The organism is Marinobacter sp. 2_MG-2023 (assembly GCF_030546935.1).
Lineage (GTDB): Bacteria > Pseudomonadota > Gammaproteobacteria > Pseudomonadales > Oleiphilaceae > Marinobacter.
Map to the genome: position 1 here is coordinate 228486 of NZ_JAUOPH010000005.1, position 57399 is coordinate 285884.

Annotated in this window: 55 protein-coding genes and 1 tRNA gene (1 of these 56 cut by a window edge); 37 read left to right on the forward strand and 19 right to left on the reverse strand. The window is 52.9% G+C overall.

The genetic code is table 11. The features are described from left to right. Positions 1-143 precede the first annotated feature (143 nt). Both Q4501_RS14825 and Q4501_RS14830 read left to right on the forward strand, forming a co-directional pair. Positions 144-863 carry an AzlC family ABC transporter permease gene (locus Q4501_RS14825; protein WP_303597039.1) on the forward strand — a complete coding sequence of 240 codons (720 nt, stop codon included), beginning with the start codon at positions 144-146 and terminating at the stop codon, positions 861-863. 3 nt (positions 864-866) lie between these two features. Further along, a complete protein-coding gene (locus Q4501_RS14830) occupies positions 867-1214 on the forward strand; it encodes an AzlD domain-containing protein (RefSeq protein ID WP_303597040.1) in 348 nt (115 codons plus the stop codon). Between the two features lie 120 nt (positions 1215-1334). Here the strand turns inward: Q4501_RS14830 and dctP are convergent, their stop codons facing one another. The 5 genes from dctP to prpR form a co-directional block, all read right to left on the reverse strand. Further along, a complete protein-coding gene (gene dctP / locus Q4501_RS14835; RefSeq protein WP_303597041.1) occupies positions 1335-2399 on the reverse strand; it encodes a TRAP transporter substrate-binding protein DctP in 1065 nt (354 codons plus the stop codon). 29 nt (positions 2400-2428) lie between these two features. Further along, a complete protein-coding gene (locus Q4501_RS14840) occupies positions 2429-3736 on the reverse strand; it encodes a TRAP transporter large permease subunit (RefSeq protein ID WP_303597042.1) in 1308 nt (435 codons plus the stop codon). A 4-nt stretch (positions 3737-3740) separates the two neighbouring features. Beyond that, the gene (locus Q4501_RS14845) at positions 3741-4247 is read right to left on the reverse strand and encodes a TRAP transporter small permease subunit (RefSeq protein ID WP_292273255.1); all 507 of its coding nucleotides are present in this window, start codon (positions 4245-4247) and stop codon (positions 3741-3743) included. Between the two features lie 52 nt (positions 4248-4299). Further along, on the reverse strand, positions 4300-5910 hold the full coding sequence (locus Q4501_RS14850; RefSeq protein ID WP_303597043.1) for a long-chain fatty acid--CoA ligase: 1611 nt from the start codon (positions 5908-5910) through the stop codon (positions 4300-4302). A gap of 214 nt (positions 5911-6124) precedes the next feature. Continuing rightward, complete coding sequence (gene prpR, locus Q4501_RS14855) at positions 6125-8086, reverse strand: propionate catabolism operon regulatory protein PrpR (protein ID WP_303597044.1); 1962 nt, start codon at positions 8084-8086, stop codon at positions 6125-6127. 235 nt (positions 8087-8321) lie between these two features. Here prpR and Q4501_RS14860 point away from each other — a divergent pair, with 235 nt between their 5' ends. The 9 genes from Q4501_RS14860 to Q4501_RS14900 all read left to right on the forward strand — a co-directional run bounded on the left by Q4501_RS14860 (position 8322) and on the right by Q4501_RS14900 (position 16362). Continuing rightward, entirely contained in the window at positions 8322-9386 is a 1065-nt protein-coding gene (locus Q4501_RS14860; protein WP_303597045.1) for a phosphotransferase family protein, read from the forward strand. Further along, positions 9383-9772, forward strand: a complete 390-nt coding sequence (locus Q4501_RS14865; protein WP_303597046.1) for a DUF6285 domain-containing protein — start codon at positions 9383-9385, stop codon at positions 9770-9772. The genes Q4501_RS14860 and Q4501_RS14865 overlap by 4 nt, the downstream gene beginning before the upstream one ends. After that, the gene (locus Q4501_RS14870; RefSeq protein WP_303597047.1) at positions 9772-10494 is read left to right on the forward strand and encodes a histidine phosphatase family protein; all 723 of its coding nucleotides are present in this window, start codon (positions 9772-9774) and stop codon (positions 10492-10494) included. Before Q4501_RS14865 ends, Q4501_RS14870 begins: the two co-directional genes overlap by 1 nt. A 58-nt stretch (positions 10495-10552) precedes the next feature. Further along, entirely contained in the window at positions 10553-11731 is a 1179-nt protein-coding gene (locus Q4501_RS14875) for an acyl-CoA dehydrogenase family protein (RefSeq protein ID WP_303597048.1), read from the forward strand. A 2-nt stretch (positions 11732-11733) separates the two neighbouring features. Continuing rightward, positions 11734-12507 carry an SDR family NAD(P)-dependent oxidoreductase gene (locus Q4501_RS14880; protein ID WP_303597049.1) on the forward strand — a complete coding sequence of 258 codons (774 nt, stop codon included), beginning with the start codon at positions 11734-11736 and terminating at the stop codon, positions 12505-12507. 168 nt (positions 12508-12675) lie between these two features. Then, on the forward strand, positions 12676-13440 hold the full coding sequence (locus Q4501_RS14885) for an alpha/beta fold hydrolase (protein WP_303597050.1): 765 nt from the start codon (positions 12676-12678) through the stop codon (positions 13438-13440). Continuing rightward, positions 13433-14197 carry an acetoacetate decarboxylase family protein gene (locus tag Q4501_RS14890; protein WP_303597051.1) on the forward strand — a complete coding sequence of 255 codons (765 nt, stop codon included), beginning with the start codon at positions 13433-13435 and terminating at the stop codon, positions 14195-14197. The genes Q4501_RS14885 and Q4501_RS14890 overlap by 8 nt, the downstream gene beginning before the upstream one ends. A 236-nt stretch (positions 14198-14433) precedes the next feature. Beyond that, on the forward strand, positions 14434-15324 hold the full coding sequence (locus Q4501_RS14895; protein WP_303597052.1) for an alpha/beta fold hydrolase: 891 nt from the start codon (positions 14434-14436) through the stop codon (positions 15322-15324). Between the two features lie 24 nt (positions 15325-15348). Beyond that, positions 15349-16362 carry an NAD(P)-dependent alcohol dehydrogenase gene (locus Q4501_RS14900; protein WP_303597053.1) on the forward strand — a complete coding sequence of 338 codons (1014 nt, stop codon included), beginning with the start codon at positions 15349-15351 and terminating at the stop codon, positions 16360-16362. Positions 16363-17252: 890 nt separating this feature from the next. On the opposite strand, the gene Q4501_RS14905 is transcribed toward Q4501_RS14900, so the two are convergent. Beyond that, a complete protein-coding gene (locus Q4501_RS14905) occupies positions 17253-18020 on the reverse strand; it encodes a FadR/GntR family transcriptional regulator (RefSeq protein ID WP_303597054.1) in 768 nt (255 codons plus the stop codon). Positions 18021-18189: 169 nt separating this feature from the next. On the opposite strand from Q4501_RS14905, the gene Q4501_RS14910 reads away from it, so the two are divergent. The 5 genes from Q4501_RS14910 to Q4501_RS14930 all read left to right on the forward strand — a co-directional run bounded on the left by Q4501_RS14910 (position 18190) and on the right by Q4501_RS14930 (position 23490). Then, on the forward strand, positions 18190-19377 hold the full coding sequence (locus tag Q4501_RS14910; RefSeq protein WP_303597055.1) for an acyl-CoA dehydrogenase: 1188 nt from the start codon (positions 18190-18192) through the stop codon (positions 19375-19377). 50 nt (positions 19378-19427) lie between these two features. After that, positions 19428-20639, forward strand: a complete 1212-nt coding sequence (locus tag Q4501_RS14915; protein WP_303597056.1) for a CaiB/BaiF CoA-transferase family protein — start codon at positions 19428-19430, stop codon at positions 20637-20639. A gap of 94 nt (positions 20640-20733) precedes the next feature. After that, positions 20734-20988, forward strand: coding sequence for a hypothetical protein (locus Q4501_RS14920; protein WP_303597057.1), 255 nt, complete (start codon positions 20734-20736; stop codon positions 20986-20988). Continuing rightward, positions 20988-22520: a sodium:solute symporter family protein gene (locus Q4501_RS14925; protein WP_303597058.1), complete on the forward strand. Its 1533-nt coding sequence runs from the start codon at positions 20988-20990 to the stop codon at positions 22518-22520. Before Q4501_RS14920 ends, Q4501_RS14925 begins: the two co-directional genes overlap by 1 nt. Next, positions 22510-23490: a carbon-nitrogen hydrolase family protein gene (locus Q4501_RS14930; protein WP_303597059.1), complete on the forward strand. Its 981-nt coding sequence runs from the start codon at positions 22510-22512 to the stop codon at positions 23488-23490. Before Q4501_RS14925 ends, Q4501_RS14930 begins: the two co-directional genes overlap by 11 nt. A 134-nt stretch (positions 23491-23624) precedes the next feature. On the opposite strand, the gene Q4501_RS14935 is transcribed toward Q4501_RS14930, so the two are convergent. The 3 genes from Q4501_RS14935 to Q4501_RS14945 all read right to left on the reverse strand — a co-directional run bounded on the left by Q4501_RS14935 (position 23625) and on the right by Q4501_RS14945 (position 25826). Then, a protein-coding gene (locus Q4501_RS14935; RefSeq protein WP_303597060.1) for an IS3 family transposase occupies positions 23625-24787 on the reverse strand; the annotation gives its coding sequence in 2 pieces (ribosomal slippage) (positions 23625-24532 and positions 24532-24787; 1164 coding nt in all). A gap of 324 nt (positions 24788-25111) precedes the next feature. Further along, positions 25112-25188, reverse strand: a tRNA-Arg gene (locus tag Q4501_RS14940). Between the two features lie 98 nt (positions 25189-25286). Further along, a complete protein-coding gene (locus tag Q4501_RS14945) occupies positions 25287-25826 on the reverse strand; it encodes a YaeQ family protein (protein ID WP_303597061.1) in 540 nt (179 codons plus the stop codon). A gap of 75 nt (positions 25827-25901) precedes the next feature. Here Q4501_RS14945 and Q4501_RS14950 point away from each other — a divergent pair, with 75 nt between their 5' ends. From Q4501_RS14950 to Q4501_RS15005, 12 genes are all read left to right on the forward strand, one after another. Beyond that, the gene (locus tag Q4501_RS14950) at positions 25902-26267 is read left to right on the forward strand and encodes a CidA/LrgA family protein (RefSeq protein WP_303597062.1); all 366 of its coding nucleotides are present in this window, start codon (positions 25902-25904) and stop codon (positions 26265-26267) included. Beyond that, on the forward strand, positions 26260-26982 hold the full coding sequence (locus tag Q4501_RS14955) for an LrgB family protein (protein ID WP_303597063.1): 723 nt from the start codon (positions 26260-26262) through the stop codon (positions 26980-26982). Before Q4501_RS14950 ends, Q4501_RS14955 begins: the two co-directional genes overlap by 8 nt. 168 nt (positions 26983-27150) lie before the next feature. Beyond that, a complete protein-coding gene (locus Q4501_RS14960; protein ID WP_303597064.1) occupies positions 27151-28713 on the forward strand; it encodes an ABC transporter substrate-binding protein in 1563 nt (520 codons plus the stop codon). 76 nt (positions 28714-28789) lie between these two features. After that, positions 28790-29839 (forward strand): ABC transporter permease, encoded by a 1050-nt coding sequence (locus Q4501_RS14965; protein ID WP_303597065.1) that lies wholly within the window; start codon positions 28790-28792, stop codon positions 29837-29839. After that, positions 29836-30768, forward strand: a complete 933-nt coding sequence (locus tag Q4501_RS14970) for an ABC transporter permease (RefSeq protein ID WP_303597066.1) — start codon at positions 29836-29838, stop codon at positions 30766-30768. The genes Q4501_RS14965 and Q4501_RS14970 overlap by 4 nt, the downstream gene beginning before the upstream one ends. Positions 30769-30774: 6 nt before the next feature. Then, positions 30775-31785 (forward strand): ABC transporter ATP-binding protein, encoded by a 1011-nt coding sequence (locus Q4501_RS14975; RefSeq protein WP_303597067.1) that lies wholly within the window; start codon positions 30775-30777, stop codon positions 31783-31785. Continuing rightward, positions 31782-32792, forward strand: coding sequence for an ABC transporter ATP-binding protein (locus Q4501_RS14980; protein ID WP_303597068.1), 1011 nt, complete (start codon positions 31782-31784; stop codon positions 32790-32792). The genes Q4501_RS14975 and Q4501_RS14980 overlap by 4 nt, the downstream gene beginning before the upstream one ends. Positions 32793-32907: 115 nt before the next feature. Beyond that, a complete protein-coding gene (locus Q4501_RS14985; RefSeq protein ID WP_303597069.1) occupies positions 32908-33822 on the forward strand; it encodes a LysR family transcriptional regulator in 915 nt (304 codons plus the stop codon). Further along, positions 33815-35107, forward strand: coding sequence for a Xaa-Pro dipeptidase (pepQ, locus tag Q4501_RS14990; protein WP_303597070.1), 1293 nt, complete (start codon positions 33815-33817; stop codon positions 35105-35107). Before Q4501_RS14985 ends, pepQ begins: the two co-directional genes overlap by 8 nt. 97 nt (positions 35108-35204) lie before the next feature. Further along, the gene (locus tag Q4501_RS14995) at positions 35205-35411 is read left to right on the forward strand and encodes a bacterioferritin-associated ferredoxin (RefSeq protein ID WP_303597071.1); all 207 of its coding nucleotides are present in this window, start codon (positions 35205-35207) and stop codon (positions 35409-35411) included. Between the two features lie 182 nt (positions 35412-35593). Next, a complete protein-coding gene (bfr, locus tag Q4501_RS15000; RefSeq protein WP_303597072.1) occupies positions 35594-36070 on the forward strand; it encodes a bacterioferritin in 477 nt (158 codons plus the stop codon). Positions 36071-36078: 8 nt separating this feature from the next. Then, a complete protein-coding gene (locus Q4501_RS15005) occupies positions 36079-37434 on the forward strand; it encodes a phosphomannomutase (protein ID WP_303597073.1) in 1356 nt (451 codons plus the stop codon). Between the two features lie 179 nt (positions 37435-37613). Here the strand turns inward: Q4501_RS15005 and Q4501_RS15010 are convergent, their stop codons facing one another. Together Q4501_RS15010 and Q4501_RS15015 are read right to left on the reverse strand one after the other, a co-directional pair. Next, complete coding sequence (locus tag Q4501_RS15010) at positions 37614-38744, reverse strand: phospholipase A (protein WP_303597074.1); 1131 nt, start codon at positions 38742-38744, stop codon at positions 37614-37616. Positions 38745-38766: 22 nt separating this feature from the next. Further along, positions 38767-39105, reverse strand: coding sequence for a hypothetical protein (locus tag Q4501_RS15015; RefSeq protein WP_303597075.1), 339 nt, complete (start codon positions 39103-39105; stop codon positions 38767-38769). A gap of 199 nt (positions 39106-39304) precedes the next feature. On the opposite strand from Q4501_RS15015, the gene Q4501_RS15020 reads away from it, so the two are divergent. Then, complete coding sequence (locus Q4501_RS15020; RefSeq protein ID WP_303597076.1) at positions 39305-39718, forward strand: cytochrome c5 family protein; 414 nt, start codon at positions 39305-39307, stop codon at positions 39716-39718. 51 nt (positions 39719-39769) lie between these two features. Here the strand turns inward: Q4501_RS15020 and rep are convergent, their stop codons facing one another. Further along, positions 39770-41788 (reverse strand): DNA helicase Rep, encoded by a 2019-nt coding sequence (gene rep / locus Q4501_RS15025; RefSeq protein ID WP_303597077.1) that lies wholly within the window; start codon positions 41786-41788, stop codon positions 39770-39772. A gap of 142 nt (positions 41789-41930) precedes the next feature. Between rep and Q4501_RS15030 the strand changes: the two genes are divergently transcribed. The 4 genes from Q4501_RS15030 (at position 41931) to Q4501_RS15045 (ending at position 48016) form a co-directional block, all read left to right on the forward strand. Beyond that, on the forward strand, positions 41931-43667 hold the full coding sequence (locus Q4501_RS15030; RefSeq protein WP_303597078.1) for an EAL domain-containing protein: 1737 nt from the start codon (positions 41931-41933) through the stop codon (positions 43665-43667). Positions 43668-43716: 49 nt separating this feature from the next. Beyond that, positions 43717-46089 carry a Tex family protein gene (locus Q4501_RS15035; protein WP_303597079.1) on the forward strand — a complete coding sequence of 791 codons (2373 nt, stop codon included), beginning with the start codon at positions 43717-43719 and terminating at the stop codon, positions 46087-46089. A 68-nt stretch (positions 46090-46157) separates the two neighbouring features. Continuing rightward, positions 46158-47711, forward strand: coding sequence for a glutamate--cysteine ligase (gshA, locus tag Q4501_RS15040; protein ID WP_303597080.1), 1554 nt, complete (start codon positions 46158-46160; stop codon positions 47709-47711). Between the two features lie 89 nt (positions 47712-47800). Next, the gene (locus Q4501_RS15045; RefSeq protein ID WP_303597081.1) at positions 47801-48016 is read left to right on the forward strand and encodes a hypothetical protein; all 216 of its coding nucleotides are present in this window, start codon (positions 47801-47803) and stop codon (positions 48014-48016) included. A 6-nt stretch (positions 48017-48022) separates the two neighbouring features. Here Q4501_RS15045 and fliL read toward each other — a convergent pair whose 3' ends face one another. Then, positions 48023-48466 carry a flagellar basal body-associated protein FliL gene (fliL, locus tag Q4501_RS15050; RefSeq protein ID WP_303597082.1) on the reverse strand — a complete coding sequence of 148 codons (444 nt, stop codon included), beginning with the start codon at positions 48464-48466 and terminating at the stop codon, positions 48023-48025. 114 nt (positions 48467-48580) lie between these two features. On the opposite strand from fliL, the gene Q4501_RS15055 reads away from it, so the two are divergent. Together Q4501_RS15055 and rsd are read left to right on the forward strand one after the other, a co-directional pair. After that, a complete protein-coding gene (locus Q4501_RS15055; RefSeq protein ID WP_303597083.1) occupies positions 48581-49087 on the forward strand; it encodes a disulfide bond formation protein B in 507 nt (168 codons plus the stop codon). 102 nt (positions 49088-49189) lie between these two features. Next, positions 49190-49669, forward strand: a complete 480-nt coding sequence (rsd, locus tag Q4501_RS15060) for a sigma D regulator (protein ID WP_303597084.1) — start codon at positions 49190-49192, stop codon at positions 49667-49669. 92 nt (positions 49670-49761) lie between these two features. Here rsd and Q4501_RS15065 read toward each other — a convergent pair whose 3' ends face one another. The 3 genes from Q4501_RS15065 to Q4501_RS15075 all read right to left on the reverse strand — a co-directional run bounded on the left by Q4501_RS15065 (position 49762) and on the right by Q4501_RS15075 (position 51608). Next, on the reverse strand, positions 49762-50475 hold the full coding sequence (locus Q4501_RS15065; protein WP_303597085.1) for an FKBP-type peptidyl-prolyl cis-trans isomerase: 714 nt from the start codon (positions 50473-50475) through the stop codon (positions 49762-49764). 147 nt (positions 50476-50622) lie between these two features. Next, positions 50623-51006 (reverse strand): DUF4124 domain-containing protein, encoded by a 384-nt coding sequence (locus tag Q4501_RS15070; protein WP_303597086.1) that lies wholly within the window; start codon positions 51004-51006, stop codon positions 50623-50625. Beyond that, positions 51003-51608: a DUF2390 domain-containing protein gene (locus Q4501_RS15075; RefSeq protein ID WP_303597087.1), complete on the reverse strand. Its 606-nt coding sequence runs from the start codon at positions 51606-51608 to the stop codon at positions 51003-51005. The genes Q4501_RS15070 and Q4501_RS15075 overlap by 4 nt, the downstream gene beginning before the upstream one ends. On the opposite strand from Q4501_RS15075, the gene Q4501_RS15080 reads away from it, so the two are divergent. Then, positions 51607-53586: an ATP-binding cassette domain-containing protein gene (locus Q4501_RS15080; RefSeq protein WP_303597088.1), complete on the forward strand. Its 1980-nt coding sequence runs from the start codon at positions 51607-51609 to the stop codon at positions 53584-53586. The two genes, Q4501_RS15075 and Q4501_RS15080, sit on opposite strands and share 2 nt — an antisense overlap. A gap of 8 nt (positions 53587-53594) precedes the next feature. On the opposite strand, the gene ppx is transcribed toward Q4501_RS15080, so the two are convergent. Next, positions 53595-55121, reverse strand: a complete 1527-nt coding sequence (gene ppx, locus Q4501_RS15085) for an exopolyphosphatase (RefSeq protein WP_303597089.1) — start codon at positions 55119-55121, stop codon at positions 53595-53597. Positions 55122-55331: 210 nt separating this feature from the next. Between ppx and trxA the strand changes: the two genes are divergently transcribed. Beyond that, on the forward strand, positions 55332-55658 hold the full coding sequence (gene trxA, locus Q4501_RS15090; protein ID WP_008169901.1) for a thioredoxin TrxA: 327 nt from the start codon (positions 55332-55334) through the stop codon (positions 55656-55658). 57 nt (positions 55659-55715) lie between these two features. Here the strand turns inward: trxA and Q4501_RS15095 are convergent, their stop codons facing one another. Together Q4501_RS15095 and Q4501_RS15100 are read right to left on the reverse strand one after the other, a co-directional pair. Beyond that, positions 55716-56840, reverse strand: coding sequence for a putative sulfate/molybdate transporter (locus Q4501_RS15095; RefSeq protein ID WP_303597090.1), 1125 nt, complete (start codon positions 56838-56840; stop codon positions 55716-55718). A gap of 44 nt (positions 56841-56884) precedes the next feature. After that, positions 56885-57399, reverse strand: the 3' portion of a protein-coding gene (locus Q4501_RS15100; RefSeq protein WP_303597091.1) for a helix-turn-helix transcriptional regulator. 370 nt of this gene lie beyond the right edge of the window; 515 of the gene's 885 nt are visible here — the last part of the coding sequence; its start codon lies beyond the right edge, outside the window — the gene reads right to left on this strand; its stop codon occupies positions 56885-56887.

Consider the following 57399-nt stretch of genomic DNA (forward strand, 5'->3'; position numbering starts at 1 on the left):
AGAAAACGATCTGGCGATTTTCATCACATTTCAATATGCCTTTGGTGCAGAGGCTAGGTCTCGCAGACAAACTTGTTTCCAATTGCAGAAACATGCGCGGAGCTTTGATCCGCACGACTGCTTGTACTGCCGGAGAACATCGTATGTATTCGCAGAATAGGTTGCCGAACAGACAGCCCGCATTTTCCGGAGTATGTGATGCCTCACCTATAGTAGGGGCTTATATACCTATCGCAGTTTCTTTTGGTCTTGTTTCTGTGCAGTCTGGCTTCAGCATTTTTGAAACCGTCATGGTTTCGATACTTGTTTATGCTGGACCCTCTCAGTTTTTATTCGTGGCTATGGTTGTTTCGGGTGCGCCGCTTTGGCTGGTCGTTGCAATGACTATATTGATTAATATGCGTTATGTAGTCTATGGGCCAAATCTGGCCCCTCACTTGCCGTCAAGTCGTTGGTGGCCATTACTCATGCACGGGCTAACAGACCAGATTTTTGCGTTAGCACATACACGTCTGCCTCAACTGCAAAGCTCCGAACGAATTGGCTGGTTTACGGGAGCTATGTTGTTTGCGTGGCTTGGTTGGATTAGTGGAACTGTATTGGGCGCGGTAGCAGGTGAGGAGATGATAAGGTCCTGGCCTTTAATGGTCGAGGTCATGCCATTTACTTTACCGGCTCTATTTTTGGTGTTGCTAGCGCCACGCTTTGACTCTCGAATTTGGGGAATTGCGCTCAGCAGTACCATCGTTCTGGCATTTGCTATGAAAACTCTGGGGTTTGCACATGCGGCAATTCCTGTGGCTGCGATATGTGGGGCGTTTCTATTTCAAATGATAAGAATTACTCCAAAATTTGAGCAATAAAATATGGATATTACGCTTTGGGTCGCGTTGATTACTACGAGTCTCGGCACGTTCTTGATGCGGGCGGTCCCGTTGCTATGGATGCAGCATCATTTGGCTCGTCAATCTCAAGACAACAAAAATGGACGGGTGCCGATGCTGTTGAGCATTCTCGGTCCGCTGACGGTCGGGGCAATGCTGGGGGTTTCTCTGGTGCCAAAAACTATTAGTTCTACATCATTGCTGGCTACGTTCCTTGGAACAGGTCTCACTCTTTTTGTTTGGTATCGAACAAAGTCTTTAGCCTGGTCGGTGGTCTCAGGTGTTTCGATATATGGGGTAACAAAAATGATAACAAATACAGCGCTATGATAATTCTGGGTGCAGGTCAGGTGCCAAAAGCAAGACTTCTCTTTTTATTATTGCCCTGGCTGAGCGCCCTCGGTGATTTTCCGAGGGCAGAGTGCTGCTCAGCCACTAGACGGAGCTGCTTTATACCTTGCCAGTTAGCTGCATAAACTCTCGCAAAATAGCACCGATTTTGCCCGAGTATTCTGGGTCACGCTTGGATATTTCATCGACCACTTCAAGAGATTTGGCTCGGAGCATTGCCACCGCATCGCCGTTCATTTGAACAATTTCTCCATTGTATTCAGTCTTGAACTCCTGCATTCGTTGCAGGTCTTTCATCATGAACATTCCGGCAGCTTCGAGGTGTGTTGCCAGAACAGCATCTTCGATGACTTTCTGGAAATCCGACCCCAGCTTGTTCCACGATTTCAGTGAAACAAATACCTCACTGTTCTGGTGTGATGCGAGGTTCGGCTGGATAATATATTTGTTTACCTCCTGCAGGTTCATCCCCCATCCGGCAGAGACGCCACCCCAGTGCGCACCGTCGACTACGCCGGTCTGAAGCGCCTGGTAAAGCTCCCCGCCGCTGATAGACACAGGCGCTGAGCCCATTTTTTCAAACACTTGTGCAGAGCTGCCGTTTGAGCGAACTTTGAAGCCTTCGAAATCCTTTGGTGTCTCAAGTCGCTTATTGCTATAGATGGCCGTGCCGCCATTTGAAATAGGGCCGACCTGATAGATCCCGCGAGTAGCGTAAGCTTCGCGGATAATGTTGAGCGCGCCCATGTCGTGCATGAAAAATTGCATTTCCTCAAGGGAATCCCAGGTTCCGAAATTCCCGTTGAGGTGACCTGCGGCAGGAATGTCCCCGACCCAGTAGGCGGGATAAATAAGCGCGCCGTCCAGTGTTCCACGGCGGACCCCACGCAGAACATCTCCGGTAGATACTATGGAGTTGGGTTGGTGGGTTTCGATCTCGATTTCACCGTTAGTCGCTTCTTCGATGCGGCGCGCCAACCCATTAAAGATCGGATCGTAATACCAGTTTCCAGTGGGCCAGTGCGTTTGCATCTTCCATTTGATTTTTTGTTTGGGTGATGCGATGACTGCGGGCGCGGATAAGCCCAGAGCCGCAACGGTTGCAGCGGCAGTGGTGCTAGTGGACAGAAATTTTCGGCGGTTTATTGTCTTTGTATCTTTCATATCAGTTTCTCTCGTTGTTGTAAGAGGTATCAGTCTTTAGTGAGTAAGCTCACGCCTTCCGTAAGGATGGAAGGAAACGCGAGGAGAAAAATTCCGAAAAGAACCATTAATACGACATACGGCAGCACACTTTTATAAAGGTCCAGGATAGGGGTATGCGGGCTGAGGGTTTTGAGATAGAAGATGTTGTAGCCAAAGGGCGGTGAAATGTAACCCACGCAAAGGTTCAGCTGAAAGAGAACGGCGAACCAAATGGGGTCGAAGCCAAGCTCCACAACAACTGGCATAAAGATTGGCATCACCAGCAGAATAATGCCGATGGGGTCCAGAAACATTCCGAGAATGAATCCTGCCCCCTGCATAACCAAAATGAGAAGCCAGGGAGAGATTTCGAGAGACAACAAAAATGACTGCACAAAGTTGATGCCGTTGGCAGCCGAATAAACGGAAACAAACGCACTGGCGCCGAAAATAATCCAAAGAACCATACCGCTCATAGTGGCGGTCGAATAACTGACATCCTTGATAAAACTCCAGTTAAGTTCACCTCGCATGGCAATTGCGGCTAGAACTGCCGCGGCGCCCACCGCTGACGCTTCTGTTGGCGTTGCCATGCCAAGGAATATCGACAGCAGCACCACCGAAATAATGGCCATTGGAAGAACAATGGAGCGGAGCGAGCGAAGTTTCTCACTCATGGGGACGCTTTCAGAGGAGGCGGGTGCTTTTTCAGGCTGCAGCTTTGCCGTGATGATGACATAACCAAGAATAACAACCAGCATCCCCAGCCCTGCAATCAAGCCACCCATGAACAGCTTGCCGATGGAAAGCCCGGTACTCATGCCGATAACGATCAATGTGATGGAGGGCGGGATCAGAATGCCTAGAGTGCCCGCTGCTCCGATCGTGCCAAGTACGAGTTTTTTATCGTAGCCGTGCTTTTCCATGGCAGGCATTCCCACCATGCCTGTTGTTAGCGTGGAGGCCGCACAGCTGCCGGTCATGGCAGAAAGAAGCGAGGCGAAACCGGTGGTGCCCACGAGTAGCCCACCGTTAACTTTTCCGGACCAAAGGTAAAATGCTTGGTATAGGTCGGTCGCTATTTTCGACTTCCCGAGTGATATCCCCATCATGACGAACAAAGGGATGGCGGCAAGTGAGATCGACCACATACTGGCAAAAGTGGCAGACAGGATAGGGAACAGGCCGCTTGTGCCGTTCATGATCAATATAAAAATAGTAGCGACTGCACCTAGAGCGAAAGCGAGCGACACGCCAGCTATAATAAAGGCTAGCAGAAGACCAAACATACCAGCGGTTAAAAGTTCTGGTGACATGGGCTTACCCTTTGCTTTGTTGTTTTGGATTGACGAATTGGATTGCAGATGTCATCAGGCCGCTCAGACCCTGGATCAGAATGAGAGTTGTCCCAATAAAGAGGGCCAGATTCACCGGCCACATAGGGTGGCGTAAAGCGCTGGCATCCAATTCGTTGAACTCCCAGGCATCCAGGAAATAAAACCAGGCCTCGTAGGTCAGGGCCGTAGTCCAGATGGCCAAGGCCACATAATTGAGCATGTCCGCAAAGGCATTCCACCGGGGGGACCGGGTATTAAGGAGTACATCGACGCGTACGTGCCCGCCTTTGATCAGGGTGTAGGCTCCGATCAGGATGAAGTAGGCCGCAAAGACACGTTGCGTGTAACCAGGAGCCCATACCGACGGAGCGTTGAAGACGTATCTCGCGATGACTTCGTAAACTACGATAGCCATACCTATGAACACGAAAAAACTGAATAGCTTTCCGACGATCAAGTTGAACGTTTCAATGATTCTTAGAGGATTCATAGCGTTCTCTATTATTTTAATGGGAACTCTTATTCATTCTGTTCGTGAGGCATCAGGCCCACTGGTAGCGGTTAAAGTTTTCGCGCAGCATTTTCTTGCTCACTTTGCCGGTGGCGGTATGAGGCAGGGTGTCAACAAACTCACATGCATTCGGTATCCACCACTTGGGGATCTTCCCTTCAAGGAAACTCAATAGCTGCTCAGGAGTTAGTGAGGGATAAGAGTCTTCAGGTACAACAACGAGGAGAGGTCGCTCACTCCAGTGCTGATGAGCAACGCCGATGACGACAGCTTCGCGAACACCGGGGTGTGCCATGATTGCATTTTCAATTTCGATGGAACTGATCCATTCCCCTCCGGATTTGATTACGTCTTTTACCCTGTCTGTGATGCGCATATACCCCAAGGAGTCAATGGTTGCTACGTCGCCGGTATTGAACCAGTCATGCTCTCGGGATTTGCCATAGTAGGCGCTGCATGCCCATGGACCGCGGATTTCCAGAACGCCGGTTGTTACTCCGTCGTGGGGCAAGGCATTCCCGTCTTCATCAACGATGCGCATCTGGATTCCGAACAATGGACGGCCGGATTTCAGGCGCTGGTCTGCCCGGGCCGCGTCGGGAAGTCGATTGTGTTCGGGTAGGTAGCGGTTGTAGCTTCCGATAGGGCTGAGTTCCGTCATACCCCAACCGTTTTCCAGTCTGACGCCATGGCGATCCATTTCGTCATACAGTTTTAATGCGCCTGCAGCGCCTCCGATAACGCCTCTGTTGAGGCTTGGGACGCGAGTGCCGGTGGCATTCAGGAACTGGTTAATGCCACTCCAGAGTGTCGGAACGGCGAGAGAGAAAGTAACTTGCTCCTGGTTGATAAGATCAGTCATCGCCTGTGCGTCCGATACCTGTGGGCCAGGCATTACCAGAGCTGCTCCAGCCATGGGGGCGCTGTACGGCATACACCAGGCATTGACGTGAAACATGGGTACCAGAGGCATTACAACGTCTTCAGATGTAAGGCCCAGTTGGCTCGCCATGTTTTGTGACATGCATTGCAAAACAATGCTTCGATGACTCCCCAATACCCCTTTTGGATCGCCCGTGGTGCCAGACGTATAGCACAGGTTGCTGGCGCGGTTTTCATCCAGAGTGGGCCAGTCATAACTGTCCTGTTCCCGGTTGAGCAGGCTCTCATAGGCTTGCAGATTCGGTAAGGTGCTCTGAGGCAGGTTGTTGGCCGAGCATAGCGCTATCCAGTGTTTTACTGACGGAAGATCGCCTTGCATCGCTTCGATCACCGGAATGAATTCCGGGTCGATGAACAACGCTTCGTTCTGTGCGTCGTTAATAATAAATTTGACCTGGTCCGTGAACAGTTTCGGGTTGATGGTGTGACAGATGCGGCCGGTGCAGGGGACAGCGTAGTGCAGCTCGAAATGCCGATGGTCGTTCCAGGCAAGAGTGCCGACTCTTGCTTCGGGGGCGAGCTCCAGACGGTCCAGAGCGTTTGCCAGTTTGGCTACTCGAACGAAGGCGTCGTGGTAGGTCAGTCTGGTTATATCGCCATTTGCACCGCGGGAAATAAGCTTGTTCTCTGCGGCGATCATTTCCGCATGGGACATTATTGTTGTGATGCTAAGAGGGGCATCCATCATTAAACCTTTCAAGACAGGCCTCCGGTTGTTGTTTTAAAAGGGCGACTTCGCGTTGCCAGGGTACGATCATTAATCTGTCGAGATCGAAGTGAGCAAAATGCATGCCCGTTTGTGACGATGCGCTGAAACCCGCGGTTGGAGGGGCGGGGCCCGTAAAGGGGGGCGGTGTTTCGAGGTGGTCTTGTTTCAAATCTGAAACGTGTGTTGCATTTTTTGACTGAGCGTTTCAGTTTTGAGTTTTGGCTTGGGGCTGGCGAAGCCTGCGCCAGAGGGTCGACCGGCTGATCCCCAGCGCTTTTGCAGTTTTTGTCATATCGCCATCGTGGGCGTCGAGGGTTTCCTGGATGAGCGTTATCTCGGCGGCCTTGCCGAAATTGTGGAGGCTTTCCTTTGGAGCGTTTATTGCGTGATGCTCTTTAGCCACTGAGAACAGCTCTGGAAACAGGGCTTCAAGTGGTTTCGATTCGCCAGGGAACTGGCTCATTAGAAAGGTGCGCTCTATCAGGTTTTCGAGTTCACGAATATTGCCGCTCCACTGGTGGTTCATCAGGCGGGGCATGAGTGCATTCAGTATTTCATTAGCCGCCTGTTCCTGGTCGGTATTTCCCGCGGCGAGGTTTCTGGTTAGCAGTTTGGAGAGTAGTGGGATATCGGAGGTGCGCTTGCGCAAGGGCGGTATCGATATTCTGAGGATGTTAAGGCGGTAGAATAGGTCTTCACGAAACCGGTTATTGGCGATTTCTTGTTTCAGATCCCTGTGGGTGGCTGCAATGACTCTGATATTGATGGGGGTGGGCTCGGAGCCGCCAAGGCGGAGTACCTGACGCTCTTGTAGAACTCGAAGCAAGCGAGTCTGAAGATGGATCGGCATATCGCCAATTTCATCGAGGAAAATAGTGCCGTTGTGTGCTGCCTCGAACAGCCCCGGTTTCCCGCCTTTGCGGGTGCCGGTAAATGCTCCTTCGTCATACCCAAACAGTTCGCTTTCAAGCAGAGTTTCAGGGAAAGCTGCACAGTTAATCGCAACGAACGGCATCTGTTGTCTGCCGCTGGCGTTATGAATGCTTTGGGCAAACAGCTCTTTGCCAGTGCCGGTCTCTCCGGTAATTAACACAGTCGAGTTGGAGTGGGCGTACAATTTTGCTAGCTGGATCGCTTGCTGAAATGCCTGTTCCTCGCCGGTCAGTTGTTCAAAGTGGTATTTGGCAATGAAATGGCTTGGGCGACTTTGGGAGCGTAATCGACGCTCCGCGCGCTGGATTTCCCGTATTTCCTGACATGTCAGTATTGCTCCGTCTATCTGCCCTTCTTCCATTATAGGAAGTACGCTTATGGCCAGGCGCTGACTTCCTCTAAGGCTCAGGTGGCTTTCAATCGCGGCTCCCTTTTTCAGTACGCCATTTATATCGATGTCGGGGAAGTGTTCGGTGGCGCGATCTCCGATGGAGATTGGCTGATCAGGTTGTAACAGGGTGTTCATGCTGCTATTAACGGAAAAGACTGTGCCTGTTGCGTCCAGTGCAATGACCCCTTCACTAAGATTTTTCAGAACCGCATGAATGCGCCGGTGTTTTTGGGCTTCGGCTGCGCGGCTGTGGCATATCGCGAGCGCATCATCGAGTGTCAGGCGAACTGCGTCAGCATTTATGGCGAAGACACCTTCTGCGCCAGCGGCTTCCGCCAGCTCAACGACTGTTGGGGAGCCGATTATTACGCGATAGCCTTGATCAACAAGCGAGCGGACTTTTTCGCGAGCTTCCTGTAGCGAGGTGTAAACAGCCTGTGAAACTTCGACCGTAAATAGTGAGGACATTTCCTCAAGCTCTTTCAAGGTACGCTGGTGCGTGAGAATGCCGGCTTTGGTGCCGCGCTCCCTGGCAAGATTGATGGCGCGGATAAGGTCGTACTCACCCATCCTGAACGAGAGAATGGTGATAGAAATTTTCTTCCGCAAAAACTCCGCAGACGCGCTGGAGCAAATCAGTATGTCCGCGCGCTGTTCCCGCTCTATTGATTTGGCCGTTGCAAGCAGTTTATCGACCGATGTCTCAACAATCTGTATATCCGCTTGTTGTTCATAGCGAGGCAGTATTTCGTTCAGCGTCAGCGTTAACTTGCTCGGATGACCGTCGAAAGTGAGATGGTTGATCAGAGCGATGATGCGCGGTTTGTGGGGCCCTGTGGCCATGATGGGTACGCCTTCCTTTGCATGGAGTAAGGGGAATAGTAGCTCGGATTAAGTTGTTTCAAAAGTGAAATTATGTGTTTCACGATTGCGCCAGAATAGAGGCGTGTTTTTCTCCCTCCTTTTCGTGGATTTCATAAAATAATGATTTAACTGAATTTATTTTTGACTCTCTTTGTTGGCCTAGAGTTTGCTCAACGCAGTTTATGGAAACGTATCTACGAAAAGAGAGTATCTAATGGATGTTGCACAAAGTGGCCCAAGTTCACAGCATCGTATAGAGGGCGACCGTTGGGAGTGGCAGGAAAGTCTGGAGCGTTATTTATCTGGGGTTCTGCAGGGGAGCCATGTACAGATCACCAACATGGAGTTGCTCTCCGGGGGCGCCATCCAGGAAAACTGGTTGTTGTATGTACAGGTATGTGGTGGCTCCAAAGCCGGAGAGCACCGCTGGGTATTACGGACCGACTCCCTGTCTGTAGTGGATGTAAGTATGTCCAGGGCGGACGAGTATGCCGTACTTAAAACGGTCCATGAAGCAGGTGTCGATGTGCCTACACCCTTCTGGCTCTGCAGAGACCCGGGTGTTATTGGTCGCGAGTTTTTTGTCATGCAAGCGGTTGGTGGCACCGCTGCAGGCCATCGGTTGGTTAAAGATGATGCCCTTGTGCCTGACCGAGCCGCTCTATGTCGGGAACTTGGGCGCAATCTGGCGAAGCTGCATTCCATAAAGCCGCCTCAGCAGGCGCTTGGTTTCTTGCCCTCACCGACTGAAGATCCGGCTCAGGCAACCATTGAGCAATACCTGGGATTTCTGGATGAGTTGCCTTGGGCCTTTCCCGTTATCGAGTGGGGGTTGCGGTGGCTTCGCCTTAACAAACCTGCTCCTGTTGAATCCTGCCTTATTCACAGAGATTTTCGCACCGGTAACTTCATGGTGGATCAAGGTGCAGTGTCAGGCATCCTCGATTGGGAGTTCACCGCATGGGGAGACTGGCGTGAGGACCTGGGATGGTTGACCGCAAAATGCTGGCGGTTCGGCAGGAATGAGAACGTTGCGGGTGGTGTTGGCGCTCTGAGCGATGTAATGGCTGGGTACTCGGAAGTGTGCCCCCGAGAAATATCATCGGAAGAACTCCGATATTGGCAGGTTATGGCGCACGTCCGCTGGGCCATAGTGGCCGTCCAGCAGGCCGAACGGCACCTTTCCGGGAAACAGTATTCGCTGGAGCTTGCTCTCACCGGACGGCTGGTACCAGAGGTTGAATACAATATTCTAACATTGACTGGAGGTCATCCATGAATCGTCCAGATGCATGTGAGTTGCTTGAGGTGGCACGGGAAACTCTGCTGAAGGATGTCTTTTCAGCGGTACCGGAGAACCTGCGTTACGAGGTGCGCATGATCGCCAGCGCAATGGGGATTGCGGCTCGCGAAGCGAAAAGTGGAGTGAATGTCAGTCAGAATGAGGTTGCCGCCTATACAGATATCTTGTCAGACGCCTTAAGCGTTGATCCAGTATCGCTGGAGAGTTCCCGGCAGACCATGAAAGAAGCAATCCGGGCAGGCTCTTTCGACGCTCCAGGACAAAAACAGGAGCAGCTGCAGGCAGTTTTGCACAAGGCTGTGGTGAATGCGCTGGCTATCAGCAACCCTAAAGTTGTGCATCCGTCCAAGAGGGCAAGCTGATGTCCTCGACTCCGAATCGTTACCAAGGGTTAGGTCGTCGTCGCCTTTACCTGGTCCGGCACGGACACGTTAACTATTTCGATGCTGCAGGTCATCCATTGGACCCAAGGTCTGTGCCGCTGTCTGCTGATGGTGAGGCTCAGGTGCAGGCTCTGAACCGCATCCTGCAGGGCGTGACATTCGACAGAGCCTTCAGCTCAGACTATCCCCGGGCAGTTCAGACCCTTGATATGGTTTTGGCAGGTCGATCAGATTCGTGTGCCACAGAATCAACCGCTGCCTTGCGAGAGATTCGGGCGGGGCGGCTCAGTAAGATGCCTCCGGAATCATACGACACAGAAGTGGCCGAAGCTTATCACTGGTCGCAACACCCTGAAGCTGGATTTCTGAGAGGTGAGCGTTGGGATGATTTCGGCGCTCGGGTCCTTGAATGGTTCGGCACTTTGCTTGCGGACACGAGTTGGCAGAGCGCTGTTATCGCCAGCCATGACGCCGTCAACCGGGTGCTGATCTCGTGGCTGATGAGCGGGGACCTGTCATCGCTACCGCTTATTGAGCAGGACCATGCGTGCCTCAATATTGTGGATGTAGATCAGCCAATTGCTGATGGTTCAGTCAAAGCGTACCTGCGCCTCCTTAACCATACTCCATACAACCCTATTAAATCCGGTGAGCGCTCGACGGTTATGGAGCGGATAACTCAATCCATGTTGTCGATGTGACAACGGAGCCTGCTCACTTTGACCGGCTTAAAATAAATCCAATGATTGGGAAATAACGATGAATTTTGACTTAAGTGATGAGCTCAAAGCGTTGCAAGCGAAGGTTCGCAGCTTTATCCGGGACGAGGTGATGCCTCTGGAATCCGATCCGCGCCAGACGCCACACGGTCCCACTGAAGAACTTCGAAATGATTTGGTGGCCCTTGCGCGTAAAAACGGACTGCTTACTTTGCATGCGTCACGGGAAATGGGCGGCGCCGAACTCTCTCATGTTGCGAAAGCTGTGATCTTCGAAGAGGCAGGATATTCGCCGCTCGGCCCCACAGCACTAAACGTTCATGCGCCGGATGAGGGCAACATCCACCTGATGGATGTGGTCGCTTTAGAGGCACAGAAAGAGCGCTGGCTACGACCATTGGTGGAAGGGAAAACCCGGTCTTGTTTTGCGATGACTGAACCTTCTCCGGGAGCAGGGTCGGACCCATCGATGCTTAACACGACGGCTGTCCGTGACGGCGATGATTATATTATCAATGGGAAGAAGTGGTTTATAACCGGTGCAGAGGGAGCCGCTTTTGCGATCATCATGGCGCGAACTGACGATGGAAACGCCACCATGTTTCTGACAGACACTGACAAGCCTGGTTTTAACGTTGACCGAATGATGGATGTGATGGACTCGTGCTTCACCGGCGGCCATGGCGTCGTGCGCATTGAGAATCTTAGAGTGCCAGCTAGCGATATCCTTGGCGAAATTGGCAAGGGATTTCGGTACGCGCAAGTTCGTTTGGCCCCGGCAAGGTTGACCCATTGCATGCGTTGGTTGGGAGCAGCTCAGCGAGCCCATGATGAAGCCTGTCGATATGCGAGCACACGTGAATCGTTTGGGAAACGCTTGGGTGATCATCAAGGCGTAGGCTTCATGCTGGCCGATAACGAAATGGATATGTTGACTACGCGCCTGTCCATCATGCACTGCGCATGGGTACTGGACAAAGGCGAGCGCGCAAACACCGAATCCAGTATGGCCAAGGTGATCAGTTCCGAAGGTATTTGGCGAGTAATTGACCGGAGTGTTCAGGTCCTCGGCGGGCAAGGGGTCTCCGGTGAAAACATCGTGGAGCGAATCTTTAAAGATGCCCGAGGCTTCCGCATTTACGACGGGCCGAACGAGGTTCACCGGATGAGTCTCGCAAGGAAAATTCTCGCCCGCCACACTGACAAATTGAAAGGTTAAACATGATAGACAAACATCATCTCTTCAGCCTTGCCGGGAAACGTGTACTGGTTACGGGGGCCTCTAGCGGGCTTGGGCGCCACTTCGCTAAAACACTGGCAAAAGCCGGCGCTCAGGTTGTTGTGGGCGCGCGTCGGGTTGATCGCCTTCAGGAGCTGGTTGCGGATATCCGCAGTGAGGGCGGTGCTGCACTGGCATTGCCACTGGATGTCGCCTCACGGGCGTCAGTTGTTGCCTGTCTTGACGAGCTATGCCGTCAGTATGGCGGGATTGATGTTGTAGTGAACAACGCTGGCGTCAGCGATACAAAAGCGGCGCTGGAGTACACAGATGATGACTGGGACAGCATTGTGCAGACCAACCTCAAGGGTGCCTGGATCGTAGCTCAGGAAAGCGCCCGAAGAATGGCGCAGAGTGACGGTGGCAGTATTGTGAACGTTACCTCCATTCTGGCCACCCGTCTGGCAGGTGGTGTCGGGCCCTACTGCGCAGCCAAGGCTGGTCTGGCTCATTTGACCCGCTCTTTAGCGTTGGAACTGGCGCGCCATAACGTTCGAGTCAACTCATTGGCGCCGGGTTATGTAGTGACTGAAATCAACCAGGATTTTCTGGAAAGTGACGCGGGGGAACGGCTTAAAAAACGTATTCCTGCGAGAAGGTTCTGTCAGGTCCAGGACCTGGATGGTGCGCTACTGCTTCTTGCTTCTGATGCGGGAAGAGCAATGACGGGTTCTGAAATTGTGGTTGATAACGGTCACGCTTGCTCGGGCTTGTAAAGCCCGACCAGAGCCGGCGTGATCAAATAAAGACAAAATTTTCTGGAATTATCCATTGGATAGTTGGGGAGGTGTAAAACAGCAAAATTAAACACATCGCATTCAGTGAACCGAGGATAAAAGCAAACCTCAGAAACAATAATCACAAGAACAAGAGGAAAGCCACCAATGAACGGCATCGCAGCAATAGAAGGTTCAGGGGCGCAACGCGTCCTTGTGTTACACGGGTGGGCGCTGGACAGCAATGTCTGGCTCGATACCCGTGCGTTGGTCGACGATACACGTTTCACCTACGCCTACTTCGATTTCCCCGGGTATGGCTCCAATCGCTCAGTCCCCTCCGCCGAAGGAATGGAAGGAATGGCAGCGTCAGCGCTTGCTGCCGCAGATTCGCTGGGGTGGGATCACTTCAATATTCTCGGCCATTCAATGGGTGGGGCAGCGGCGTTGCGAGTGGCAACTCTTGCGCCGGAACGAGTCTCCGCCGTCGTAGCGCTGACTCCCGTATCTCCTCAGGGAACTCCGCTGGATGAGGCGACCTATGATTCTTTTAGATCAGCATGGGAAGATCCGGGCCCTGTATTAAAGGGTCTCGCACCTCACTTGACCACAGAACAATTGGACACCATCGTCGGAAACACGCGAGCGACGATGAATCAGTCTGTGTGGGAAGCTTATCTTGCGAACTGGACTAAGGCGGATTTTTTCAAAACGCTAAAAAACTGTTCTGCTCCTGTCTCTCTTGCTTACGGTGACAGTGATCCGTTCGTGACGGCTCAATACCTTTCAGACACTGCAGCTTTACTGCGTGAGGGTACGTTACTGGGTATTGATAAGGCTGGACATTACCCGATGATTGAAAACCCCCGGGAAACTGTACAGCTTTGGGAAAGTGCGTTTATTCAAGCTGCAAAAGGAGAGAGTAATGTTTGAGACAAGCAAGCCATATCGCGGTATGCCTGCGTCCGTATGGACACCTCCAACGCCGCAACTTATCCGTGGGGCTAGAATGCTGATTGTTGGTTATGAAGCCAATCCGGAGGCTCTCAAGGCAGTGCTTCCTGAAGGCTTAAAGCCTCATCCCAATAACATGGTCCAGATGAATATGTATGAAATCGAGGCCAGTAACACCAGTGGGTTTGGGGCTTTTTCTTTGACATATCTAACGGTTGAGGTCGAGGGTCACGATAGCCTGGCGGCTGAGGGTACGCTCCCAATTCCGGGTCGATTTTTCGCATACTACTGGAATAGCTCTCCACGTGTCCTGGCATACGCACGCGAGGCGGCGGGAATTCCGGCTATGCACGGGGTAAGACGAGCCGAGACCGTCGACGGACGCCTTGTGTCTACGCTCGCGGTCGACGGTAAGGATGTCATCACTGCACGCGCAACCGTTACTGACACTCCGGCTGGTACTCTTGGGGGGCATCTCAACTATTATGCCCATCGTGAGTTTCCGCGCCCCGAAGGCGGCAGTGCAGCCATAAGTGAATTAATAGAACTTCCGCTCCCCTTTGTGGCCGACCTTTACGAAGCAAAAGTTGACGATATTTCGTTCAACTTCCCTAGCGGCCACCCGGCCGCCAGCTTGGCTCCCGTATCGCCTCTTAGTACACCATCGGTGCTCTATGGGGATGTCACATTCACTTATTCAATGGGAAGACAAGTCAAAAACTACCTCCAAGTATGAGGTAATTAAACACGCTTGGAGGATGACGTCTCTGAAGTAGCATGTGCAATCTCACGGAAGGAGGATTGCACGTGTATGAAGTGGAGGGGGCGTTTTTTACCGAACACCCGCGAGAAGGTTAAGGCGAGCCTGAATCGGGTTGCCAGCCCCTCGTCGTTGCAAGGCATGCATCAGGTTTGACTTACGCTAAGAGTCTCGATGTCAGAGTCCAAAACCGACAAAAAAAGGAATGACAAATGACTGAAATTATAAAAACAGTTGATATTGCCCATCTGGGCGGCTCGAAAGTTGGCTACAGGTTTGGTAAGTCGTACGATCCGTCGTTACCAACGCTTATCATGAACAATTCGTTCACGACGTCAGCGGAGTTGTTCAGGCCACAATTTGCAGACCCAAAGCTGATGAAGGTGGCCAATCTTCTTGCCATTGAACCTTATGGCCATGGCAAAACCTATCCGAAATATCGACAATTCACGTATTGGGACAGCGCCATTGCGAATATTCAAGTGCTCGATGCCCTTGGTATCGCTGAAGCATTTGCTCTAGGGACGTCGCAGGGCGGTTGGATTGTGACGCAGACAGCGATGCTTGCTCCGGACCGGATCAAGGGGATCATTCCGCTCGGCACATCGATGGATAATGAGAGTCAGCTTAGCCGTAAGTTGGGTTGTTGGGACGGTATAGATTTTTGTACCCCCGCCATCGATGCTCTAGCAGAACCTGTTACTGATGACTGGACGGTACCGGAAGAATTCGTTGTGGGCGTTCTCGACGCGGGGCTGGGCGATACGGTGACCCCAGAGGATCGCGCATTCTGGCTTGATGAGTACCGACGGAACTACAAAGGGGATGCGGGGCGTGAACGCTTGCGTACAGCTTCCATTAATCTTCGTGACCGAGACAGTCTGCACGCACGCCTCGGCAGTGTCACCTGTCCTGTTCTCTGGATGCACGGTACCGCTGATACGGTGTACTCGGTCGCCAATGCTGAAGATGGGATTCGGCGATTTAGTCAGTCAGCAGACGCGCAGTTAAAAATCGTTGATGGCGGTCAGCATTTCCTGAGCGCATCTGATCCGCAGTATATCAATCCTGCGACTGTGGAATTTATTAATAAGTGGCGGTAACCACTGAACCACTACAGAGGGTATATGAAAACAATAAATCTGCGTGCCCCGGGCGGGCTTGATGCATTGGAAGTGAGGGAATCCCCAGATCCCGGGCAACCCGGGCCTGGGCAGATACGGGTGGCAATTCATGCCACCTCTTTAAATTACCATGACTTGCTGGTCGCCAATGGCAGTATCCCGACGGAGGATGGGCGCCTTCTAATGTCTGACGGAGCGGGGGTTGTTGAAGCTGTTGGTGAGGGGGTTGCAGAGTTTGAGGTGGGAGATCATGTTGTTTCCGGGTTTTTTCCGCAATGGCAGGATGGTCAAGCCTTTGATGGCGTAGGAAACTTCCGGGGGACCCCTGGCGACGGAATTGACGGCTTTGCTGCGGAGTACTCGGTCCAGGCGGCCACCAATTTCACTCGTGCCCCAGCTGGCTGGAGTCATGCAGAAGCAGCGACAATCACCACGGCTGGTCTGACAGCATGGCGGGCGCTGATAACAGAAGGGAGCCTGAAGGCGGGGCAGAGCGTTTTGCTCCTTGGCACGGGCGGGGTTTCAATCGCTGCTTTGCAAATAGCCAAAGCGATGGGTGCCAAAGTTTTCATTACTTCATCCTCAGACGAAAAGTTAGAAAGAGCCCGTGCACTCGGAGCGGATTCCACTATCAACTACCGACGTTATCCCGACTGGGCTAACCAGGTTCTCGCCCTAACCCAAGGGCGAGGGGTTGATCATGTTGTTGAGGTGGGCGGTCCGGGCACGTTAAGTCAGTCTATACAGGCGGTTTGCGTCGGTGGGCATGTTGCTCTTATTGGTGTTTTAACCGGGCGTGAAGGCCAGGTGCCCACGGGATTACTCATGGCGAAGCAAGCCCGGCTTCAAGGCCTGGTTGTTGGAAATCGTCGCCAGCAGCAGGAGTACGTCGCGGCTCTCGAGCAAAACGAACTACGCCCAGTGATCTATCAAAGCTTTCGTTTCGAACAATTGGCGGAAGCTTTCCGGCTCCAGGAAAGTGGCAGTCATTTTGGCAAGATTGTTGCCGAGTGGTGAGAGTCGTAATGAGCTGGAAAGCGGGAAATGATGCATTTAAGGCCTAATTTGCGTTGGACAATGCGAAGTGTTTTCGTTTTTCAATCCCGGCATGAAAGTGCCGGGATTATTTTTTAAGATTTTCGTCAGTCGTTGAATAGGTCCCGTCAGAGCTTGCACGGCACAAAACTAAAAAAGGCCCCACGCTCTCACGTAAGGCCTTGAAAAATATGGCGCGCCCGACAGGATTCGAACCTGTGACCCCTGCCTTCGGAGGGCACTATTTTGGCTCGGTTTAGAGTGGTGTGAGTCGGGTTAATGTCCGGCTTCTCAAGCACTTAGAGGCTTAGTTAGTCTTTTCGAAAACCCCTTTTAAAACCGTTATCTACACGGTCGAAGCCGATTCTGGGCACATAGATGTCTGGTTGCTTGTGTCCGAAAATTACCAGACTGACCTCTGCCTAATGTCTATTTCCCTGAGATTACTTACATATTTTACGTTGAGTAACAGATTCAATTCTGTTTGGTTCCGACTGTCCGCAATCGGACAAATTATACGCTAGTGACTGGAAATGTTGTTGGCGTAGTGGTGCCCTGAATGGGATTTCTTGTCGATTTTGGATGGACAGTCTCTAGTTATGCACACCCGATTTTGGGGGTGGTTACAACTACATTGAGCGGTTCAATAGTCCAATGATGCGAACGAGAACTACCGCTAAGGATCGGAAGTTGTTAACTGCTTTAAAATCGCCTGTGGAGACGGGGGGCGCTCTATTCTCTTTAGTAGCGTTTGCGAGAAGGCCTTTGAAATGGCCTCCGTTCTAGGTGGGGTGACTCTTGGCTACCGGGGGAACGCCGAATGATCCGCACGAGAGACAGAGGGGTGAAGTCAACTTTAGGAAAAAGGCTGATTAGCTATTGGTTGCACCAAGAAAATGTTGGCTAAGCTGTCCTTCAAGTTCGTGGTTGAAATGTTCAGCTGATTTCATGTGCTCATGCATGAGTTTACGGGCGCCAGACACATTACGGGCACGTATAGCTTCAAGTAGCTGCTTGTGATAGTTGCAATTGGCAGCGGAAAATTCGAGCTGCTCCGGTAGGGCCGATTTTTTGAAAATAAGCAAGTCTCGGAGCATGTCGTTTAAGAAGCGACCAATGAAGGCCAGCATAGGGTTGTCACATCGCTGAGCAAGAAGGATATGAAAATCGAGTTCGGCAATCCGCTGCTCAATGCGCTCTTCAAAGGTTTTCGGGGCGACCTCACACCGTTTGACAAGTGCGTCAAGGTCCTCTAGATCAGCTTCAGTCACGCGGGCTGTGGCCAGCGCTGCAATCTCCGGCTCAACCAATGTCCTGAGAGCGTAGATTTCAGGCCCTGTCGGTTGGTCAAAGTGCAAGAAGTTGCGCAGTAATTCACTGGCTTTGTCATAAGGGACTCGCTCAAGTATGGCGCCCCCGTTAGGGCCTGTGCGAACAGAGATCAGTCCCTGAACCTCAAGAGATTTTAGCGCCTCCCGCACTGTACCCTTGGAACACTCAAACTGCTCCATCAATTCCCGTTCATTCGGAAGTCTATCGCCTGGCTGAACTTTGTTTAGCGCCACCCAGCGTTTGACCGATTCAACAATTTGGTCAGATCGCTTTATCCGCTTGGGGATTCGTAGATTCTTATTGTTCATCTGGCCTCACTGCATGTCATTGGAGCGCTATTTTGCCACACGGCTATTTTTTTTACGAGCTAGTTGAATTATATTATTTATTCGTATAAATATAATAATTGGATTTCGCCGATTAACGTAACGTCAACGTTTGGTGAAGGTGTCAACATTCTAATTTTGGAGGTGAAAGGTGTCGGATTTATCAGCTTTTAGTTGGGAAGACCCACTATTTTTAAATCAGCAATTGAGCTCCGAAGAGCGCCAGATTTGTGAGGCTGCCCGAGCCTACAGCCAGCAAAAGCTGCAGCCGCGTGTATTGAGTGCGTATCGTGAAGAGAGGTTTGATCGCGAAATACTGACGGAAATGGGTGATATGGGCTTGTTAGGCGCAACTGTCGCCGAGGAATATGGAGGTGCCGGTCTAAGCCATGTCGCTTACGGTCTAATTGCCCGCGAAGTAGAGCGGGTGGACTCTGGCTATCGCTCAGCCATGAGCGTTCAGTCATCCCTGGTTATGCACCCCATCGAAGCCTACGGTTCTGAAGAGCAGAAGCATAAGTATTTGCCACGCTTAGCGAGTGGCGAGTTGGTTGGCTGTTTCGGATTGACTGAACCAGACCATGGTTCTGACCCTGGCTCAATGATTACTCGTGCCAAAAAAGTTGATGGTGGGTATTTGCTGAGCGGTGCAAAAATGTGGATCACCAATAGTCCGATTGCTGACATAGCTATTGTGTGGGCGAAGTCGGAAGCACATGAAGGCAAGATCCGAGGTTTTCTTGTTGAGCGTGGAGCGAAAGGTTTCTCTACACCCAAAATCGAGGGAAAGCTTAGTTTAAGGGCGTCAATCACCGGCGAAATTGTGCTCGATGAGGTTTTTGTACCTGAAGAAAATCTGTTGCCAAACGTCAGTGGCTTGGCTGGGCCTTTCGGTTGTCTTAATAAGGCCCGTTTCGGCATTGCTTGGGGTTCCATTGGTGCTGCTGAATTCTGCTGGCATGCCGCTCGTCAATACACGCTGGATCGTAAGCAGTTTGGCCGCCCGCTGGCCGCTACTCAGTTAGTGCAGCTTAAGCTCGCCAACATGCAAACTGATATTACGCTCGGTTTGACCGCCGCGTTGCAGGTTGGTCGCCTGATGGACAGTGGCAGCTGGGCTCCGGAGATGGTTTCGCTGATCAAGCGTAACAACTGTGGTAAGGCTCTGGAAATTGCTCGAATTTCCCGAGACATGCACGGAGGCAATGGCATCTCTGATGAATTTGCTGTGATGCGCCACATGGTCAACCTGGAAACTGTTAACACCTACGAGGGTACTCATGACGTGCATGCCCTTATCCTTGGGCGCGCCCAGACAGGTATTCAAGCGTTTTTCTGATCAACAGACGAGCACGACCGCGGACGTAAAGTCCGCTTAGGAGAGTTGTAATGGAAAAACCCTTAGAGGGAATACGAGTACTTGATCTTTCGCGAATATTGGCTGGACCATGGTGTAGCCAGCACCTGGCAGATCTTGGTGCTGAAGTGATTAAGGTTGAGCATCCTCAGAGCGGTGATGACACTCGTGGCTGGGGCCCACCTTACCTTACCGGAACACAACAAGCGGCTTATTACTTGTCAGCAAATAGGGGCAAACGGTCGATTGGGGTAGATATTTCGTTGCCAGAGGGCCAGGAGCTAATCCGAGAGCTGGTTGGGGTTTGTGATGTTGTTTTGGAAAACTTCAAGGTCGGAGGCCTTAAGCGTTACGGTTTAGATTATGAAAGCTTGACTGAAGTGAAGCCAGACCTGATTTACTGCTCGATTACCGGGTTTGGACAGAACGGCCCTTATGCAAAAAGGGCCGGATATGACTTCCTGCTTCAGGGAATGGGCGGGTTGATGGATATTACTGGAAGACCAGATACAGAGCCTGGCGGCGGCCCGATGAAAGTGGGGGTTGCAGTTGTTGATCTATTTTCCGGTATGTACGCAGCTACTTCTATTCTTTCCGCTTTGATTGGCCGCAGTCGAACCGGTAAGGGAGCATGGATTGATGTGGCTTTGATGGATGTTCAAGTTAGCATGCTGGCAAACCAGGCATTGAATTATCTGACATCTAACAAGTCTCCTGTGCGACTTGGTAACGCTCATCCGAACATCGTGCCTTATCAAGCTTTTGCCACTACAAACGGCAATATAATTCTAGCTGTCGGGAACGACGCCCAATTTAAGCGTTTTTGCAAAGTTGCGGGAGCGCCTCAGTTAGCCTTGGACGAGCGGTTTTCAACCAACAGCAAAAGAGTACGGAATTGTGAGCTGCTAATACCTCAGCTCAAAAACTTGATCCGGGAACGACCGTCAGAGTATTGGTTAGAGATGCTTGAGTGTGAGGGCGTTCCATGCGGGCCTATCAATAGCATCGCAGAGGTTTTCGCCGATCCCCAAGTGCAACACCGAAACATGAAATTGCACATGGAGCACCCGGATGTAGGAGCTATGAGTTTGGTGAGTAACCCTGTCCGATTTGACGATAAACACCTAAATGCAGAATTGCCACCACCCTCACTTGGTGAGCACACGTTTTCTGTTTTGTCGAATATTCTGCCCGAACGAAAAGAATTCATTGATTCACTGCGCTTGAAAGGAGTTATCTCATAGGTAAAAAGACTTTTGACTAATAATTAAAATCAATAAATAATTCAATAAATAATCCAATAAATTTTAATATTTTATTGAACAGGAGAGGAACGTGATGAAAAAATATATGTTTTGGATCATTAGTGCCTGGTTTATCGTAGTAAATGCAGGTCAATTCATACCATCATTAAATACGCTAGAGCCATACGTTTTAGGTATTCCATTTAACCTTGCTTGGATATGGGGCTGGAATTTTTTAATAACACTATATTTGATATTTTTTGCGATTTTTGGTTCAAAATCACATGATGTAGATGAGTTCGTTGCGATGGAATATGCAGAAGGAAACGGTATAAGGGGGCTGATCTGATGGATATAGCTCTTATGGTTCTGGCTGGTTTGGTTATATCTAGTTTGGTCTATCTTTCAATTTTCTATATTGCTTATAAAAGAACAAATAGAAAATCCGTTGAAAGTTTCTACATGGGAGGGCGTGATTTTGGTGGGGTTGTTCTATTTCTAACCATAGGTGCATCGTGGTTTAGTATGTGGTTTCTCCTGGGGGCGCCCGGGGCATTCTATAAGCATGGGTCTGGTTTTGCAACTTTCTTTATGTTGAATATAGTTCTGGGTCTGCTTTTCTATGTTTACGGTAGAAGGATGTGGTTGTTAGGTAAGGTTTTCAAATATACTACGCCCGGAGATTTGCTAGGGCATTATTATCAAAGTAAATCAATAAAAACTGTTTCCGCAATTTTAAACATATATTTGCTTTTTCCGTATATAGGTATTCAGCTTCTAGGTGCCGGGCTTGCATTTGAGGCTATTGGTAGCTCATTTTGGTTGGGAGTGACTACAATGATTGCATTGGTTACTCTTTTCAGCGTTTTTGGAGGTATAAAAGCTGTAGCTTGGAAAGATGCATTGCAAGGATTTTTCTATATGGGCTTTACATGGATTGTTGCGTTTTGGATGGTGAAAAGCGGGATTACAGGTTTCGAAAGTTTAAAAGAGCTTTTCGTGTCAGTTGATACAAGTTATCCAAAATTTTTGGAGTTTCCAGGTGAGTCTGGATACTTTACACCTGCAAATTGGTTCGGATATTTTGCTATATATGTTTTTGCCGGAATTTGTCTTCCGCATTTGTGGACGAGATTCTACATGGCTAAAAATATGAATGTCTTTAAAACAGTAACAGTAGGACATATAGCATTTGCAAGTTGGGGGTTTGTGCCAATTTTGATAATAGCCTTGCTAGGTAAGATGATTTTGCCGGATATTGAAAAGGTAGATCAAATATTCCCTCTTTTACTTCTTGAGTATTCACCTGTGCTTGCCGTAGTGTTGATTGTTTGTGCCTTTGCTGCAGCCATGAGTACAATCGATTCTCAAAACATGGCGATGGGAACGGTATTTACTAAAGATATCTGGCTTTCTTTAGTTGATAAAGACAGCAGTGAGCGCAGCCAAATGCTGGTTGGCAGGATATCTACCGTGATACTCATGGCGATATCGGTCATTTGGACATTTACTTCAGAAGGTTCAATACTAAAGCTGTCAATGATTGCATTTACTTCTGCAGCTCTTTTGTTCTTACCATTGACGGGAGCGCTATTTTATAAAAAGGCTGGTTCACTTTCAGCTACCTGGAGCGTAATTGCTGGTGTGTTTGTTTTGGTTATTTTCACTTATGTAACATCTAGCCCCTTCGGTGTGCATAGTGGTGTGTATGCTTTGCTTGCACAGGCTTTAGTATTTTTTGGTTTTGCACAGTTCGAGAGGTATGACAGAAATAAACATTCTGTTGCTTATCATTCTCTAATTGAGAAAGCGATCGCTGGCGATTTTGATAAGTCGCTTGCGAAAGCATCTATTTCTGGAGGTCAGGAAAATGAAATTTAAAATCGCATCAGTTGTTGCTTCGCCTGCAATGTTTGATATATCAGCTACGGTTGATAAGTGTTGTCGTATTATTGAAGAGTCTTCTGATAATGGCGCAAGGATGGTGGTTTTTCCTGAAACATTTCTTCCTCTATATCCGTGGTGGGTATGGATGGAGTTAAGTAGTATGAAAAAGCTTGAGTTGTATAGTAAGTTATATGAAAATTCAGTGTCGATTGATAGTGAGTATATAAAAAGAATATGTTATCAGGCGAAAATTAAAAATATATTTGTTGTTATCGGAATTAATGAAATTAGTGGTAAGACGATTTATAACAGCCAGGTTTTTATTAATGATGAAGGGTCTATAATTGGCGTAAGAAGAAAGCTAGTGCCAACGGGAGAAGAAAGAACAGTTTGGGGTCGTGGTGATGGTAGTGATTTGTTTACGATGCCCACATCTCTAGGGCAATTGGGTGGGCTGATTTGTTATGAGAACTCAATGGCGCTCTCTAGATATGCTCTGTACAGCCAAGGGGTAGAGCTTTATGTAGCAAACTGGCCGGGTTCAAACTTTAAGAGTCAGCCAAGAGATAGAACTAAGACTGTAGATACAGTTTGCAGGTTTGTTGCTTTCGAAGGGCAGACATTTGTTATTGCCTCATCATCAACTGTCGGCCAGGAGGAGGTGGACTACTATACAAGTATTTGCCCGGAGTTGGAGGGGAGCTTTTCTGTCGGCGGCGGCATAGCAGCAATTTACGACCCATTTGGTGAACCTGTTTCAGAGCCTGTAATAAACGAAGAAGGAATTTGTTACGGTGAGGTCGATACTGGCCTGATTGTAAAGGCTAAACAGATGATCGATTGTGTAGGGCATTACGCAAGACCCGATGTTGCTAGGCTATATGTAGATAGTGAAAAGAAAAGTACGACAGTTGGGGCAGTTGCGACCCCTCCAAGTGTGCCTGACTTTGATTTCGATAGTTGATCTGCATTGAGGGGGGGCAACGTGGTTGCCCCCTCGATTTTTCTTGTGAGTGTGTTGAATTTCAGATTTTTAGTATATCTGGAATTTTTAAGTATGATTTTTCATGTTTATGTAGGTTGAGGCTTTTATAGTGGTCAATTAATCCCGGACAGTATTTTAAGGTTTTCCTCAGCCGCAACGGGCGAAATGCCGTCGTTGAATGCGTGAGGTCGTTGCCGGTTGTAGTAGTCCATCAGATAGCCGCCCACATCTTCTTTCGCCTCGGGCAGGTTCCGATATCCCAGGGCCGGTATCCATTCAGATTTCAGGCTCCGGAGCAGCCTCTCCATCGGTGCGTTATCCCAGCAGTTACCACGTCGGCTCATGCTTTGGGTCATTCGATAGCGCCAGAGCTTCTGACGGAACTTGCGACTGGCATACTGACTTCCCTGATCCGAGTGGAACATGACTTTCTCTGGCTGACCACGTTGTTCCCAGGCGTGGTCCAGAGCTTTGACAACCAAGTCTGCATCCGGACTGGATGACATTGCCCAGCCAACAACTCGCCGGGCGTACAGATCCAGTACCACAGCCAGATAGCCCCATCGCTGGCCGCTCCAGATGTAAGGAATGTCACCACGCCAGACTTGGTCGGGCTGCTCTACCGCAAACTCACGATCCAGGTGATTCGGGATATCCGGTCGCTCAACGGTGGCCTGCATATATGCGTGAGGGCCTGGCTGCTTACAGATCAGGCCCAGTTCGCTCATAAGACGTCGAACTTTGAAGCGACCGACGACAACACCTTCCTCGCTGAGCAAGCCTTTGATTGTGCGGCTGCCGGCAGAGCTGCGGCTCTTGGTAAATAGCCGGATTACCTGAGCCCTAAGGGCCAGACGCTCAACATCCACGTGCTTCCGCCGTTGGCGGTACTCGTAATAGCCGGAACGGCTGATATCAAACGCATTGCAGACCATTTCAACAGACATTTGCTCACTCAACTGGTCTATCAGCGCGTACGATTCATGTCGTCCGACATCAAGAGAGCGGTAGCCTTTTTTAGTATGTCTTTTTCCTGTTCAAGGCGCTTGCAGCGGGCTTCCAGCTCCTGGATACGGCGCTGTTCCGGGGTTAATGCCTTGCCCTTCAGGGTGACACCGTCACGCTCCTCGGTCAGTTGGTTAACCCAGCGCCGGATAGCGCTTGCACCAATCCCCAGGGACACGCTCGCTTGGGGAATCGTGTGACCTTGATCCAGCACCAAGCTGGCTGCTTCCTGTTTGAACTCAGGAGAAAAAGAACGTCGCTTTCTGGTCATCAGACACCTCGTTTATGGTGGCGACCTTACCACCTACGTTGGTGTCCGGAATCATTGAACCACTACATTATTCGCATTCGGCTTATGGTAAGGTTCGGAAGCTACCTCGTCCATTAGGCTCTGAGTGCCACTCTTCCTATCCCAAACGAAGGACAATATGTGGTAGTTGCGCTGTGCCCGAATAGGCTGAAGTGAAAAGCTAGGCAGGAGTCTTGCGGTTAGGGGGCTACCGATATGCGAAAAAACCTTCGGCACTGTCAAGGCACCATTTGGGCACAGCCAAATAAAAAGGCCCCACGCTCTCACGTAAGGCCTTGAAAAATATGGCGCGCCCGACAGGATTCGAACCTGTGACCCCTGCCTTCGGAGGGCAGTACTCTATCCAGCTGAGCTACGGGCGCATTCGAGTGTGACGGCGAAGCGTCAATTTCGAGTGCGCAATCTTACGTGCGTGAGCGAGTAGTGTCCAGCCCCGGATCTGTTGCTGGGCCAGCCATTCTTATGGAAAAAGGGGTTCCGGGGTGATGCTCACCAGTGCGCCTTCATTGCTGAAGGACACTTCTCCATCCTGGATGGTTATCTGGAAGTTCATGTTACGCTCTACCAACCCCGCGAGTGCTTCCGTTGATTCGCTTGGCAGCTCAATAATTGTGAGATTGCGGAAGCGGCTCAGCTTGTTCTGGTGCTTCGCCATCCATACCGGCACGGCCCGAGCTCCGTAGGCATAAAGGATGACCTGCTTTGCGCGGCTGCAGGCTTTTCGCAGGCGGCTTTCGTCGGGCAAGCCCAGCTCGATCCACAACTCAATCTCGTCGCTCAGGCTTTTTTGCCACAGTTCGGGTTCGTCGTCGGTGCTCAGGCCCTTGGTAAACTCCAGCCCCTCACGGGCATTCAATGCAAAGGCCAGAATGCGAATCATCATGCGCTCGTCGTTTTCTGACGGGTGCTGGGCTATCGTGAGCTGGTGGTCTGCATAATAATGCCTGTCCATGTCGGCAATATTGAGCGTGGCTTTAAAGATTGTTGCTTTGAGCGCCATGGCGGTCCTGCATTGGTATCAAGGTGTTGGTTTGCGCTAGTGTAATGTAATTCTCTGCTGAGTGAGCATGACAGCATGTCGATGTTGCGCGGTTTTCTTATTCTGGTTCTGTTTTTTCTTTTTGGTGAAGCTTTGCGTCTGGCGTTTCTGATACCGGTCAGCGGCGGTGTGCTGGGTATGATTTTGATGACGCTCACGCTGATGCTGCGAGGTCGGGTAAGCGATGCACTGGCGTCGTCCAGCCAGGCTCTGATTTCTGTGCTGGTGTTGCTGATCATGCCAGGTGTGGTCGGGGTGTTTTTTATGGCATCGCAGTTTTCCGGACAATGGCTGGCGGTTACTGCAGCCTTGCTGCTCGGTACCTTTCTGAGTGTTCTGAGCACTTTGTTATTGATGAAGCATATGGGTCGTTTGTCTGTGCGGAGCCAGGCGAATGACTGAGCTGGCTGAACGTTTTATTGCTATGCCTGAGGTTTTGTCTGGCAGCCCGATATTTGCAATCGGGCTGACCCTGAGCGCATTTTTCGCCGGTAACTGGCTGTTTGTTCGCATTGGCAGGCCCTTGTGGATGCCACCGGTGGTGCTCGCCGCGGTGATCCTGGCGTTCGTGATTGCTGTTCTGCCGATGGATTACGTTCGCTATCAGGAGGGCTCTCTGTGGATAACCGTGTTACTTGGCCCCGCCACAGTGGCTTTGGGGATTCCGCTGTATCAGCAGATTCATCATATCCGCGCCATGTGGGTTCCGATTGTAGTCACACTGCCGCTGGCGGCCACAATGGCGGCGGTTTATGCCGTGGTTATTGCCTGGGCGTTGGGCGCTACCCCGGAGGTTCTGGCGTCACTTGCACCCAAGTCTGTTACAGCCCCGATAGCTATAGGCATAACTGAGCAGTTGGGTGGATCTGTCCCGCTGATGATGGGCGGGTTGCTGATTACCGGCGTGGTTGCAACGCTGTTTGTTGATCTGCTGGCAAAGTGGTTACCGGTTGAAGATGAACGCATTCTCGGTTTTGCTCTTGGTCTCAATGGCCATGCGATTGGCACTGCCAGAGCGTTTGAAATCAGCCATACAGCAGGAGCATTTGCCTCCCTGGGGATGGGGCTGACGGGCGTTTTTACCGCACTTATATTGCCTCTTGTCTTTCGTCTTTAACCCTGGATAACGGCTGCTTGTGCAAGCCGTCATTCAGTTCGCGAATAGCCGTAAGTTGTAATTTCGATTGCCGTAAGTAGTTTCCGCGACTAGTTTCTATTGCATACGTCTGGGGCGCCTTCGCCCCGGTTTGCCATAAAAATTCGTAAAACAACGACGGAAAACGCAATGAAAAAACTACTTGCAGCTTTAGTCGGAACCATGGCTCTGGCCACGGCTCCTGTTGCTCTGTCTGCCGAGGCAACAAAAGAACTTAAAATGGCGTACGACGCCGATCCGGTTACCCTCGATATTCATGAGCAGCTCTCTGGCGGCATTCTGCAGTTGTCTCATATGACGTTTGATCCGCTGGTGCGCTGGACAAAAGATCTCGGTTTTGAGGCTCGTCTGGCTGAAAGCTGGAGCCGTGTGGATGACAAAACCATGCGTTTCAAGCTGCGTGAAGGGGTGAAGTTTCACTCCGGTAACGAGCTCACTGCCAAAGATGTGAAGTTCACTTACGATCGATTGAAAGAAAGCCAGGACTTCAAGGCCATCTTCAAGCCGTTCAGTGGCATTAATGTCATTGACGATTACACCTTTGAGCTGGTGACAAGCGAGCCATTCCCGCTGCTGCTCAATACCGCTACCTACATCTTCCCGCTGGACAGCGAGTTTTATTCTGGCGAAACAGAGGACGGCAAACAAAAAGGCGCCATTCTCAAACACGGCAACTCGTTCGCTTCCGATAACCTGTCTGGAACTGGCCCCTTCATGGTCAAATCGCGCCAGCAGGGCGTGCGTATGGAGTTTGAGCGCTTCGCAGATTACTGGGATGAGGAATCCCCGGGCAATGTGAAGAAAATCGTGATGACTCCAATCAAGGAAAACAACACCCGGGTTTCAGCGCTGTTGTCCGGCGGTGTGGACTTCATCGCGCCTGTGCCACCCACAGACCTTGATCGCATCAAGCGTGACAAGAATTCCGACCTGGTCACCATGAGCGGCACTCGCATTATCCTGTTTCACATGAACCAGGAGCGTGTTGAAGCCTTCAAAGATCCGAAGGTTCGTCAGGCGGTTGCCTATGCCATCAATCAGGAAGGCATTGCTGCCAAGATCATGAAAGGTTTTGCCACACCGGCAGCCCAACTCTCGCCAGCCGGCTACCAGGGTCACAACGAATCCCTGAAACCACGCTATGACGTAGAAAAAGCCCAACAGCTGATGAAAGAGGCTGGTTACGAGGATGGCTTTACTATCACCATGATGGCTCCTAACAACCGCTACGTGAACGATGACAAGATTGCACAGGCTGCAGCGGCCATGCTGGCCCGCATCAACATCAAAGTGGATCTGAAAACCCTGCCGAAAGCCCAGTACTGGCCGGAATACGATGACCGCTCTGCCGATATGATGCTGATCGGCTGGCACGCGGATACCGAGGATTCTGCCAACTTCTATGAATTCCTGACCTTCTGCACCGAGGCAGGCAGTGGCTCAGGCCAGTACAACGCAGGTAACTACTGCAACCCGGAAATCGACGCACTGGTTGAAAAGGCCAACGTTGAGACGGATCTGGATAAGCGCGCTGCCATGCTGCAAGACGTTGAAAAACGCCTCTACGATGACGCCGCTTTCGTTCCGCTGCACTGGCAAGACCTTGCCTGGGCCAGCAAGAAGAACGTAAAAATTGAGCCGATTCTGAACGTGATGAACTTTCCGTACCTGGGTGACCTGGTCGTAGAGTAACAGCCTCTATTGGCAGGCCGGCTTCGGAGGCTTCCGTCGCCGGCCTTTTGTTTTCAGCTATATCCGGACATATTGCATGTTAGCGTTTTTGGTTCAGCGAATATCCCAGGCAGCACTGGTCATGTTCGTGATCAGCGTGATCGCGTTTTCCATCCAGGACGGCCTTGGCGACCCACTTCAGGAAATGGTGGGCATGTCAGTCTCCATGGAGGAGCGCGAAGCCCTGCGCGAAGAGCTGGGGTTAAACGATCCCAAGCTGGTTCAGTACCTGCGCTTTGCCGGCAATGCGATTCAGGGGGACCTGGGCAACTCCTATTTTTACGGCAAACCCACCCTGGAAGTGATTGCCGACCACCTGCCGGCGACTTTGGAGCTGGTGATTGGTGCCAGTCTGATCATTCTGCTGCTGTCGGTACCGATTGGTGTGTATGCTGCGATTCGGCCCCAGGCATGGCTGGCGAAATTTTTTATGGGTGTGAGTACTGTCGGGATATCCATACCGGTCTTCCTCACAGCCATTGTATTGATTCAGATATATTCCATCGGCGTGAACGTCGAATGGTTCCCTGTGGAGACTGGCTGGGGGCAGTGGCTGAACGGTGCCTTGAGTACCGAAGGTGGTCTTCCGTCCTATGGTCGTGGCGAGAATCTGACCCATCTGTTTGGCACCTGGTACTCAGGCTTCTTTACCGAGAGCGGCCTGATGCATTTGGTACTGCCGTGTGTGTCCCTGGCGTCCATCATGTTGCCGCTTTTCATCCGACTGATCCGCGCGGAAATGATGGAAGTGCTGCAAAGCGACTATATTCGCTACGCCCGTGCCAAGGGCTTAAGTGCAGGGCGCATCAACTTTCTTCATGCCCTCAAGAACACCATGTTGCCGGTCATCACCGTAGGTGGTGTGCAGATTGGCGTAATGGTGGCTTATACGATTCTTACAGAAACCGTTTTCCAGTGGCCGGGGGTCGGGCTGATGTTTCTGGAAGCCATTACCCGCAGTGATATTCCCCTGATCGTCGCCTATCTCATGGTGGTGGGCCTGATCTTTGTGGTTACCAACACGCTGGTGGATCTGGTTTACGGGCTGGTGAACCCCACGGTTAAACTGACAGGTAAGAAAGCATGACTACAGCGACTCTTTCACGCTGGGATCGCTTTCGCGAATCCTTTCTCTGGTACAGCTTCAAGCGCGATAAGGTGGCGATAGCCAGCTTTGTGGTGCTGGTGCTCATGTTGCTGGCCGCTATTTTTGCGCCTTTGCTGGCGCCGACAAACCCATATGATCTGGCGCAGATCAATATCATGAACTCCGAGTTGCCGCCGATAGGCATGCAGGGTGCAGATTCTGCCTTTCCCCTGGGCACAGATGCGCAGGGTAGGGACATGCTCTCCACCATTCTTTATGGCACCCGGGTATCCTTGCTTATTGGTTTCGGTGCTGTGGTGCTGCAGGCGGCTCTTGGCATTCTGTTCGGCTTGCTGGCTGGGTATCTGGGTGGCCGAGTAGATTCCATATTGATGCGTATTGCCGATGTGCAGCTTTCTTTCTCTACACTGATGGTCGCCATCATTGTGGGGGCGGTGTTCAAGGCCAGTTTTGGCAACCTGATGTTCGGTGAAATTGCCATTTATATGCTGATTTTCATCATTGGTGTTGCCGAATGGCCCCAGATAGCGCGCACAGTGCGTGCTTCTGTGTTGGCAGAGAAAAAGAAAGAGTACGTGGATGCGGCCAAGGTCATGGGCTTTCGCACCAACCGTATTATGTTCCGCCACATTCTGCCCAACACTCTGTCGCCTATTTTTGTTATTGCCACGGTACAGATTGCAAACGCCATTATTTCCGAGGCAGCGCTGTCGTTTCTCGGGCTTGGGATGCCCGAGACCCAGCCGTCTCTGGGCTCTCTGATCAAGTCCGGTTTTGACTACATTCAAAGTGGTTCCTGGTGGATTACCCTGATTCCCGGCCTGGTGCTGGTCGTGCTCGTGCTTGTCATCAACCTGTTGGGTGACTGGCTGAGAGATGTCATGAACCCACGGCTGTACAAGGGCTAACGAATTATGGAAAACAACACACCACTGCTGGAAGTAAAAGACCTGGATGTGCGGTTTGCTGTTCGTGGGGGCGACCTTACGGCCCTGCGCGGCATCAGCTTCAGCCTCGACAAGGGCGAACGGTTAGGCCTCGTGGGCGAATCCGGTGCCGGCAAATCCGTAGCGGCTTTCTCCATTCTCAACCTGATCGCTCGCCCGGGTTATATCGCCGGTGGGCAGATCCTGTTCGAAGGCCGGGACCTGGCTGCCATGAGCGAGCGCGAGTTGCGTAAAATCCGTGGCAACCGCATTGCCATGATTTTTCAGGATCCGATGATGACACTGAATCCGGTGCTGAGTATTGGTACCCAGATGGTAGAAGCTATCAAGGCGCACCGCAGGATCAGCACGAAAGCGGCGCGAGACATTGCTGTGGGAAAGCTGCGCAAGGTGCAGATTCCCTCACCCGAGAAGCGGCTGGATCAGTACCCACATGAGTTATCTGGCGGCATGCGCCAGCGGGTGATTATTGCCATTGCCTTGCTGCTGGACCCTGAAATCATCGTAGCCGATGAGCCCACCACGGCGCTGGATGTCACCATACAGGCAGAAATCATGGCGCTGTTGCTGGATCTGTGTGAACAGGAAAATGTCGCATTGATGCTGATTACTCATGATCTGGGCGTTGTGTCGCAGGTCACTCAGCGCATGCTGGTCATGTACTCCGGTCGCATTATTGAGCAGGGCCCCACCCGGGAGATCATCAACGATGCTCAGCACCCTTATACCCAGGGGCTGATAAACGCCTTGCCCCAGATGGGTGAGCCAGGCGCGCGGCTGTTCCAGATCCCCGGCTCCATGCCGTCCCTGAAAAATGTGCCCACCGGCTGCCCGTTCCATCCACGCTGTGATTTCGCCACTGATCAGTGCCGGCAAACCATGCCCGAGTATGTACGCTCCGGAAATGTGGATGTGGCGTGTTATGAGGTCAGTAACCTGATTGAGCAGGAGAAAAACATGCAGGAGGCCGGATCATGACCTCCCCACTGGTAGAAATTCGCGGTTTGGAAAAACGCTTTGATTTGTCTGGCAGCTTGCTGGAGCAGATCACCTTCAAAAACGGTCGGTTCCAGCGCAAGCAGGAAGCCGTTCACGCCATCAATGGTGTGGATTTGCAGGTGCAAAAGGGTGAAGCTTTGTGTGTGGTGGGTGAGTCCGGTTGTGGCAAGTCCACGGTTGCCCGTACCGTTATGGGCCTGCTGTCACCCAGCGCGGGAGAGGTGCACTACGGTGGCAGCCGCATCGATAATCTGAAAGGCCGGGACGTTCTGCCTTACCGTCGTAAAATGCAAATGATCTTCCAGAACCCATACGCCTCTCTGAACCCGCGAATGACGATTCAGCAGACCCTCGAGGAGCCCATTCATTTTCATCGACCCGAACTGGCTCGCAGCGAAGTGCGCGAAAAAGTTCAGGAAGTCATGCAGTCGGTGGGAATAGATCCCGATTGGGGTAGCCGGTTTGGCCATGAATTTTCCGGCGGCCAGCGCCAGCGCATTGCCATAGCTCGCGCCCTGGCGGTAGATCCTGAGTTTATTGTGGCGGATGAGCCCATCTCGGCACTGGATGTTTCTATTCAGGCGCAGGTGCTGAACCTGTTGATGGAGGCTCAGGAAACCCGCAACCTGACCTATCTGTTTATCACCCATGATCTCGCCGTGGTAGAGCACTTCGGTACCCGGGTGGCGGTCATGTATCTCGGGCGGGTATGTGAGTTGGCGGACACCAAAACACTGTTTGCCGAGCCGCGCCACCCCTATACCCAGGCGTTGCTCTCTGCGATTCCAAAGCTGGAAGATGACAGGCCTAATTACATAAGGCTCCAGGGTGAGGTGCCAACGCCGGTGAACCTGCCTTCTGGCTGTGTTTTCCATGGGCGGTGTCCCTACGCCAATGAACGCTGCCGTCAGGAAATACCCCAACTGATTGCGACGGACGGCGGGGCGCAAGTGGCGTGCCACGCAGTGGAGGAAGGGCGGTTGTAGTAGGGCAGGTTTTAAGAGCGTGGGTGCTATGGGCTATGATGCTCGCGGTGAGTAGCTGTTGAAAAACCTTCACTCTGTCACCTCTACTTTTTAACCTCCATTCGCTGGGGACTCCATGGAAATACGTTGGCTGGAAGATTTTATGGCGCTGGCCCGCGCGCGCCATTTTTCCCGCGCTGCGGAACTACAGCATGTAAGTCAGCCCACATTCAGTAGGCGCATAAAACTGCTGGAAGAAGCCATGGGCGCCACGCTGATTAACCGGCAAACCTTGCCGTTGTCCCTGACACCTGCCGGTGAACGGTTTTTTGAGTTATGTCAGCGGGTAACCCGGGATGTTCGTGAGGTTCGGGGCCAGATTGCCGAGTTGGAAGCGGAGGTGCATGCACGTATCAGTGTGGGCTCGACGCAGGGGCTGTTTTCCCACTTTTACCAGCGCTGGGCCAGTGAAGCGGGGGTTGCTGACAGACTTCAACTTAACCTCAAGGCGACCAGTTGGGTGGGAGAGCGGTTTCTGGATGCCCTGGACGGTGGCGAATGCGATCTGGTTCTCTGTTATTGGCATAAGGATTTGCCCTGGGGTGACCGGCTGGCCAGGGGTGAGTACGAATCCATTACACTTGCTCGTGAATGGCTGGTGCCGGTAAGTGTCGCGACAGATAGCGGTGAACCCCGATTCCCCTTGCCAGGGGTTGAAGGCCAGACAGTGCCCCTGATTGCCTATCATTCGCGGGGTTTTTTGCAGTCTGCCATTGAAGCGCATCTGGCACGCGGCGGCGAGTCCGTAAATCTTTTACCCCTGAATGAAAACACTCAGTCGGCAAGCATCAAGGCGCTGGTAAAGCAGGGTTTTGGGATGGGTTGGTTGCCTAGCCGAATGACGGAAAAAAGCGAGCACTTTGGCAGCCTTACCAGGGCCGGGGATGAGCGATGGGACGTACCTCTGGACATTCGCTTGATCCGCCTGCGTGAACCCCGCTCAGACGATCTTTTAGCTCTCTGGAAAAAATTGGAAAACCGACATGCCTGATACTGAGCTTTTGTCTCTTCAGCCTGACCACATAGGTATTCTGCAGAGCCGCTATGAACAGGTTCTGGAAGACCAGGGTTATGACGCCTTGCTTATCAGTTCTGGCGCGGCCCCCATGCGTTATGGTGACGACCAGTCCTGGCACTTTCAGGGGTATGGTCCATTTCTGCACTGGACAGGGCTTGCAGGCTTTGAGTGCGCCTGGCTGCTGATCCGGAAAGGCCGAAAACCTATATTATCACTGCATCAGCCGGTTGATTTCTGGCATGCAAGCCTTGAGCTGGCTCATGAGCCTTGGCTCGAAGAGTTCGAGGTCCGCTTCAATGAAACCCCTTCGGCGCCGGCAGCAGATGGAGCCGGCCGGTTGGCCGTTATCGGTGATCCGTCGCTGCTGGCGGACGTGCCCGGTGAACATAACCCGGCCGAGCTATGCGCCGCGCTTGATAAGACTCGGGCGCACAAGACCCCATACGAAATAGCCTGCCTGGCACAGGCCAACAGGTTGGCAATGGCGGGGCACCATGCAGCCCGAGACGCGTTTTTGGCAGGCGCCAGCGAGTTTGACGTCAACCTGGCGTACCAGAGTGCAACGCATCAGCGTGAGGCCGATTCGCCGTATCACAGCATTATTGGGATAAACGAACATGCTGGCACGCTCCATTATCAATATTACGACACAGCAGCCCCCAAGAAATCCAGGAGCTTGCTGATTGATGCCGGCGTGCGCTACCGAGGCTACTGCTCCGACATTACCCGCACCACCGCTGGCGTCGGGGAGGGGCGATTTGCCGCACTGATTCAAGGGCTTGAACAGTTACAGTTCCGCCTCTGCAGTATGGTCGCGCCCGGTGTTGATTACATAGATATCCATCGCAAAACGCACTTGGGCATTGCAGCCTTGCTGGGTGTTGCAGGGTTGGTCAGCGACCTGAGCGAGGAGGAAATGGTTGCAGCGGGCATTACTCGGGCCTTTTTTCCCCATGGTATCGGGCATTTTCTGGGTGTTCAGGTACACGATGTTGCCGGGAAACCGGCTCCACCGCCGCCCGATGCGCCGTTTTTGCGCCTGATGCGAACGCTGGAGCCCGGCATGGTAGTGACCATCGAGCCGGGGTTGTACTTCATCCCCTCCCTGCTGGAACCTTTGCTGTCTGGCCCGCTTGGGCGCCATATCAATCGCCCGCTACTCGATGAATTGCAGGGGTGTGGCGGCATACGCATAGAGGACAACCTGGTGGTAACTGAGTCAGGTTGCCGAAACCTGAGCAGGGAGGCCGAGAGCTGAAACAATCCGTTGCACAAAATTAACACGACGCGCTTGCAATCCGTGATGCTAATGACAATAATTATCACTAACATTTTGTCGTTGGTGAGATTGCGATATGTATGTATGCCTTTGCCACGGAGTCACAGACCGGGACATCCGTGAAGCCGCCGAAAACGGTGTGTCTTCCATGCGCCAACTCGGTAAAGAGCTTGGTGTCGGCTCGCAGTGCGGGCGTTGCGCCTCCATGGCTCGCGGTATCCTGCGCGAAACCCGGACACCGGATTATCTGGCCCTGGCCAATATGTTGGCTAGCCCCGCCTGATCCGTTCTTCGCGTTTATTTCCTTTCCGCAATTTTGTAATGCGCGTTAACGCGCTATCCTTGTTCGGTGACGAGAGAGTTATATAGAGAGCTTTGAAAGCTCACCGAACCCGAACCCATCAGCCGGGAGAACCTTTCTCTAAAGAAAGGTAAGTCAGTCGGCTGAGTTCAAGGAGCGCTGCAATGAAAGGCGACAAAAAAGTCATCCAGTTTCTGAACAAAGTTCTTGCCAACGAACTGACCGCTATCAATCAGTACTTCCTTCATTCCCGCATGTACAAAGACTGGGGCATCACCAAGCTTGCGGCCAAAGAATACGAAGAGTCCATTGATGAAATGAAACACGCCGATCAATTGATCGAGCGCATCCTGTTTCTGGAAGGCCTGCCCAACCTGCAAGACCTGAACAAGTTGATGATCGGCGAGAACGTTGAGGAAATGATTGCCTGTGACCTCAAAATCGAACACATCGCCCATGTTGACCTGAAAGAAGCCATCGTTTACTGCGAAGAAGTCCAGGATTACACCAGCCGAGAGCTGTTCCGCAGCATCCTCGACAGCGAAGAAGAGCACATTGACTGGTTGGAAACCCAGCTGGAAATGATTAACCAGATGGGTATTCAGAACTACATACAACTGCAATCTGCTGCAGCGGAGTAAAACCGACAATGGACCTGTCCTGTTTTAAAGCCTACGACCTGCGCGGTAGCGTGCCGGAGCAGTTGAATCCTGCTCTGGCTGAGCGCATAGGGCGCGCCTATGTGGAAGTTACCGGAGCAAAAAAAGTCATCGTTGGGTACGACATCCGTCTGTCCAGCCCGGAAATCACCGAAGCCCTGAGCTCGGGCCTGATGGCCGCCGGCGCCGACGTATTCGATATAGGCCTGTGTGGCACTGAGTGTGTTTACTTTGCCACCAGCCATTATGGAATGGACGGCGGTATCATGGTTACCGCCAGCCACAACCCCAAGAACCATAACGGTATGAAAATGGTCGGGCCGGAATCTCGGCCTATCAGCTCCGATAACGGCCTGAACGATATCCGTGATCGAGTACGTGAGCCGTTTTCCAACGCGCCGGTTCAGGGGAAATACGAAGCGCTGGAGGTTACCAGTGCTTATATTGACCACCTGCTGGGTTACATCGACGCAGCTGCTCTGAGTCCCATAAAAATTGTCGTTAACGCCGGTAACGGTGGCGCCGGGTTGGTGATCAATGAACTCGAAAAACACCTGCCTTTTGAGTTCATTAAGGTGAATCACGAGCCCGATGGCAACTTCCCAAATGGCGTTCCCAACCCTATTCTTGAAGAAAACCGTTCGGCGACAGCCAATGCCGTAATCGAACACGGGGCAGTCATGGGTATCGCTTGGGATGGCGATTACGATCGCTGCTTCTTTTTTGACGAAAATGGCCGATTTATTGAAGGTTATTACATTGTTGGTTTGCTGGCGGACCAATTTCTGCGCAAAACCGGCCCCGGAAAAGTCATCCACGACCCTAGGTTGATCTGGAATACCCTGGACCTGGTAGAAGCTGCAGGCGGTGAAGCCATCGAAAGCAAAACCGGCCACGCATTCATCAAACAGCGCATGCGCGACGAAGACGCCGTGTACGGCGGAGAAATGAGCGCACACCACTATTTCCGGGACTTCGCATACTGTGACAGTGGTATGATCCCCTGGCTGCTGCTCGCTGAACGCCTATGCCAGTCCGGTCAGCCTTTCTCATCCCTCATCGACGCTCGTATTGAAGCCTATCCGGCCAGTGGTGAAATAAACCGCACCATCGACAATCCCCCAGAGGTTATCGCGGCCATTGAGGAAAAATACGGCGCCGACGCAAAAAGCGTGAGCTATGTAGACGGCCTCAGCGTGGAATTCGACAACTGGCGCTTCAACCTGCGTATGTCCAACACCGAACCCGTCGTTCGCCTGAACGTGGAATCCCGTGGTGACATACCCTTGATGAAGGCGAAAACGGAAGAGCTGCTCGCGGAAATGGAGCGTTTGAATAACCTGTAGGGGTGATTCGTACTTTAGTGTCTGGCCACTCCTTGGTTGGGGCTGGCCGGGCGGTACGAGTTGCGAAAACTGTGCGGAGCCATGGATGGCGGAGCCCAAGCGTCCCATGGATGTGCCGTAAGGAGCGTGTTTTCGCAGCTCGTATCGCCCGGTCAGCTTGCACCGAAGCCTGTTATTTCTTAGAGCCAATCGTTCAGCATAATCCCAAGCCCGAACCGCTCAACCCGATGATTGTAATCAATCAGACTCTCCCCATACCCGTTGTAATACTGGAAGAAGCCCTTGAGCGTATCGCCAATAGGGAAGCTATAGCCAAATTCCACAGATGTGCGGTTATCCGAGCGTAAGTTGTTCATAAGTTGCAGCGAAAATGTCCTGTCTTCTGCAAGCTTGTAAACAACGTTGTAGTTCGCGTATCCCAGGTACTTCTCAATGTCTGCATTGTCGTTCTCGCTGGAACTCTCCGGAATCCGATACCAGGGCCTTACACCGAACAGCCATCGGTCATAAGTAAAGGCGGCACCTGCCACGATCCGGTTCCAGCTCCGGGAACGGGGTTCCGATTGGCCATTGGACTGATGATTAAAGCCAAACGTTAAACCACTGAGCGTCAAGGGGCCCAGATCCCAGTTCGTCTGGTGGCGGAGGAAAACTTCTGGCTCGTAATTGGTCTCGCGGAAGGGCGCCGACTCGTCCTGATTATAAACCTGCCAGAATGAACGTTGAGTGTAACCGAACCACAAGGTGGTGCGATCATCCAACCAGCCTGTCAGCATTGGAACCTTGAAGCTGATCTGATACTTGGCCTCCTCATTTTCAAGCTTATAATCGTACGCGGTCGTGCCCAACCTGGGGCTGCTCGGTGTTGAGTTGGGGTCGTCCACCCAGGTAATTGGCAGTATGTAGGTCGGGCGATGGCTAATGAAACTACCGGAGAATGAAAACAACGCTTTCTCGGCGGATAAAGATTGATCCACAATGTTGGTCATCACGCCGCTGTCGGGGTCATCCTCGTCGATGACCTCAGCTAACTGCTCCTGACTCCTCTTGTCCGGCGCCAGTGTATCGGCTGCCTGCTCTGCGGCTTCGACATCCTGCTCGCTAGCCTGCTCGCGGGCGATTTGCGGATCGCTGAAAGAGTCGTAGCATGCCAGACGTTGCACACCTTCTCGAATCAGCGCACAGTCTTCAGGAGAGGAGGCTGCCGGGCGGTCGTTTGTCGGTGTGGGTTCCTGCGCAATTGCCAGCGCGGGCCACAGCAGCGCAAGCGCCGAGGCCTTCAATACCCGGGTATCGGGGCGTTTGTTCATACTTGGGGTCTCTTTAAGTTGACTATGCTGCATTGAGGCTGAGCCAGGTACTGGCAATTCCATAAACCCAGACACTGATAAGGGTAATGGCAAGTAAAGAAAAAACGATTTTGTGCCTGAGTTGGTTCGCCGCGTTTGCAGCTAAAATCCAACGTTGGTACATCAGGCCGATAAAACTCAGGAAAACCGCAAGGCTTGCGAACGCGGGTATCAGGAGCCACGCCGGGTTGATACTATGGCCTGTGTCCGTCTGGTTCGAGAACCAGCCCATGGATCCCAACAGGACTGCCAACGCACTGAACTCTATGATTAAAAGTGTTTTGCGCAGTGGGTGCGCAGCGGGTTTCTCCGGGTTGGTCATGAATCGGATCCTGCAAGTTCTGGAGTAAGCTGCCACATGGTAACCGGATGCCATGAAAGAGTCTCCACGCTTACGTAATGGCAATAAAAATGGTGGAAATCAATTTATGTTTTTGCTATTCGGTTTTTTTGCCGGGGTTCAGTCGCTATAATGCGGCAATCAAATATTATAACGCTCTGATGCGAGGTGCATTGTGAAGATGAAGAGAGTCCTGGCTGTCGTATTGCTTGGTTTTGGCATTACTGCTGGCGCCGTTATGGCAAGTGTAGAAGATGAAATCCGCGCGCGCATTCAGCCGGTGGGCGAAGTGTGCCTGCAAGGCGATGAATGTGGTGAGGCCGCTGCTGCGACGGAAACCGCCAGCGCCGGGCCTCGTTCTGGCAGCGAAGTTTACGATGCTGTGTGCATGGCTTGCCATACCACTGGTGCTGCTGGCGCCCCGGTAATCGGGGATGCTGGTGCCTGGGCACCTCGCATTGATCAGGGCATCGAAACTCTTATTAGCCACGCTCTCAACGGTTTGAATGCTATGCCTGCCAAAGGCGGCTGTGCGAGCTGCCCGGATGAGGAAATCACGGCTGCAGTGGAACATATGGTGGCAGAGAGCCAGTAAGCGCGAAGTTCTCTCCGTCAAAAAAACCCCGCAACTGCGGGGTTTTTGCTTTTATAGCCCCAGGTCACCGAGAAGAGCGCTTAGCGTCGCCTTGCCTTTTTTCTGGTTGGCTTCCACATCCAGGTCACCAGTACCTTCCCAACGGACGTCGTCCTGGGGAAGCTCATCCAGAAACCGGCTGGGAATGGTTTCGATCTTTTCTCCATACTGTCTGCGCTGCGCAGCGTAGGTCAGGGTCAGGGTTTCTTTTGCGCGGGTAATGCCTACATACATCAACCTTCGCTCTTCTTCGATATTGCCTTCTTCAATGCTGGAGCGGTGCGGCAGAATCTCTTCCTCCAGCCCCAGAATGAATACATGCGGGAACTCCAGTCCCTTGGAAGCGTGAAGCGTCAACAGTTGGACTTTGTCGCTGTCATCTTCTTCTTCCCGTTGCTCCATCATATCGCGCAGAATCAATTTGGTGATGGCGTCTTCTATGCCCAGCTCGTCGGCGGTGCCTTTGCCGTCGTCCAGCATCCGCTGGATCGAGTCCACCAGATACCAGATGTTTTCCATGCGCCGCTCGGCCTGTTTTGGTGTGCCGGAGTTCTGGTGCAGCCATTCTTCGTACTCGATGTCGGTGAACAGCTGCTTGATAACCGGCACAGGGTTTTCGCCGTGCAGCCGCTCACAGGTTGCGTCGACCCAGTGGGCAAAGCGCCGTAGCCGATCCAGACCTTTCTCTGTTACATGGGTTTCTGCGCCCATATCGCTGAGGGACCGGAAAAGGCTGACGTTACGAGCGCGAGCATAATGACTCAGCTGCTCAAGAGTGCGCGGGCCAATTTCGCGCCGTGGTACGTTCACCACGCGCAGGAAAGCGGCATCATCGTCGGGGTTAATCAACAAGCGTAGGTAGGACATGGCGTCCTTGATCTCGTTTTTCGAGAAAAATGACTGCCCACCTGAAATGCGATAGGGAATCTGATAGGCCTGGAGTTTCATTTCCAATAGCCGAGCCTGGTGGTTACCGCGGTAAAGCACGGCAAAGTCCCGGAACTCTAATCCTTTCTTCAACTTCTGGTCGAGAATTTCAGTGGCGACGCGCTCGGTTTCGGCATCTTCGTTACGGCACCGGACAATACGGAGCTCATCGCCAATGGTGTGGTCGCTCCACAGCGCTTTTTCAAACACGTGGGGGTTGTTGGCGATAACGGTATTGGCGCTGCGCAGGATGCGTGACGTGGAGCGGTAGTTCTGTTCCAGTTTTACAATTTTCAGGCTCGGGAAATCTTCTTTCAGCTGGGCAAGGTTTTCTGGCCTTGCGCCTCGCCAGGCGTAAATCGACTGGTCGTCATCACCCACAACCGTAAATGCTGCACGTTCGGCAACCAGCATTCTCACCAGCTCGTATTGGCAAATGTTGGTGTCCTGATACTCATCCACCAGCATGTAGCGGATTCGTTTGCGCCATTTCGCAAGCACCTCAGGATTGCTGCGAAACAGCTGTACCGGGAGCAGAATCAGGTCGTCAAAGTCGACGGCGTTGTATGCCTTCAGGTACTCGCTATAATGTTTGTATACGATGGCAATTCGTTGTTCCCGTTCATCCGCAGCTTTGCTGTATGCTTCTGTTGGTCCGCGCAGGGCATTCTTCCAGGACGAGATGGTCATCTGGACATCGTTGAGTTCATCGCCGGCATCGGCGCTGGCTTCTCGAAGCATCAGGTCTCGTAACAGGGCTTTGGCGTCTTCAGCGTCAAAAATGGAGAAGCCCGGGTGGTAGCCGAGATGAGTATGCTCCTCCCGGATCATGTTCAGCCCGAGATTGTGAAAGGTAGATACGATCAGCCCGCGGGCCAGCTTGCGGTTGACAATCCGGCTCACTCGGTCTTTCATCTCACGGGCCGCCTTGTTGGTAAAGGTAACGGCAGCGATGTGGCGCCCCGGAATGCCAATATCCTCAATAAGATAGGCGATTTTCCGGGTGATTACGCTGGTTTTGCCACTGCCGGCACCGGCCAGCACCAGAAGCGGGCCATCGGTGTAGCGAACAGCTTCGTTTTGTCGCGGATTAAGTTTGTTCACAAATGCACGGCCAGAATGGATTGATACGGGGGAGCTTTCGGCAAGACAATAGTCTACACCAGCCCGGCTGTACCTTGTCGATCTATCGGCTATCCTTTTACAAGAACGGACGTATTGCTCACGCACTCATGGATTCAGCTTAATGACTTTGCCATTGGAAACTGTCGGACATGACCAGCTTCGCGTTCTGCTCCTGACGCCTGATTATGCTGATTTTCTTTGGCTTGCTTCTCTGTTGGCAGGGGATCCTGAGCTGAGCCCGGATTCGACCTGGTGTCCGGACCTGGTGGATTGTGACGACCTTATCCGCAATGCGAAGTTCGATATCATTGTCTGGAACTGCGTATTTCATGGGGGGTCAGAGACCGCTTTTCTGCAGTACCTGGCTGTTGCCAGTGGCGGGCGCCCGGTTCTTGCGTTGAGTGCCGAAACGCCGCGTGAGCGCGCGGAGGAGTTGCTTGCCAGTGGTGCATCGGACTATGTGAGTCGTCAGGAGCTTGATTGCTGGAGTTTTCGCCGGGCGGTCAAGTGCCTCTGGTATCGCGAGCAGTTGGCTAATTCGGCCCACAGCCAGCTGGGCCGGGGAGTCGCAAGCGGCTTTATTAACCGGGATCTGTTCTTCGACAGGCTTCAACAGGCACTACTCAGGGCTCAGCGGGGTAGCTACCGGCTGGCGCTGTTGCATCTGAATATCGATGACTTCCGCAGCATCAATGAGTCTTTTGGCTACCAGAAAAGCGATCAGCTGATGATTATGGTAGCCGCTCAGGTTCGCCGGGGGCTTCGCCGCGTCGATTCGTTGATGCGTATTGGTGGCGACGAGCTGGCCATAATTGTTGAAAAAATTGAAGATTCAATGGATATCACCCAGGTTATACGAAAGGTGGTGAGCGCCCTTGATGAGCCGGTAACGATTGACGGGCAGAATGTGGTGGTCAGTGCCAGCCTGGGTGTGGCTACCTACCCGGAGGCTGGCGACAGCCCGGAAAACCTCATGCGCAGGGCTAACCGGGCGATGTTTGAAGCCAAGCGCGATCCGGGTACCAGCTATCGTTTCTACGATCGCCAGTTGCACATTTCTGCCGGCTATCAGCTCAGGCTTGAGGCAGACCTTCGCAATGCGCTCAGGGGCAATGAACTGGAGCTTTACTATCAGCCAAGAATTGACCTGGCCAGCAATGAAGTTCGTGGCGTTGAGTGCCTGCTGCGCTGGAATCACCCCGAGCGTGGTTTGGTTGGGCCAGATGAGTTTATACCCGTCGCCGAGCGCAGCGGTCTCATCGTGCCTATTGGTTACTGGGTGATCGAGCAGGCGTGCAAGCGCCTGCACGAGTCCGCCGAGCTCGGATTTCCCGGGCTGGTTTTTGCCGTTAATCTCTCGTTCCGGCAGTTCCACGATCGTAAAATGACCGAGACCATTTTCCGGATTATCTTCAATGCTAACGTGGATACCAGCCTGCTGGAGCTGGAGTTGACGGAAAGCGCTATGATGCACGATCCCGAATACGCACAGCGCTGTCTGCGCGAGCTGAATCAGCTGGGTATCAGCTTTGCGCTTGATGATTTCGGCACGGGCTTTTCCTCTTTGAGCAACCTGCAGCACCTGCCGATTTCACTGGTTAAAATTGATAAGTCGTTTGTACAGGCGTTGGGCGAATCTGCGGACGCCGAGCATATTATCCGGGCGATTATCAGTTTGGCCCACAGCCTCCAGATCAGCGTGGTTGCAGAGGGTGTTGAGACGGAGAGCCAGCTGGAATTCCTGCGCCAGCAGCACTGTGATGAGATCCAGGGCTACTATTACGCCCGCCCCATGCCGTGGGCCGACCTTGTACAATTCCTGAACAAGCGCGGTCAGGCCGCTTGCCTGCAACTGTAACCCGCTGTACCTTTGCTGCTTTATCAGAAACGCATCAGATAGAGGTTGCATGAACAGTATCTCCAGGCGCATAGCTGACGAACTCGGCGTACGTGAGCAACAGGTTAATGCCACCGTGGCCCTGCTGGACGAAGGTTCCACAGTTCCATTTATTGCCCGCTACCGCAAAGAAGTGACCGGCTCGCTGGATGACAGCCAGCTTCGCGTGCTTGAGGAGCGCCTGCGCTACCTCAGAGAGCTGGAAGATCGTCGCGGCACTATCCTCAAGAGCATCGAAGAGCAGGGTAAGCTGACCGACGAATTGCGCGCCAGCATCCTGAGTGCGGATGCCAAGAACCGACTGGAAGATCTTTACCTGCCCTTCAAACCTAAACGTCGCACCAAGGCCCAGATTGCCCGGGAAGCGGGTCTGGAGCCTCTGGCTGACGCCTTGTACGGCGATCCGGGCCTGGCTCCCGAAGCGACGGCTGAAGCTTATATCAATGCGGATGCCGGTGTTGCCGATACCAAGGCCGCACTCGACGGCGCACGATATATTCTGATGGAGCGCTTTGCCGAAGACGCGGAGCTGTTGGGCGAACTGCGGGATCTTATCTGGCAGCAAGGTCAGTTAAAAGTCACCGTGCTTGAAGGCAAGGAAAACGAAGGCGCCAAGTTCCGGGATTACTTCGATCATGTAGAGCCACTGAAGAAAGTGCCTTCGCACCGGGCACTGGCGATACTGCGCGGTCGCAACGAAGGCATTCTTGCCTACACGTTGGTTGTGGGTGATGCCGATGATGATCGCCGCCAGCCACACCCCGCTGAGCAGCGCATTGCAGCGCGCTGGAATATCCGGGACAAGGGGCGGGCCGCCGATAAATGGCTTTCAGAGGTTGTGCGCTGGACCTGGCGGGTAAAACTGTCAACGCAGATTGAGACCGACCTGGTTTCTCAGGTACGTGAGGCGGCGGAAACCGAGGCCATCAACGTGTTTGCGGCTAACCTTAAAGACCTGCTGTTGTTGGCGCCTGCCGGACCACGTCCGACTCTTGGGCTGGATCCTGGCTTGCGCACGGGTGTGAAGGTGGCGGTTATCGATGGTACTGGCCAGGTTGCCGGTCATGGCGCTATTTTCCCCCATGCGCCCAAGAATCAGTGGGACAGCTCCATTGAAAAGCTTGCAGCCTGGTGCCGTGAATATCGCATTGAACTGGTCGCCATTGGCAACGGCACAGCGTCCCGTGAAACGGAGAAGCTGGTGGGAGATCTGAGTAAACGTTATCCGGAGCTCAAGCTGGCGCGTATTGTGGTAAGTGAGTCAGGTGCGTCTATTTACTCGGCCTCCGAGTTTGCCTCCAAAGAGCTGCCCGATCTCGATGTAACCATTCGCGGAGCTGTGTCCATTGCCCGCCGGTTGCAGGACCCGTTGGCTGAACTGGTCAAAATCGAACCGAAATCTATTGGCGTTGGTCAGTACCAGCACGATGTATCGCAGGTTCAGCTCTCTCGCAGCCTTGATGCTGTTGTTGAGGATTGTGTTAACGGTGTTGGTGTGGATCTGAATACCGCCTCCACACCCTTGCTGGCGAGAGTGTCGGGGCTCAATCAGACCATTGCGCAAAATATTATTGAATACCGCAATCAGAATGGCATGTTCCACAACCGCAAGCAGCTGTTGAAGGTATCCCGGCTGGGCGAGCGGACGTTTGAACAGGCAGCAGGCTTCTTACGTATTGCCAGCGGTGAGAACCCGTTGGACAGGTCGTCTGTACACCCTGAAGCTTATGGGGTGGTTGAGAACATTGCAGTAAAGAATAATCGGAAGGTTGAGGGGATTATTGGCGATGCGGCGTTTTTGCGTGGTCTGAATCCGCAGGATTACGTAACAGAACAGTTTGGTGTCCCAACCATCCGGGATATTCTCTCCGAGCTTGAGAAACCGGGCCGGGATCCGCGCCCGGAGTTCCGCTTTGCGAGTTTTGAGGAAGGCGTGGAAACCCTCGGCGATCTCAAGCCTGGCATGATCCTGGAAGGCTCGGTGACCAACGTCACTAATTTCGGGGCGTTCGTAGACATAGGCGTTCATCAGGACGGGCTGGTGCACATCTCTGCGCTGTCTAATACCTTCGTGAAAGACCCCCGTGAAGTGGTCAAGGCCGGAGATATTGTGAAGGTCAAGGTGATGGAGGTGGACATTCCCCGCAAGCGGATTGCGTTGACGATGCGCATGGATGACCAGCCAGGTGAAAAAGCGGATTCAAAGCGGTCTGCGCTTGGGCGCGCATCGGGCGGCCAGGGCGCCGGTAACAACAGTGGCCGGTCGGAGAGTCGGTCTTCAGCCAGGTCATCAGAGCCGGGCCGGAACAAGGGTGCTGATCAGGGTGCCATGGCAGGAGCACTCGCTCAGGCGTTTGCGTCGGCCAGCAAAGGCAAGCGTTAAGCGGTTTAAACTAATTCCATCAGCCGGCGCAGCTCATGAGGTAGCGCCGGTTGCAGCAGGAGTCAATCATGGCCGAATCCCGCCATTCTCTGTTCCGCCAGTTCGCAGCGAGCGACTGGAACGGGTTTCTGAAAGGGGTAGAAAAAGAAGGTTTGCGCGTTGACCGCAACGGGTTCATTGCTCAGACGCCACACCCTGATGCCTTGGGCTCTGCGCTCACACATCCGTCTATTACAACGGACTATTCTGAGGCTTTGCTCGAGCTAATAACGCCGGTTTGCAGCAGCACAGCCGAGATGTTGGAGTCTCTGCGCAACACCCACCGTTTCGTTCAGCAGAATCTGGGCGATGAGGTTTTCTGGCCGGCCAGTATGCCTTGTGAGTTGAATGGCGATGCCAGTATTCCAATCGCGGAGTACGGCTCGTCCAACACGGGCCGGTTGAAGCATGTTTACCGTCAAGGTCTGGCGGTGCGCTACGGGCGCATGATGCAAAGCATCGCAGGTGCTCACTATAATCTTTCGTTACCCGACAGCTTCTGGAGCATCTGGCAGAGTGCGCTGGGTGATCAGCAAAGCATGAAAGATTTTAAATCCGAGCAGTACTTTTGGCTGATTCGCAATTTCCGTCGCCGCAGCTGGTTGCTGATGTTGTTGTTCGGTGCCTCCCCGGCGTTGGATGCGAGCTTTGTTGACGGTGTGCGTCACGACCTCGGGCGATTTGATGAGCGCAGCTGGTTTGGACAATACGCCACGTCGTTGCGTATGAGTGACCTGGGCTATCACAATAATGCCCAGTCTTCTTTGAACATCTGTTTTAACAAGCTAAGCACCTACACTCAGACTCTGGACAGAGCCATTCATACCAATTGGCCGCCCTACGAAGCCTTGGGTACCAAACGTGATGGTCAGTTTATCCAGATCAATACCAGCGTGTTACAAATTGAGAATGAGTACTACAGTGCGGTACGCCCCAAGCGCACTGCTCAAAGTGGGGAGAAGCCGATTCACGCGCTTCAATCCCGCGGGGTTGAGTATATTGAGGTGCGCTGCCTGGATCTGGACCCCTTCTCTGCGGTAGGCGTCAGTGAAGCGCAGGTCGACTTTCTGGACCTCTTCCTGCTGGATTGTTTGTTATCAGACTCGCCGCGAATCGACGATGCGGAATGTGGCATGCTCGATGACAACTACAAAGATGTTGTCGCCAAAGGTCGTAATCGCGAGCTCACCCTTTGCCAGGGCGGCGAACGCACTCCCGTTGGTGATGCAGCGACGGCAATACTGGATCGCCTAGAGCCGCTGGCGGAACTGTTGGATGGCTGGAATGGTGGAGATGTCTACCGTAAGGCTCTCGCGGCCCAGCAGGGAGTCCTGTCGGGTGACAGACAGGTGTGTTCAGCCCGGGTTATCGATGCCATGCAGTCTGCTGGGCTCGGTCACCGGGATTGGACCATGGAGATGGCGCTCGCACATCAGAATGCACTCCGGAAGGAAGGTATGGACGCAGGTGTGGAAGCTGCCTATGTCGAGGCGACCCGGGACTCTCTTGCAGAACAGAAGCGGATTGAGGACTCTGATACGCAGGAGTTCGGCGATTTTCTTGAGCAGTATCTCCGCTCCTGACGGGCGTGCTTCACAGAAGCCCAACAAAAGTTTGTCACTTCCTGACGCTGGTGTTAACGTCGGCTGCATCAGCATAAGGGAGAAGTGGCATGGCAAGGGATATAAAGCTGGGCTGGGATGTTGAGGCACTGAACAAGGCCTATCGCCAAGGCTACATGGCAGCATCCATGGGTATGGATAAAACCCGCTGTCCCTATCGCGGCGAAGTCGTTGTAGCTGCCTGGGAGGCTGGTTGGGATGATGCTGGTGACGCTATCCGGGAAAAGCGTGCCATGGATGATGATCTGTTTTCCCGGATTGCCTGAAGTCCATTATTTCTGCACGACAAATTCCGTAAACAGCACACCGGTAATCGCTTCGCCGGTTTGCTGTTCCTCCAGCACCCCGTTGATTCTTGATTGCGCTTCTTCGCGCAGAGCCTTCTGGCCATCCAGTGTCGTCAATGTTGCAGTATCAGTCTGTTCACCAAACAGCATCACAAGCTCGTGGCGCAGTCTTGGCATATGGGCTACAACGGCGGTGCGGGTGGTTTGATTCGAGGCTCTCAGAGTCACCGCTGCTTTCAGGTAAGTCAGCTTGCCACCCGGGCTGCCAACGTGGGTTACGAACGCTGGCTCCATGGCAATATAGTCAGTAACGCCTGATTCTTCATTAGTTTCCTTGTCAGCGTTGGTGGTTTCTTCCGCCCAGGCCGTAGGGAGCATTGAAAATAGCAGGAATAAGCTGAATACAAGGAATTTTGGCTGAGGTGTCATAAGCTTGCAGTTCGTCATGGTTTAGGGTTTAGTGACAAAATCAGCAGCGTTTCCGCCGGATAAACCGAGAATAGCAGGCCCGACGGAGCATTTGTGGAAAACCGGGGAAACTTTGTGAAAGGAAGAGCAGTTTTTGCAGTTGTTTTTGTAGTCTGTGCCGCGCTTTTGAGCGTGGCGTATTACATGGAACATTTTATGGGGCTGGAGCCATGTCCTTTGTGCTGGCTGCAACGGTTTGGCTTCATGGGGGTGGGATTGGTTAGCCTGGTGGCAGCGTTGCATGGCCCTGGTCAGCTGGGGCTTCGGGTATACGGCCTGTTGCTTGCAGTAACGGCAGGTGCGGGTCTGGGTGTGGCAGGGCGACAGTTGTGGTTGCAAAGTTTGCCTGCTGACCAGGTGCCCGCCTGTGGGCCCTCGGTGGATTATATGCTTGATGTGCTGCCTTTGGCAGACGTGCTGACTACAGCGCTCAAAGGCACCGGCGATTGTGCTGCTGTGGTTTGGCGTTTTCTTGGGCTGAGCATTCCTGGCTGGACCGCTGTCTTTTTTACTTTGCTGGTGATCGTGGGTCTGGTGATGCTTTTTCATCGGGGAAAGCCAAAAGGCTGGATCGCTGGCTGAAACGGTTGCGGCAGGCAGCGGGCATGGGGTAACTTAATCCTCACTTAACAAATATCAGCGTCAGGCCTGAAAGGCCGGATTATCAAGTGGAGAACAGGCGTCATGTTGGAAAATTGCCGAAATGCCAGGGAGCGTTGGGGCGGCGTCAGCGAACTCATCGACCGTTGGCTAAAGGATCGACAGGAGCTGTTGGTTCATTACTGCGATTTATCCGGAGAGAGCGATTTTTCGCAAACAGAAGCCCTGAAGCAAAAGTTCGTCCGGCTTTGTGAAGTGCTGGTGGATTATGTCTCTACGGGTCACTTCGAGATATACGAACAGTTGGTCAGAGAAGCCCGAGAATTCAATGATGGCGGGCTTGAACTGGCGGCGAAGGTTTATCCGCGCATTGAGCAAACAACAGAAGTGGCGCTTAACTTTAATGACAGGCTGGGTGAAAACGAGCTATCTGAACAGGATATAAAAGCCTTGTTTGATGAGCTTTCCCGCTTGGGTGAGACGCTCGAGAGTCGTTTCGAGATGGAGGATTTTCTGATTGAACACCTTCACAACGTACATGCCGACAAAGTAGCCCCCGCCTGAATCTGGTCAGAGCAACTACAAAAAAGCCTCAGCAGCGGTAACGCTGGCTGAGGCTTTTTTTATGGCTTCAGGCAAGCTGAAGCACATTTTTCTTAGTTGGCGTCTGGGTTGATAGCCAGCAGCTCCACGTCAAACACCAGGGTCTCGTTGGGACCGATAGCTCGGTTGCCACCAGGGCCGTAGGCCAGGTCCGACGGGATATAGAGCTTGTAGCGGGCGCCTTCGCTCATTAGCTGCAGACCTTCAGTCCAGCCTGGAATAACCTGGTTCAGGGCAAAGCTTACCGGCTCACCGCGTTCACGGGAGCTGTCAAAAACTTCGCCAGACAGCAGTTCGCCAGTGTAGTGAACCTGCACTGTGTCAGTGTCAGCGGGTTGTTCGCCATTGCCTTCTTCCAGTACTTCGTACTGAAGTCCGGACTCGGTTGTCTCGATACCATCGCGCTCGGCATTTTCAGCAAGGAAGGTTTCTCCGGCATCCAGGTTTTTCTGGGCCAGTTCTTCCATCTGTTTGCCTTGCTCTTCCTGCAGAGTTTGCTGGTACTCCATCAGAGCCTGCTGAATTTCCTCACGGCTCATACGCTTGGTTTCCTCATCGCCGGCGTGGCCATGCTGAATGCCTTGAAGAAACTGGTCCATTTGCAGGTTCGGCAGGTCGTTATTCATCCGCTCACCGAGTACCAGGCCCATGCCGTAGCTGACCTTTTGGTCAGTGGAATCCAGTTTCGGGTCTGCTGGAGCCTCTGGAGGAGTTGAGCAGCCGGCAACAATGCCGGTCATCGCCAGTGCAAGCAGCGTTTTTTTCATTACATCGTCCTTTTGGGTCAGTAAGAAGTGGGCGATAACCCACGTATTGTGTGTTTCAGAAGGTAAACGGTAACGGGTTCAGAGCGCAGATTCCACTGAACTTCTGTTAAGGACTCACTGGCACTCGGAACAACCGTCAAAACGTGGTCAGCTACCACTGTTTCCGGCACTTGGGCCGAGATAAAAGGGCGCACTGTACGGCGACTGCCAGTCGGTCTCCGGATTGGGAGTTCGTTCAGGTGGCCGGTTCTTGTCAGCCCTTTCAATGGCCAGCGTATTCCAGGGACCATGCTCTGGAGGTTGGTCAGCGTAATGCCAGTTGCCATCGGTATCCCGCCACTTGAATACGATATCGGGGCCCTCTGTCGGGATCGGAGAAGGCACGAGGCCCTCAAATGCAGGGATTTCAGGCTGTGTGTCTTCTGCAACCGGCTCGGATGCCTGCTCAGGGTCATTCAGGCCAAAGAACATCAGCAGTAACAGCAGACCGAGAGCTGGAAACGATAGTCGGACGAGCCATTTGATCATCATGGCTGTATTTGTCCTTGTTGAAAGGCGATAAATTCGTCGCCTAATGTGCTCAAAAGCTGCCTGGTGGTCGCAGTCGTGCCGGATTCCGGTGCTGCAGCAGCGAGATTGGGTCGGATCAGATTCTCACATTCGGTCATGTTGTTCTGTTCCGGGTTAGGCGCTGCAAAAGCCTGCCAAGCCAAAGCCAGCTCGATGCGCTCTGATTCAAGCTCCAGGCTGGCCAGATTCGTGCGCAAAGCGTTGTACGGGGCCTGCGCTTTTGGTACTGACTTGCGAATCATGCGCAAGCTGCCGGTTACACGATCGCGCCACTCTGTTACCGTAGCGTCCTCGATTCCGGTGTACGCCCTGCCGTTCAGTGCAAACCATCCGGCGCATAGAATTCGTGTTACGCTCCAGCCCTCGTTTTGAAGAGCCAGGCAGGTTTCTTGTGCCGTCGATTGTTGCCAGAACGTCAGTGCAAATCTCCAAAGCGGGTTGTCGGGTTCCAGGTGCGCCGGCAACTCCATGGCTTTTAACGGTAAATCCGGGATGGTTTGCGAGCTGACTGACATGAGCACTGAACCGTCCCTGATCATTTTACGCTGAATATATGACGACATGTTAACGATAACCGATCTCAGTTTACAACGGGGTGGCGTCTGGTTACTAGATTCCGTCACACTCACAGTGCAATCCGGTCAGCGGGTCGCAATTGTAGGGGCCAATGGCGCTGGTAAAAGCAGCCTTTTTCAGCTGCTGCTTGGGCAGTTGTCGCCAGAGCAGGGCAGTGTTTCACTCCCGGGTGGCTGCCGCATTGCCCATATGGCGCAGGAAGTTGAGGCGACAGAGCGAAGCGCCAGAGACTTTGTTCTTGATGGGGACCTGGACTTGCGCCGGCTTGAGCGGGAGCTTCAGCAGGCTGAAGCCAGTGGTGATGATAATGCTGTGGCCCATATTCACGGTGAGCTGGATGTACACGAAGCCTGGTCTGCCGGTAGGCGCGCAGAGTCTTTGTTGCGTGGACTGGGGTTTCAGAATGGCGACGCGGACCGGCCTGTATCAGCATTTTCAGGTGGCTGGCGGATCCGGTTGAATCTTGCCCAGGCGCTGATGCGGCCTGCGGATCTGTTATTGCTGGACGAGCCCACCAACCACCTCGATCTGGATGCGTGTCTGTGGCTGGAAAACTGGTTGCGCCGTTTCCAGGGCACCCTGCTGTTTATCTCGCACGATCGTGATTTCATGGACCGGGTTGCAACTCATGTGGTTCATTTTGACAGGCAGAAGCTGGAGCTTTACACAGGTAATTATTCCGCGTTCGAAGCCCGGCGTAGCGAGAGACTGGCCCAACAGCAGGCAGGCTTCGAACGTCAGCAGGCGAGAATAGCGGAAATCCAGCGGTTCATTGATCGCTTCAAAGCCCAGGCCACCAAGGCGCGTCAGGCTCAGAGCCGGGTAAAATCACTGGAGCGGATGGAAAAGATTGCTCCTGCTCATGTTGATTCACCTTTCAGTTTTGAGTTTCCGGTTGCGGACAAGGTGTCCAATCCGCTGCTTTCCATACGGCACGGTCAGGCCGGGCACGGTGAAACCGTAATTCTCGATAATATCAACCTGACCCTTTTGCCTGGCAGTCGCATTGGCCTGCTGGGGCCAAACGGTGCGGGCAAGTCCACCCTGATGGACGCGCTGCTGGGGCAGGGTGAAGACGGTTCGGCAAGCACGCTGCTTTCCGGAGAACGAGTCTGTGGCGAACATTTGGCCATTGGCTATTTTGCCCAGCATCAGCTGGAGTCTCTGGATCTCGACGCGAGCCCGTTTCTGCACCTGCAGCGATTATCCCCACGGGCTTCTGAGCAGAGCGTTCGCAATTTCCTGGGTGGCTTCGATTTTCATGGTGATGAGGCTTTAAGCCCTATTCGCTCATTCTCCGGCGGTGAAAAGGCCCGTGTTGCTTTGGCGGTTATTGCCTGGCAGAAGCCTAACCTGCTTTTGCTGGATGAGCCGACCAACCACCTTGATCTGGAAATGCGCCAGGCTTTGACCATGGCACTGCAGAATTTCGAAGGCGCCATCGTGGTGGTTTCACATGACAGACACCTGTTGCGAAACACCGTTGATGAATTCTGGCTGGTTAACGACGGTCGGGTTGTTGAGTACCAGGGCGACCTTGAGGATTACGAACGCTGGCTGGCGGATCGCCGCAAGGACGATACCGAGGCGCCGAAACGCCAGCTGGCTGGAGGCAGCGGCTCCGATGCCAGCGAGTCAGGGTTCGGGCCTGAAACCGGAGTCGGCGAAAGCGCTGAAGACCGGAAGGTGCGCAAGCGTGCAGAAGCGGCGCTCAGACAGAAACTGAGCCCATTCCGGAAGAAGCAGGCGGCACTGGAAAAACAAATGGAATCGCTGAACGAGACACTGAAAGGCCTGGAGTCAGATCTTGCTGACCCGGACTTGTATGGCGATGGGGGCAAAGGTCGTTTAAAGGAATTGCTCGGTGAGCAGTCCCAAGCCAAGGCACAGCTTGAGGATATCGAAGCGCAATGGCTCGATATCAGCGAAACGGTAGAAGCGATGGAAGAGGAGCTGGCGGGTTAAAGAGGCCGTCAGCCGCCGGCCAGCTCAAGCACAAAGTTCTGCTTCGCCAGGTAGTCCTGCTCGTTCATCAGATCCGCAAGCGTGAGTGGGCGCTCATCAAACCAGCCCTCGGGAAACGACAGTAAAAGGCCGTTTTTCCTGGGTTGAAGTGTGAAGGCCGGTGGTGGCTCCATGTTCCGGGGGTGCTGGATCAGCACAGCAAGGCGCACCAGTATACAGAGGCGCTGCAGGCGCTCTTTGTCACTGGGATCTATTCCCTCAAAGATGGAAGCGGCAAATTTGCGCCTGTGGCCGCGCACCAGAACTGCCAGTTCCTGCTGGGCCTGTTGCGTGAAACCGGCCATGTCGGAATAGCGCAGAAGGTAGGCGCCGTGCTTGTGATACTGGCTGTGCGATATGGTCAGGCCAATCTCATGCAGCTGGCAGGCCCAGCGCAGAACCTCCTCATCCGTTACCGTATCAATGCCCCAGTGGCCCGCAATCTGTTGCCACGCGGCAATCGCTGTAGCTTCAACGGCGGCGCCCTGGCTCTGATCCAGGTGATACCGCTCCTGGAGGGCAGTGATACTTCGTTCTCGCACATCTTCGTGCCGGATACGTCCGGCAATGCCGTACAACAAGCCTTCTCTCAGTGCGCCGTCAGCGAAGGTCATTTCCGGTATGTCGAGAGACTGGAACGCACCCATAAGGATGGCGAAACCGGCAGGAAAAATATTCTGACGATCCGGGCGTAGCCCCAGATCGCCGAGCTTCTCAATATTGCCCATATCCACGAGCCGCCGGCGCAACTCCTCCATGGCACTCCGGGTAATTGTGCCATCTGTTATCTTGAGGGTCGCCAACACTGTGCTGATGGCTTTGATTGAGCCGGACGAACCCACTGCGCTTTGCCAGCCGACTGAGCGGTAGAGCTTGCGGATACTCAAGAGTTCCTGTTCGGCATGGGTGATGGCTCTGTCCATTTGCTTTCGGGTGATCCGCCCATCAGCAAAGTAGCGATTCCTGAAGGAGACGCAGCCCATGTGCAGGCTTTCCAGCTCCTGAGGCTCAAAGCGATTGCCGATAATCACCTCCGTGCTGCCGCCACCGATATCAATCACCAGGCGGCCCCCGGCATCATCAGACAAGGTGTGCGAGACGCCCAGGTAAATCAGTCGGGCTTCTTCCCTGCCGGCAATAATCTCTACCGGATAACCCAGAACCTCCTCGGCCCGAGCAATAAACTGGCTGGCATTGCGCGCCACTCTGAGCGCGTTGGTGCCGACCACCTGCACACCTTCCGGCGGCGTGCCATTGAGGCGCTGGGCAAACCTGCGCAGGCAATCCAGGCCACGCTCCTGGGCTTCCTCGGTCAGGCAGTTTTCGGAATCAAGGCCGTCGCCGAGCTGTACTTTTTCGCCCATTTTTTCGATGGTGCGGATTTCGCCGTGTACGAGCCTGGCCACAACCATGTGGAAACTGTTTGAGCCCATATCAATGGCTGCCAGCATATCCGGCGGAGTAGACGTGTTTTCGGCAGAAGAGGAGGCCGTCACTGTGATCAGAGTCCTGTGGTATGAACGTGCGCGTACTATAAGCGATAATCCCCGGACCTGTCAGTAAATGCCCGGGTTTGGCGTTGGCAGAGTGCTGGTGGATTTGGCTGGTTTCAGAGGATCTCTGATTCAAGCTGGTGGATCTACTGCTTCACATAGGCGGGATCAATCGCGTAAAGTAGTCGTCAAAGCACTAATCAGGAAAATGAAATGAGCGGAAATATCGTAAACGTAACGGATGCATCTTTTGAACAGGACGTGCTTCAGTCTGACGTACCCGTACTGGTAGATTACTGGGCGGAATGGTGCGGCCCCTGCAAAATGATTGCGCCCGTACTTGAAGAAATTGCCGATGAATACGATGGCAAGCTGAAAGTCTGCAAACTCAACATCGACGAAAACGAACAGACGCCGCCCAAGTTTAACATCCGTGGCATTCCGACCCTGATGCTGTTCAAAAACGGCAACGTCGACGCCACGAAAGTGGGCGCACTGTCCAAATCGCAGCTCGCAGCATTCCTGGACAGCAATCTCTGATTGCATCCCGACTGCTTAAAACCGCCCCTGAGCCACGCTCTCGGGCGGTTTTTTCGTCTAGACAACCTCTCGCCTGCGTAACCAGGCGGCTCGAACAGTCTCAGAAGCGACTCCGGCCAGAAGCCCGAAAAACGGGTCGGCCCAAACGGTTACCAATGCGGTTATTGCAATAACTGGCCAACAGGACGATTTGGCTGTCCACAGGCGTCTGGACAATGCAAGCTCGACGGCGGCCACGAACAGCAGAGCCCCAAGCCCGGCTATAGGAATTGCCGCAATCATGGAGAGCCCGCCAGGTATAAAAGCCACCAGAAGCAAAGCCGTTCCCAGCAAAACGGGCGCCATGCCGGTTCGGGCGCCGAAGCGATAATGCGCCGCCACGCCACCCGCTCCGTGGCACATGGGTAAGGCACCGAGAGGCACCATAACGAGATTCGCCAAACCGCTAGTCACCGAAAGCCGGGCTGGCGAGACACGGTGTGATTGCTCGCCGAAATACTCCCCCACCACCAGAGCGGTCAGTACAATGGCATTGGTTATCGTGAGCGCCAGTTGGGGTAACACCAGCATGGAAATGGACTGTTGCCAATCGTCCATGCTGGGCAACTCGGGGAGTGAGAGTGTGGTCGAATCCACGAGAAGAAGCGTGAGCCCGGGCGCCCCCATAATTGTTCCGATGGCGATAGACGAACCCAGCCCTATCACTGCGGCTGGCCAGTTCGGCAACACCTTCAGGATAATGCCCAGAATGACCAGCGTGACCACACCCAGCGGCAGGGATGTGGCCATCAGGCCGAGGCTCATGTTGGCCAGCATTAACCCCAACCCCAATTGAAGGCCGCTTAGCACAGATTTTGGTATGAGGCGTGCCGCCCCGTTAATCCACCCGGTGAAACCGAGTAGCAGTAAAATCCCCCCGATCAGCACCCCACTGGCGATAAGGCTCTGAGAACTTACTTGAGTGGTGAGCAGCACTGCAGCAACGGCTTTCATGGGTTGCACTGGTATCGGCAGGCGGTAATACAGCCCTGTTGCGATGTAGAAAACGGCAAACCCCACCAATACCGGTATCGGTGCCAGGCCAGCTAGCCCAATAGCACCTAGACCCAGAGGAATCAGGGTGCCAAGATCACCCAGCGCTCCACTGGCATCCTTCACCAGGCCTTTTTGTAGTGAACGCATGCAGCCTCCAGGTTGATTCGACCGCTTATTGATATTGGAGTTGTTCAGGCGTTATACACGACTTTCCCCAGTTCACTGATATCGTAGCCACCAAGCACTTCGGCACGCTGAGCAAAGCGGTCGCTTCTGGCGAATGCCAATAAACGCTGTAGCGTCGGCTCAAAATAGTGCCGCCTGCGCATGGCCAGGTCGAAATATTCCTCTTGCAGAGGTATAAAAGCCAGCCCCTGGCGCCGCGCCGCGGCTTTGATTCCTACTCCGATATCCGCTTCTCCCTGACGAATAGCCAAGGCAAGATCATCCTCGCTGAGCGATGGGTGAGCTGCCCATGTCAGCTTCGCGGCATCGATACGGTGGCGAGTGAGCAAACCCTGCAGCAAATGGCTGACGCCGGCATCGGGCTGGCGGTGCGCGAACCTTATGCCGGGGCGAGTAATATCCTCTAATCGCGAAAGTTGATGGGGATTGTCGGAGGCTAATAGCAGTCCCTGCTGACGTTTTGCCCAACGGATCAGCACCAGGTCGCGCATCCCGCTCAGCCCCAATGTGGCAGGGTCGT

Coding starts and splice junctions, on each gene's coding strand:
- Q4501_RS14825 (WP_303597039.1), top strand. CDS start 144: ATGTATTCGCAGAATAGGTTGCCGAACAGACAGCCCGCATTTTCCGGA.
- Q4501_RS14830 (WP_303597040.1), top strand. CDS start 867: ATGGATATTACGCTTTGGGTCGCGTTGATTACTACGAGTCTCGGCACG.
- dctP (WP_303597041.1), bottom strand. CDS start 2,399: ATGAAAGATACAAAGACAATAAACCGCCGAAAATTTCTGTCCACTAGC.
- Q4501_RS14840 (WP_303597042.1), bottom strand. CDS start 3,736: ATGTCACCAGAACTTTTAACCGCTGGTATGTTTGGTCTTCTGCTAGCC.
- Q4501_RS14845 (WP_292273255.1), bottom strand. CDS start 4,247: ATGAATCCTCTAAGAATCATTGAAACGTTCAACTTGATCGTCGGAAAG.
- prpR (WP_303597044.1), bottom strand. CDS start 8,086: ATGGCCACAGGGCCCCACAAACCGCGCATCATCGCTCTGATCAACCAT.
- Q4501_RS14860 (WP_303597045.1), top strand. CDS start 8,322: ATGGATGTTGCACAAAGTGGCCCAAGTTCACAGCATCGTATAGAGGGC.
- Q4501_RS14865 (WP_303597046.1), top strand. CDS start 9,383: ATGAATCGTCCAGATGCATGTGAGTTGCTTGAGGTGGCACGGGAAACT.
- Q4501_RS14870 (WP_303597047.1), top strand. CDS start 9,772: ATGTCCTCGACTCCGAATCGTTACCAAGGGTTAGGTCGTCGTCGCCTT.
- Q4501_RS14875 (WP_303597048.1), top strand. CDS start 10,553: ATGAATTTTGACTTAAGTGATGAGCTCAAAGCGTTGCAAGCGAAGGTT.
- Q4501_RS14880 (WP_303597049.1), top strand. CDS start 11,734: ATGATAGACAAACATCATCTCTTCAGCCTTGCCGGGAAACGTGTACTG.
- Q4501_RS14885 (WP_303597050.1), top strand. CDS start 12,676: ATGAACGGCATCGCAGCAATAGAAGGTTCAGGGGCGCAACGCGTCCTT.
- Q4501_RS14890 (WP_303597051.1), top strand. CDS start 13,433: ATGTTTGAGACAAGCAAGCCATATCGCGGTATGCCTGCGTCCGTATGG.
- Q4501_RS14895 (WP_303597052.1), top strand. CDS start 14,434: ATGACTGAAATTATAAAAACAGTTGATATTGCCCATCTGGGCGGCTCG.
- Q4501_RS14900 (WP_303597053.1), top strand. CDS start 15,349: ATGAAAACAATAAATCTGCGTGCCCCGGGCGGGCTTGATGCATTGGAA.
- Q4501_RS14905 (WP_303597054.1), bottom strand. CDS start 18,020: ATGAACAATAAGAATCTACGAATCCCCAAGCGGATAAAGCGATCTGAC.
- Q4501_RS14915 (WP_303597056.1), top strand. CDS start 19,428: ATGGAAAAACCCTTAGAGGGAATACGAGTACTTGATCTTTCGCGAATA.
- Q4501_RS14920 (WP_303597057.1), top strand. CDS start 20,734: ATGAAAAAATATATGTTTTGGATCATTAGTGCCTGGTTTATCGTAGTA.
- Q4501_RS14925 (WP_303597058.1), top strand. CDS start 20,988: ATGGATATAGCTCTTATGGTTCTGGCTGGTTTGGTTATATCTAGTTTG.
- Q4501_RS14930 (WP_303597059.1), top strand. CDS start 22,510: ATGAAATTTAAAATCGCATCAGTTGTTGCTTCGCCTGCAATGTTTGAT.
- Q4501_RS14945 (WP_303597061.1), bottom strand. CDS start 25,826: ATGGCGCTCAAAGCAACAATCTTTAAAGCCACGCTCAATATTGCCGAC.
- Q4501_RS14950 (WP_303597062.1), top strand. CDS start 25,902: ATGTCGATGTTGCGCGGTTTTCTTATTCTGGTTCTGTTTTTTCTTTTT.
- Q4501_RS14955 (WP_303597063.1), top strand. CDS start 26,260: ATGACTGAGCTGGCTGAACGTTTTATTGCTATGCCTGAGGTTTTGTCT.
- Q4501_RS14960 (WP_303597064.1), top strand. CDS start 27,151: ATGAAAAAACTACTTGCAGCTTTAGTCGGAACCATGGCTCTGGCCACG.
- Q4501_RS14965 (WP_303597065.1), top strand. CDS start 28,790: ATGTTAGCGTTTTTGGTTCAGCGAATATCCCAGGCAGCACTGGTCATG.
- Q4501_RS14970 (WP_303597066.1), top strand. CDS start 29,836: ATGACTACAGCGACTCTTTCACGCTGGGATCGCTTTCGCGAATCCTTT.
- Q4501_RS14975 (WP_303597067.1), top strand. CDS start 30,775: ATGGAAAACAACACACCACTGCTGGAAGTAAAAGACCTGGATGTGCGG.
- Q4501_RS14980 (WP_303597068.1), top strand. CDS start 31,782: ATGACCTCCCCACTGGTAGAAATTCGCGGTTTGGAAAAACGCTTTGAT.
- Q4501_RS14985 (WP_303597069.1), top strand. CDS start 32,908: ATGGAAATACGTTGGCTGGAAGATTTTATGGCGCTGGCCCGCGCGCGC.
- pepQ (WP_303597070.1), top strand. CDS start 33,815: ATGCCTGATACTGAGCTTTTGTCTCTTCAGCCTGACCACATAGGTATT.
- Q4501_RS14995 (WP_303597071.1), top strand. CDS start 35,205: ATGTATGTATGCCTTTGCCACGGAGTCACAGACCGGGACATCCGTGAA.
- bfr (WP_303597072.1), top strand. CDS start 35,594: ATGAAAGGCGACAAAAAAGTCATCCAGTTTCTGAACAAAGTTCTTGCC.
- Q4501_RS15005 (WP_303597073.1), top strand. CDS start 36,079: ATGGACCTGTCCTGTTTTAAAGCCTACGACCTGCGCGGTAGCGTGCCG.
- Q4501_RS15010 (WP_303597074.1), bottom strand. CDS start 38,744: ATGAACAAACGCCCCGATACCCGGGTATTGAAGGCCTCGGCGCTTGCG.
- Q4501_RS15015 (WP_303597075.1), bottom strand. CDS start 39,105: ATGACCAACCCGGAGAAACCCGCTGCGCACCCACTGCGCAAAACACTT.
- Q4501_RS15020 (WP_303597076.1), top strand. CDS start 39,305: ATGAAGAGAGTCCTGGCTGTCGTATTGCTTGGTTTTGGCATTACTGCT.
- Q4501_RS15030 (WP_303597078.1), top strand. CDS start 41,931: ATGACTTTGCCATTGGAAACTGTCGGACATGACCAGCTTCGCGTTCTG.
- Q4501_RS15035 (WP_303597079.1), top strand. CDS start 43,717: ATGAACAGTATCTCCAGGCGCATAGCTGACGAACTCGGCGTACGTGAG.
- gshA (WP_303597080.1), top strand. CDS start 46,158: ATGGCCGAATCCCGCCATTCTCTGTTCCGCCAGTTCGCAGCGAGCGAC.
- Q4501_RS15045 (WP_303597081.1), top strand. CDS start 47,801: ATGGCAAGGGATATAAAGCTGGGCTGGGATGTTGAGGCACTGAACAAG.
- fliL (WP_303597082.1), bottom strand. CDS start 48,466: ATGACACCTCAGCCAAAATTCCTTGTATTCAGCTTATTCCTGCTATTT.
- rsd (WP_303597084.1), top strand. CDS start 49,190: ATGTTGGAAAATTGCCGAAATGCCAGGGAGCGTTGGGGCGGCGTCAGC.
- Q4501_RS15065 (WP_303597085.1), bottom strand. CDS start 50,475: ATGAAAAAAACGCTGCTTGCACTGGCGATGACCGGCATTGTTGCCGGC.
- Q4501_RS15070 (WP_303597086.1), bottom strand. CDS start 51,006: ATGATGATCAAATGGCTCGTCCGACTATCGTTTCCAGCTCTCGGTCTG.
- Q4501_RS15080 (WP_303597088.1), top strand. CDS start 51,607: ATGTTAACGATAACCGATCTCAGTTTACAACGGGGTGGCGTCTGGTTA.
- Q4501_RS15075 (WP_303597087.1), bottom strand. CDS start 51,608: ATGTCGTCATATATTCAGCGTAAAATGATCAGGGACGGTTCAGTGCTC.
- trxA (WP_008169901.1), top strand. CDS start 55,332: ATGAGCGGAAATATCGTAAACGTAACGGATGCATCTTTTGAACAGGAC.
- Q4501_RS15095 (WP_303597090.1), bottom strand. CDS start 56,840: ATGCGTTCACTACAAAAAGGCCTGGTGAAGGATGCCAGTGGAGCGCTG.